General features: G+C 75.7%; 51 protein-coding genes. 14 read left to right on the top strand and 37 right to left on the bottom strand.

What is annotated here, in order from left to right; translation table 11 throughout:
* Positions 1-123: 123 nt before the first annotated feature.
* The 4 genes from K1J50_RS09595 to K1J50_RS09585 form a co-directional block, all read right to left on the bottom strand.
* Entirely contained in the window at positions 124-1,092 is a 969-nt protein-coding gene (locus K1J50_RS09595) for an SMP-30/gluconolactonase/LRE family protein (RefSeq protein ID WP_220117493.1), read from the bottom strand.
* 101 nt (positions 1,093-1,193) lie between these two features.
* Positions 1,194-1,307 carry a DUF2474 family protein gene (locus K1J50_RS19580; protein WP_369413565.1) on the bottom strand — a complete coding sequence of 38 codons (114 nt, stop codon included), beginning with the start codon at positions 1,305-1,307 and terminating at the stop codon, positions 1,194-1,196.
* Positions 1,307-2,374: a cytochrome d ubiquinol oxidase subunit II gene (cydB, locus tag K1J50_RS09590; RefSeq protein ID WP_220117492.1), complete on the bottom strand. Its 1,068-nt coding sequence runs from the start codon at positions 2,372-2,374 to the stop codon at positions 1,307-1,309. Before cydB ends, K1J50_RS19580 begins: the two co-directional genes overlap by 1 nt.
* A gap of 26 nt (positions 2,375-2,400) precedes the next feature.
* Complete coding sequence (locus K1J50_RS09585; protein WP_220117491.1) at positions 2,401-3,843, bottom strand: cytochrome ubiquinol oxidase subunit I; 1,443 nt, start codon at positions 3,841-3,843, stop codon at positions 2,401-2,403.
* Between the two features lie 242 nt (positions 3,844-4,085).
* Here K1J50_RS09585 and K1J50_RS09580 point away from each other — a divergent pair, with 242 nt between their 5' ends.
* The gene (locus K1J50_RS09580) at positions 4,086-4,691 is read left to right on the top strand and encodes a hypothetical protein (protein WP_220117490.1); all 606 of its coding nucleotides are present in this window, start codon (positions 4,086-4,088) and stop codon (positions 4,689-4,691) included.
* A gap of 25 nt (positions 4,692-4,716) precedes the next feature.
* Here K1J50_RS09580 and K1J50_RS09575 read toward each other — a convergent pair whose 3' ends face one another.
* A complete protein-coding gene (locus K1J50_RS09575; RefSeq protein WP_220117489.1) occupies positions 4,717-5,007 on the bottom strand; it encodes a hypothetical protein in 291 nt (96 codons plus the stop codon).
* A gap of 179 nt (positions 5,008-5,186) precedes the next feature.
* The gene (locus K1J50_RS09570; protein WP_220117488.1) at positions 5,187-6,521 is read right to left on the bottom strand and encodes an NAD(P)/FAD-dependent oxidoreductase; all 1,335 of its coding nucleotides are present in this window, start codon (positions 6,519-6,521) and stop codon (positions 5,187-5,189) included.
* A 107-nt stretch (positions 6,522-6,628) separates the two neighbouring features.
* Between K1J50_RS09570 and K1J50_RS09565 the strand changes: the two genes are divergently transcribed.
* Both K1J50_RS09565 and K1J50_RS09560 read left to right on the top strand, forming a co-directional pair.
* Positions 6,629-7,495 carry a glycosyltransferase family 2 protein gene (locus tag K1J50_RS09565; RefSeq protein ID WP_220117496.1) on the top strand — a complete coding sequence of 289 codons (867 nt, stop codon included), beginning with the start codon at positions 6,629-6,631 and terminating at the stop codon, positions 7,493-7,495.
* Positions 7,492-7,893 carry a hypothetical protein gene (locus tag K1J50_RS09560; protein ID WP_220117487.1) on the top strand — a complete coding sequence of 134 codons (402 nt, stop codon included), beginning with the start codon at positions 7,492-7,494 and terminating at the stop codon, positions 7,891-7,893. Before K1J50_RS09565 ends, K1J50_RS09560 begins: the two co-directional genes overlap by 4 nt.
* 67 nt (positions 7,894-7,960) lie before the next feature.
* Here K1J50_RS09560 and K1J50_RS09555 read toward each other — a convergent pair whose 3' ends face one another.
* The 5 genes from K1J50_RS09555 to K1J50_RS09535 form a co-directional block, all read right to left on the bottom strand.
* Positions 7,961-8,734: an SDR family NAD(P)-dependent oxidoreductase gene (locus tag K1J50_RS09555; RefSeq protein ID WP_220117486.1), complete on the bottom strand. Its 774-nt coding sequence runs from the start codon at positions 8,732-8,734 to the stop codon at positions 7,961-7,963.
* A gap of 7 nt (positions 8,735-8,741) precedes the next feature.
* Positions 8,742-10,013, bottom strand: a complete 1,272-nt coding sequence (locus K1J50_RS09550) for an alpha-hydroxy acid oxidase (RefSeq protein WP_220117485.1) — start codon at positions 10,011-10,013, stop codon at positions 8,742-8,744.
* A gap of 170 nt (positions 10,014-10,183) precedes the next feature.
* Positions 10,184-10,972: a sulfite exporter TauE/SafE family protein gene (locus K1J50_RS09545; RefSeq protein ID WP_220117484.1), complete on the bottom strand. Its 789-nt coding sequence runs from the start codon at positions 10,970-10,972 to the stop codon at positions 10,184-10,186.
* Positions 10,973-11,110: 138 nt separating this feature from the next.
* Complete coding sequence (locus K1J50_RS09540; protein WP_220117483.1) at positions 11,111-11,644, bottom strand: rhodanese family protein; 534 nt, start codon at positions 11,642-11,644, stop codon at positions 11,111-11,113.
* Between the two features lie 36 nt (positions 11,645-11,680).
* The gene (locus K1J50_RS09535; protein ID WP_220117482.1) at positions 11,681-12,016 is read right to left on the bottom strand and encodes an ArsR/SmtB family transcription factor; all 336 of its coding nucleotides are present in this window, start codon (positions 12,014-12,016) and stop codon (positions 11,681-11,683) included.
* A gap of 83 nt (positions 12,017-12,099) precedes the next feature.
* Here K1J50_RS09535 and K1J50_RS09530 point away from each other — a divergent pair, with 83 nt between their 5' ends.
* Together K1J50_RS09530 and trxC are read left to right on the top strand one after the other, a co-directional pair.
* Positions 12,100-12,987 (top strand): MBL fold metallo-hydrolase, encoded by an 888-nt coding sequence (locus tag K1J50_RS09530; RefSeq protein WP_220117481.1) that lies wholly within the window; start codon positions 12,100-12,102, stop codon positions 12,985-12,987.
* Positions 12,988-12,998: 11 nt separating this feature from the next.
* Positions 12,999-13,478: a thioredoxin TrxC gene (trxC, locus tag K1J50_RS09525; RefSeq protein ID WP_220117480.1), complete on the top strand. Its 480-nt coding sequence runs from the start codon at positions 12,999-13,001 to the stop codon at positions 13,476-13,478.
* Between the two features lie 43 nt (positions 13,479-13,521).
* Here trxC and K1J50_RS09520 read toward each other — a convergent pair whose 3' ends face one another.
* The 6 genes from K1J50_RS09520 to K1J50_RS09495 form a co-directional block, all read right to left on the bottom strand.
* Positions 13,522-14,595: an LLM class flavin-dependent oxidoreductase gene (locus K1J50_RS09520; RefSeq protein ID WP_220117479.1), complete on the bottom strand. Its 1,074-nt coding sequence runs from the start codon at positions 14,593-14,595 to the stop codon at positions 13,522-13,524.
* Positions 14,596-14,841: 246 nt separating this feature from the next.
* Entirely contained in the window at positions 14,842-15,858 is a 1,017-nt protein-coding gene (locus K1J50_RS09515; RefSeq protein WP_220117478.1) for a hemolysin family protein, read from the bottom strand.
* Complete coding sequence (gene ybeY, locus K1J50_RS09510) at positions 15,858-16,304, bottom strand: rRNA maturation RNase YbeY (protein WP_369413564.1); 447 nt, start codon at positions 16,302-16,304, stop codon at positions 15,858-15,860. Before ybeY ends, K1J50_RS09515 begins: the two co-directional genes overlap by 1 nt.
* 70 nt (positions 16,305-16,374) lie before the next feature.
* Entirely contained in the window at positions 16,375-17,499 is a 1,125-nt protein-coding gene (locus K1J50_RS09505) for a PhoH family protein (protein ID WP_408869367.1), read from the bottom strand.
* Entirely contained in the window at positions 17,496-18,938 is a 1,443-nt protein-coding gene (miaB, locus tag K1J50_RS09500) for a tRNA (N6-isopentenyl adenosine(37)-C2)-methylthiotransferase MiaB (protein ID WP_220117476.1), read from the bottom strand. Before miaB ends, K1J50_RS09505 begins: the two co-directional genes overlap by 4 nt.
* Positions 18,939-19,102: 164 nt before the next feature.
* On the bottom strand, positions 19,103-20,092 hold the full coding sequence (locus tag K1J50_RS09495; RefSeq protein ID WP_220117475.1) for a lysophospholipid acyltransferase family protein: 990 nt from the start codon (positions 20,090-20,092) through the stop codon (positions 19,103-19,105).
* Between the two features lie 747 nt (positions 20,093-20,839).
* On the opposite strand from K1J50_RS09495, the gene dapB reads away from it, so the two are divergent.
* Positions 20,840-21,619 (top strand): 4-hydroxy-tetrahydrodipicolinate reductase, encoded by a 780-nt coding sequence (gene dapB / locus K1J50_RS09490; protein WP_220117474.1) that lies wholly within the window; start codon positions 20,840-20,842, stop codon positions 21,617-21,619.
* 36 nt (positions 21,620-21,655) lie between these two features.
* Here dapB and K1J50_RS09485 read toward each other — a convergent pair whose 3' ends face one another.
* Positions 21,656-23,239 (bottom strand): 2-isopropylmalate synthase, encoded by a 1,584-nt coding sequence (locus K1J50_RS09485; RefSeq protein ID WP_220117473.1) that lies wholly within the window; start codon positions 23,237-23,239, stop codon positions 21,656-21,658.
* 349 nt (positions 23,240-23,588) lie between these two features.
* On the opposite strand from K1J50_RS09485, the gene K1J50_RS09480 reads away from it, so the two are divergent.
* Positions 23,589-24,563, top strand: coding sequence for a hydroxyacid dehydrogenase (locus K1J50_RS09480; protein ID WP_220117472.1), 975 nt, complete (start codon positions 23,589-23,591; stop codon positions 24,561-24,563).
* 31 nt (positions 24,564-24,594) lie between these two features.
* Here K1J50_RS09480 and ilvC read toward each other — a convergent pair whose 3' ends face one another.
* From ilvC to miaA, 4 genes are all read right to left on the bottom strand, one after another.
* Entirely contained in the window at positions 24,595-25,611 is a 1,017-nt protein-coding gene (gene ilvC, locus K1J50_RS09475; RefSeq protein WP_220117471.1) for a ketol-acid reductoisomerase, read from the bottom strand.
* Between the two features lie 32 nt (positions 25,612-25,643).
* Positions 25,644-26,168, bottom strand: a complete 525-nt coding sequence (gene ilvN / locus K1J50_RS09470; RefSeq protein WP_220117470.1) for an acetolactate synthase small subunit — start codon at positions 26,166-26,168, stop codon at positions 25,644-25,646.
* A gap of 83 nt (positions 26,169-26,251) precedes the next feature.
* Complete coding sequence (locus tag K1J50_RS09465; RefSeq protein WP_220117469.1) at positions 26,252-28,048, bottom strand: acetolactate synthase 3 large subunit; 1,797 nt, start codon at positions 28,046-28,048, stop codon at positions 26,252-26,254.
* Positions 28,049-28,135: 87 nt separating this feature from the next.
* Positions 28,136-29,116, bottom strand: a complete 981-nt coding sequence (gene miaA / locus K1J50_RS09460; protein WP_220117468.1) for a tRNA (adenosine(37)-N6)-dimethylallyltransferase MiaA — start codon at positions 29,114-29,116, stop codon at positions 28,136-28,138.
* Between the two features lie 26 nt (positions 29,117-29,142).
* On the opposite strand from miaA, the gene serB reads away from it, so the two are divergent.
* Positions 29,143-30,039: a phosphoserine phosphatase SerB gene (gene serB / locus K1J50_RS09455; protein WP_220117467.1), complete on the top strand. Its 897-nt coding sequence runs from the start codon at positions 29,143-29,145 to the stop codon at positions 30,037-30,039.
* A gap of 217 nt (positions 30,040-30,256) precedes the next feature.
* On the opposite strand, the gene K1J50_RS09450 is transcribed toward serB, so the two are convergent.
* A complete protein-coding gene (locus K1J50_RS09450) occupies positions 30,257-31,321 on the bottom strand; it encodes a ketopantoate reductase family protein (RefSeq protein WP_220117466.1) in 1,065 nt (354 codons plus the stop codon).
* A gap of 455 nt (positions 31,322-31,776) precedes the next feature.
* Between K1J50_RS09450 and K1J50_RS09445 the strand changes: the two genes are divergently transcribed.
* Positions 31,777-32,415 (top strand): DUF1326 domain-containing protein, encoded by a 639-nt coding sequence (locus K1J50_RS09445; RefSeq protein WP_220117465.1) that lies wholly within the window; start codon positions 31,777-31,779, stop codon positions 32,413-32,415.
* Between the two features lie 62 nt (positions 32,416-32,477).
* On the top strand, positions 32,478-33,266 hold the full coding sequence (locus K1J50_RS09440) for a DUF2182 domain-containing protein (protein ID WP_220117464.1): 789 nt from the start codon (positions 32,478-32,480) through the stop codon (positions 33,264-33,266).
* Between the two features lie 42 nt (positions 33,267-33,308).
* On the opposite strand, the gene K1J50_RS09435 is transcribed toward K1J50_RS09440, so the two are convergent.
* From K1J50_RS09435 to aroB, 3 genes are read right to left on the bottom strand one after another with little or no spacing between them, the layout of a single operon-like run.
* Positions 33,309-34,304 (bottom strand): class I SAM-dependent methyltransferase, encoded by a 996-nt coding sequence (locus K1J50_RS09435; protein WP_220117463.1) that lies wholly within the window; start codon positions 34,302-34,304, stop codon positions 33,309-33,311.
* Positions 34,291-35,478, bottom strand: coding sequence for a glycosyltransferase (locus K1J50_RS09430; protein WP_220117462.1), 1,188 nt, complete (start codon positions 35,476-35,478; stop codon positions 34,291-34,293). Before K1J50_RS09430 ends, K1J50_RS09435 begins: the two co-directional genes overlap by 14 nt.
* A 40-nt stretch (positions 35,479-35,518) precedes the next feature.
* Entirely contained in the window at positions 35,519-37,216 is a 1,698-nt protein-coding gene (aroB, locus tag K1J50_RS09425; RefSeq protein ID WP_220117461.1) for a 3-dehydroquinate synthase, read from the bottom strand.
* A gap of 94 nt (positions 37,217-37,310) precedes the next feature.
* Between aroB and K1J50_RS09420 the strand changes: the two genes are divergently transcribed.
* The 4 genes from K1J50_RS09420 to K1J50_RS09405 all read left to right on the top strand — a co-directional run bounded on the left by K1J50_RS09420 (position 37,311) and on the right by K1J50_RS09405 (position 40,975).
* Positions 37,311-37,457 (top strand): hypothetical protein, encoded by a 147-nt coding sequence (locus tag K1J50_RS09420; RefSeq protein ID WP_220117460.1) that lies wholly within the window; start codon positions 37,311-37,313, stop codon positions 37,455-37,457.
* Between the two features lie 13 nt (positions 37,458-37,470).
* A complete protein-coding gene (locus K1J50_RS09415) occupies positions 37,471-38,412 on the top strand; it encodes a tyrosine recombinase (protein ID WP_220117459.1) in 942 nt (313 codons plus the stop codon).
* Between the two features lie 72 nt (positions 38,413-38,484).
* Complete coding sequence (locus tag K1J50_RS09410) at positions 38,485-39,441, top strand: acetyl-CoA carboxylase carboxyltransferase subunit alpha (protein ID WP_220117458.1); 957 nt, start codon at positions 38,485-38,487, stop codon at positions 39,439-39,441.
* A 16-nt stretch (positions 39,442-39,457) separates the two neighbouring features.
* Entirely contained in the window at positions 39,458-40,975 is a 1,518-nt protein-coding gene (locus K1J50_RS09405; protein ID WP_220117457.1) for an MFS transporter, read from the top strand.
* Between the two features lie 21 nt (positions 40,976-40,996).
* Here K1J50_RS09405 and K1J50_RS09400 read toward each other — a convergent pair whose 3' ends face one another.
* The 11 genes from K1J50_RS09400 to K1J50_RS09350 all read right to left on the bottom strand — a co-directional run.
* Positions 40,997-41,872, bottom strand: coding sequence for a polyphosphate kinase 2 family protein (locus K1J50_RS09400; protein WP_220117456.1), 876 nt, complete (start codon positions 41,870-41,872; stop codon positions 40,997-40,999).
* Positions 41,869-43,161 (bottom strand): MFS transporter, encoded by a 1,293-nt coding sequence (locus tag K1J50_RS09395; RefSeq protein ID WP_220117455.1) that lies wholly within the window; start codon positions 43,159-43,161, stop codon positions 41,869-41,871. The genes K1J50_RS09400 and K1J50_RS09395 overlap by 4 nt, the downstream gene beginning before the upstream one ends.
* Positions 43,158-44,030, bottom strand: coding sequence for an endonuclease/exonuclease/phosphatase family protein (locus tag K1J50_RS09390; RefSeq protein WP_220117454.1), 873 nt, complete (start codon positions 44,028-44,030; stop codon positions 43,158-43,160). Before K1J50_RS09390 ends, K1J50_RS09395 begins: the two co-directional genes overlap by 4 nt.
* Before the next feature lie 14 nt (positions 44,031-44,044).
* Entirely contained in the window at positions 44,045-46,060 is a 2,016-nt protein-coding gene (locus tag K1J50_RS09385) for a DNA/RNA helicase domain-containing protein (protein ID WP_220117453.1), read from the bottom strand.
* Positions 46,057-46,950 (bottom strand): DMT family transporter, encoded by an 894-nt coding sequence (locus K1J50_RS19575; protein ID WP_369413563.1) that lies wholly within the window; start codon positions 46,948-46,950, stop codon positions 46,057-46,059. Before K1J50_RS19575 ends, K1J50_RS09385 begins: the two co-directional genes overlap by 4 nt.
* Positions 46,951-46,954: 4 nt before the next feature.
* Positions 46,955-47,422: a plasmid pRiA4b ORF-3 family protein gene (locus tag K1J50_RS09375; RefSeq protein ID WP_220117452.1), complete on the bottom strand. Its 468-nt coding sequence runs from the start codon at positions 47,420-47,422 to the stop codon at positions 46,955-46,957.
* A gap of 66 nt (positions 47,423-47,488) precedes the next feature.
* The gene (locus K1J50_RS09370; protein WP_220117451.1) at positions 47,489-48,658 is read right to left on the bottom strand and encodes a GNAT family N-acetyltransferase; all 1,170 of its coding nucleotides are present in this window, start codon (positions 48,656-48,658) and stop codon (positions 47,489-47,491) included.
* 66 nt (positions 48,659-48,724) lie between these two features.
* Entirely contained in the window at positions 48,725-49,474 is a 750-nt protein-coding gene (locus tag K1J50_RS09365) for a hypothetical protein (RefSeq protein WP_220117450.1), read from the bottom strand.
* The gene (locus K1J50_RS09360) at positions 49,471-50,193 is read right to left on the bottom strand and encodes a MarR family winged helix-turn-helix transcriptional regulator (protein WP_220117449.1); all 723 of its coding nucleotides are present in this window, start codon (positions 50,191-50,193) and stop codon (positions 49,471-49,473) included. Before K1J50_RS09360 ends, K1J50_RS09365 begins: the two co-directional genes overlap by 4 nt.
* A gap of 79 nt (positions 50,194-50,272) precedes the next feature.
* On the bottom strand, positions 50,273-50,743 hold the full coding sequence (locus tag K1J50_RS09355) for a RidA family protein (protein ID WP_220117448.1): 471 nt from the start codon (positions 50,741-50,743) through the stop codon (positions 50,273-50,275).
* Positions 50,744-50,787: 44 nt separating this feature from the next.
* Positions 50,788-51,429, bottom strand: a 642-nt coding sequence (locus K1J50_RS09350) for a TSCPD domain-containing protein (RefSeq protein ID WP_456304556.1), incomplete at its 5' end; no start/stop codon positions are given.

Here is a 51,429-nt window from a genome sequence, read left to right as displayed (position 1 = left end):
CGGCCGTGTCGCCTCGATCAGCGGCTCCCATTCCGCCCAGGCCGCATCCGTGAACACCTGAACGCCGCCGCTCTTCTCCGCCATCCCCACAACATGGGCATAGCATTCAAGCTCTAACAGACCCTAGCCGCCCCGCACCCCCTGCGTGTTCACGTAGAGCGCGTAGAGCGACTGCGCCGCCGCCATGAACAGCCGGTTGCGGTGGCGCCCGCCGAAGCAGACGTTGGCGCAGCGCTCCGGCAGGTGGATGTGCCCGATCGCCACCCCGGCCGGGCTGATCACCCGCACCCCGTCGTCTTCCGGCGTCATCCCCCAGCCGCACCAGAGGTTGCCGTCCACGTCCACCCGCAGGCCGTCCGGCGTCTCGCCCGGCCTGCAGGCGTAGAACACCCGGCGGTTGCGCAGGGTCCGCCCGTCCGGCCCGACGTCGTAGGCGAGGATGTTGCGCGGCTCGCTCCGGCTCTCGACGATGTAGAGGATCCTCTCGTCCGGCGAGAAGGCGAGCCCGTTCGGGTGGTTGATGTCGTCGGCGACCAGCGCGATCTCGCCCGTCCGGCCGTCGATGCGATAGACGTTGGTGTGCGGCAGCTCGGGCTCGGCCTTCTCGCCCTCGTAGAAGCCGAGCAGGCCGAAGGGCGGGTCGGTGAACCAGACCGAGCCGTCGGACTTCACCACGACGTCGTTCGGGCTGTTCAGCCGCCGGCCCTGGTAGCGGTCGGCGAGCACGGTGATCGCCCCGTCGTGCTCGAAGCGCACGACGCGGCGGCCGAGGTGCTCGCAGGCGACGATCCGCCCCTCGCGGTCGCGGGTGTGGCCGTTGGCGTTGTTGGAGGGGCGGCGCCAGACGCTGACCGCGCCGGTCTCCTCCTCCCACTTCAGCACGCGGTTGTTGGGGATGTCGGACCACAGCAGGCAGCGCAGGTCGCCGATCCAGACCGGCCCCTCGCCCCAGCGCGTGCCGTGGAAGAGCCGCTCCACCGCGCTGAGCGGCAGGTGGTACTTCCGGAAGGACGGATCGAGCGCGACGATGGCAGGGTCCGGGTAGCGCTCGCTCGGCTGCCAGCGCGGCGCGGCGGAAGCGGTGTCGGGCATCGGCGTCTCCCCCGAAGGCGTGCGGTGCGGGCCGCGATCCTGCCGGTCCCGCGCCCGCAGCGCCAGCCCTTCCCCTCCGGTCCGGCGCCGCGCGCCGCGACTCAGCGGCCCCCGCCCAGCGCCGCGCGCAGCAGCAGCGCGACCAGGCCCGCCGCCGCCACCCCCGCGGCCCAGAGCAGCACGAACCAGAAGAGCCGCCGCGCCGCGCCGCGCATCAGTGATAGCCCGCCCCCTCCTGCACCTTGCCGCGGAACAGCCAGTAGGCGTAGGCGTTGTAGGCGAGGACGATCGGGATCAGCACCGCCGCCCCGACCAGCAGGAAGACCTGGGTCGAGCGCGGCGCCGCCGCCTCCCAGATCGTGATCTCCGGCGGCACGATCAGCGGCCAGAGCGAGATGCCGAGCCCGATGTAGCTCAGCAGGAACAGGCCGAGCGCGGCGAGGAACGGCACGCCGTCGCTCCAGATCACCTGGCGCGGCGCCGCCGGCGGGCGCTCGGCCGCGGCGCGCGCCACGGCGGCGAGGCTGCGGAGCAGCACCCAGGCGAGGGCAGCGACCAGCAGCGGCACCGGCGCCGCCAGCAGGATCGCCGGGAAGTCGAACCAGCGCGCGCGGAAGGCGGGCTGCAGGAACGGCATGACGAGGCTGACCAGCGCGATGAACCCGACCGTCGCCACCGCCAGCGGCCAGGCGAGGCGCAGCGCGTGCGCCTGCGTCGCGCCCTCGGTCTTGAGCACCAGCCAGCACGCCCCGAGCAGCCCGTAGCCCGCCACCAGCGCCACGCCGACCAGCACGGAGAAGGGCGTCAGCCAGTCCCACCAGCCGCCCGCATAGGCCCCCTCCTCCACCGCGATCCCCTGCACGTAGGCGCCGAGCGCGACGCCCTGGCAGAAGGCCGCGACCGTGCTGCCCCACCAGAAGCCGCGGTCCCACCACCGCCGCGCCTCCTCGCTCTCCGCCTTGAAGCGCATCTCGAACGCCACGCCGCGGAAGACGAGCGCGAGCAGCATCACGATCAGCGGCATGTAGAGCGCCGGCAGGATCGTCGCGTAGGCGGCGGGGAAGACCGGCATCAGCCCGACGCCGCCCAGGATCAGCCAGGTCTCGTTGCCGTCCCACACCGGCGCCACCGAGTTGACCGCGACGTCGCGCTCGGCCCGGCCGCGTATGCCGGCGAACAGGATGCCGACCCCGAGGTCGAAGCCGTCCAGCACGACGTAGAGGAACACCGCCGTGGCGAGCAGCAGCGCCCAGACCACCGTCAGGTCGAGCCAGGCGGGCATGGCCCCTCTCCCCCCTCCGCGGCGCCCTACGGCCCGGCGGGCCGCAGCGCGGCGCGGCCCGCCTCCACCGCCGGCGCCGGCGTGATGCCGGCGGTGCGGATCGGCTCGCCGACCGGCACCGCGGGCTCATGCGGCAGCGGCGGCCGCGACATCAGCCGCAGGATCACCCAGATCCCGGCGCCGAAGACCAGCAGATAGACCGCCACGAACAGCGCGAGCGAGGCCGCGACCGCCGGCGCCGCGACCGGCGAGACGCTGTCGGCGGTGCGCAGCAGGCCATAGACCGTGTAGGGCTGGCGCCCGGCCTCGGTGACGATCCAGCCGGCGGTCACGGCGATCAGCCCCGACGCCCCCATCGCCACCGCCCAGCGCAGGAACCAGGGCGTGGTGTAGAGCCGCCCGCGCCAGCGCAGCCAGGCCGAGGCGAGGCCGAGCGCGATCATCAGCAGCCCGAGCCCGACCATCACGCGGAAGGACCAGAAGACGAGCGGCACGTTGGTCGGCCGCTCCTCGCGCGGGAAGGCCTTCAGGCCGCGGATCTCGGCCTCGACGCTGTGGCCGAGGATCAGGCTGCCGAGGCCGGGGATGCCGAGCTCGAGCCGGTTCGTCTCGCGCTCCTGGTCGGGCAGGGCGAACAGGACCAGCGGCGCCCGCCGCCGCGTCTCCCAGTGCCCCTCCATGGCCGCGACCTTCTGCGGCTGGTGCGCGAGCGTGTTGAGCCCGTGCAGGTCGCCGATCACGAGCTGCGCCGGGGCGACGAACAGCGCCATCCACATCGCCATCGAGAACATCACCCGGGCGCGGACGTTGGCGGCGTCCTTCAGCAGGTGGAAGGCGCCGGCGGCGCCGACGATCAGCGCCGTCGTCAGGTAGGCGGCGGTGACGGTGTGCAGGAAGCGGTAGGGGAACGAGGGGTTGAAGATCACCGCCCACCAGTCCTCCGGCACGAACCGTCCGTCCGGCCCCAGCGCATGGCCGGCCGGGGTCTGCATCCAGGAATTGGCGGAGAGGATCCAGAAGGCGGAGATCAGCGTCCCGACCGCGACCAGGCAGGTGGCGAGGAAGTGGAGCCCCCGCCCCACCCGGTTCAGCCCGAACAGCATCACGCCGAGGAACCCGGCCTCGAGGAAGAAGGCGGTCAGCACCTCGTAGCCGAGCAGCGGCCCGAGCAGAGGCCCGGTGCGGTCGGCGAACACCGACCAGTTGGTGCCGAACTGGTAGGACAGGACGATGCCCGAGACCACGCCCATCGCGAAGGCGACGGCGAACACCTTCACCCAGTAGCGCCAGAGGTCGAGATACAGCTCGCGCCCGGTCCACAGCCACAAGCCCTCGAGCACGGCGAGATAGCTCGCGAGGCCGATGGTGAAGGCGGGGAACAGGAAGTGCCAGACGACGGTGAAGGCGAACTGGAAGCGCGCCAGGTCGAGCGCGCTCGGCAGGGCCTCGAGGAGCGTGTCCGGTGGCATGGGGCATCCCGCGGGCGGTCGGCGTGCCCTCCCGATCTGGGGCGGCAGGCGGGGAATCGGAAGGGCGGCGCCCCCACCGCGCGTGCTGCATCGCACAAAAACGCGGGAGGAGGCGGGCGCACTCCCGCCCGTGCCCGGCCGGCACGGCCGCGCGCGCTCGTGCCTGGCGGCGCCGGGGGCGGGGCCGCTACCCTCTCCGCCGCGCGGCCGCGTCGCCGGCGCGGCGCGCAGGAGGCCCGGCCATGGCGCTCCCCTGGGTTTGCATCTCCCCCAACGTGCCGCGCATGATCCTGCGCTGGCGCATCATGCAGACGCTGGACCCGGAGGAGGCGTATCCGCGGCGCCGCATCGCGGCCATCGACTTCTCGCTCGAAGGCTTCGCCGTCACCGCCGAGCGGCTGCGCGGCGTCGCCAGCGCGGTCGGCGAGGGGCGGATCGGCGTCGAGGTCGCCGGCACCGGCCCGAATTTCGCCGCCGCCTACACGCTCGGCGCCAACCGGCGCTTCACCCTCGCCTCCTCCGAGTTCGAGCCGGACGACAACTGGCGCTCGCAGAGCGTGCACGAAGCCGTGCACGCCGCCTTCGACCTCGCCGGCGAGCGGCCGCCCAGCGAACTCGACGAGGCGGCGGCCTATCTCGGCGAGACGGTGTGGTTCCGCGCCGGCGGCCTCGCCCGCACGGTGCGGGCGCCGGCGGCAGCGGCGATCCACGGCGCCGCCAACGCCGTCGTCGCGCGCCTCGCCCTGCACACGACCCTGCGCCAGCGCGTGCGGCGCGACCAGGTGCGCGAGCTGATCGCCGCCATCAACGGCCACCCCGGCTACGCCCCCTCGGCCGCCGGGCGGTGAGGCACGGCGGGGCGGACGGCGCGGCTCAGGCCGCCAGGCGGTCCTCCTCCGCCTCGGAGAGCAGCGTCTGCACCCCGCGCACCCCGACCACCTGGCCGAGATTGCCCGCGATCAGGGGCACGTAGCCCGCCGCGACCGCGTGCAGCGCGATCTCGGCGCGCATCACCTCCCCCTGCCGCGCCGCGCGCATCGCATCGGGCGTGAGGTCGCGCTTCGCGAAGGGCTGCAGCAGCCGGGAGAGCAGGCCCGGCGAGGCGTCGGCGAGGACCAGGAAACGGGCCGCGACCGGCGCGGCGGGATCGGACGGGACCGACATCGGGAAGCTCCGGACTTTCGGAAGGGACGAACCGGCGGGGCAGCGACCCGGCCGCCGCGCGGCGCCCCGCGCCGGGCGCCTAGGCGGCCGGGCTGGTAATTCGCGTGCCGACGAATGTCCGAAGCGGAGCCATGGCCTTCTTATAAGTCGCCCGCGACGGCGAATCCAGCCCGGCGCCGTCAGCCCGCCTCGCGCACCAGGCCGCCGCTCCGGTAGCGGTATCCCAGGCGGTAGAGCAGGCTCAGGGCATAGTAGCTGGCCTTGAAGGCGAGCACCGGGAGCTGCCGGTTGGCGTTGGCGTGCACGTTGCCGGCGAGCAGGCCGATCAGCCCCTCGCGCATGCGGAAGCGGTTGCGCGGCTCCATGAACATGTCGCGCATCACCGGCGTGTGGAAGCGGAAGATCAGCCAGGCGAAGGTGCGGATCGCCCGGTCCACCTTGCGCTCGAAGGCGCGCAGCAGCGGCGCCGCCCGCGCCGGGTCGTCGAGCCAGGCGTCCGCCGCCTCCGCCCCCATCTCCGCGCTCGCCATCGCCAGCAGCACGCCGGAGGAGAAGACCGGATCGATGAAGGCGTAGGCGTCGCCCACCATCAGCCAGCCCTCGCCGCGCATCACCCGCGAGCGGTAGGAGTAGTTCCCCGTCGCGGTGACGGGCGAGATCAGCTCCGCCCGCGCCATGCGCCGCGCGACCGAGGGGATGCCGGCGAGCGTCGCCCGCAGGTGGTCCTCGAAGCTCCCCCTGCGGCGCTTGAAGAACTCCGGCGTGCTGACGACGCCGACGCTCATCACCCCCTCGGGCAGCGGGATCATCCAGATCCAGCCCTCGTCGAAGAGGTGGATGGTGATGTTGCCGTCCTCCTCCGGCGCGTCGCCGTAGGGCGCGACGCCGCGGAAATGGCCGTAGAGCGCGGCGGAGTGGTGGTGCGGGTAGCGCCGCTTGCTCTGCAGCCGCGTGGCGAGGAAGGTGTCGCGGCCGGAGGCGTCCACCAGGAAGCGCGCCCGCCAGCGCCGCTCGCGCCCCGCGGCGTCGCGCGCCACCACCAGGTGGCCGGCGCGCGCGTCGAGGGCCACGTCCAGCACCCGCACCCCCTCCTCGGCCAGCGCGCCGGCCTCGCGCGCGCGCCGGAACAGCAGCGCGTCGAACTCGCTGCGGCGGACCTGGTAGGCGTAGGTGTAGTCCGGATTGGGCCCGTTGGCGAAGGCGAACTCCACATGCTTGCCGCCGTGCCGGTCGGAGACGAAGCGCGCCCCGGGCTTGTGGACGCCGATCGCCGCCACCCGCTCGCGCACGCCGAGGCGGTCGAACAGGCGGAGGTTGAGCGGCAGCAGCGACTCGCCGATGTGGAAGCGGGGATGGCGGTCCTTCTCGAGCAGCACCACCTTGCGCCCGCGCTCGGCGAGGATCGTCGCCGCGGTCGAGCCCGCGGGCCCGCCGCCGATCACCAGCACGTCGCAGGTTTCCTCCGCCGCCGGGCCGGCGTCGGGACGGGAGCGGTCGTCGGGCGAAAGCGCCATCGCGGGCCTGTTCTGCGGGCGAGGATCCGGGCTAGCCTCGGGGCGCCAGCGCGCGCGACGCGCCGGGCGGGCCCCCGGCCCCCGAATCCGATGCCCGAGGCAATACCATAGACGCCCCCCCTGCCCATACGCCGCACGCGGCGCCCCTCGCCGCGACGGCGGCGCGCGTCGCGGTCGTCATCCCCGCCTACCAGGAGGCGGCGACGATCGGCGACATCGTGCGCCGCGCCCGCGCCGCCCTGCCCGGGGTGCCGGTCATCGTCGTGGACGACGGCTCGTGCGACGGCACCGCGGCGCTGGCGGAGGCGGCGGGCGCGAGCGAGGTGCTGCGCCTCGCGCCCAACCAGGGCAAGGGCGCGGCGCTGCGCCTCGGCATGGCGCGCGCGCTGGCGCTCGGCGCCGGACTGGTCGCCACCCTCGATGCCGACGGCCAGCACCGGCCGGAGGACCTGCCCCGCCTGGTCGCCGTGGCGCAGGCCCGGCCGGGCTGCCTGGTGATCGGCTCGCGCCGGGCGGCGGCGCGCGCGGGCGGGCAGCCGCCGGCGCGCCGCCGCGCCAACCGGGTGGCGGATTTCTGGATCTCCTGGGCGGCAGGGCAGGCGATCGCCGACAGCCAGTGCGGCTTTCGGGTCTATCCGGCTGCGGCGCTCGCCGGCCTCGACCGCTACGCCCGGCGGGCCGGGCGGCGCTTCGCCTTCGAGAGCGCGATCCTGATCGACGCGGCACGCGCCGGCTGCCGGGTCGTGGCGGTGGACGTGCCCGCCCTCTACGACCCGGCGCTGCTGCGGCGGCGAAGCCATTTCCGACCCGTTGCGGACATCGCGCGGATCGTGATGATGGTGGCGGGCAAGTTGCTGGCCCGCGGGTTGTACCCGGCCGGCCTCTTGCGCAGCCTCGCCGAGGCGCGGCGGGAACGGCTCCGGCGCTGCCGCGGCCCCGGCCAGGAAGGGGAAGGAGACCCAGGAACGCGATGACGAGACGCCGCCAGCTGCTCCGGACCATGACCGCCCTCGCCGGCCTCGGCGGAGGTGCCGCGGGGCTCGCCGCCTGCACCCGCACCCAGCCGCTCGAGAACGTTGAGAACCGCGAGTTCATCGGCCCCGGCACCCTGGCCCAGCGGGCCAACCAGATCCGCCGCGCCGGCGCGGGCCGCGGCTGGCAGGTGGAGGAGATCCGGCCGGGCCTGATCCGCGCCAGGCTCTACCTGCGCGACCACGTCGCGGTGGTGGACATCCCCTACGACACGCAGCGCTTCTCGATCCGCTACGCGGACAGCCGCAACCTGCTCTACGACGGCACCAGCATCCACCGGAACTACAACAGCTGGGTGCGCCTGCTCGCCAACGACATCGTGGCGCAGCCGCCGGTCTGAGCGCGCCGGGCGGGGGCGGGGACCGGGCGAGGCCGGAGGGCCGGCCGCGCGGCCGCCGCCCCCTTCCTCAGAACAGCGAATAGCCGCCGTCGATGACGAAGCTGTCGCCGGTGTGGTAAGCGGAGGCGTCGCTCGCGAGATAGACGGCGATGCCGCCGAAATCGGCGCCCGTGCCCCAGCGCCGCATCGGGATGCGCGGCAGCACGGCGGCGGCGAACCTGGGGTCGGCGATGGCGCCCGCGGTCATCTCCGTCTCGATCCAGCCCGGCAGGAGGGCGTTGGCGCGGATGCCGTGCCGCGCGAGCTCCACCGCGAGGCCGCGGATCATCGCGATCACCCCGCCCTTGGTGGCGGCGTAGTGCTCGTTGCGCGGCGCGCCCTCGATGGCGGCGAGCGAGGCGGTGGCGACCAGCGATCCGCCGCCGCCGCGCGCCACCATGTGCCGCGCCGCGGCGCGCAGGGTGAAGAAGGCGCCGTCGAGATTGACCCGCATCACCCGCCGCCACTCCGCGGCCGGCATCTCGGCGAAGGAGGTGCGGCGGCCGCCATAGGTGCCGGCGTTGGCGAAGCAGGCATCCACCCGGCCGAGCGCGCGCAGCGTCTCGGCGAAGGCGGCCTCCACCGCCGCCTCCTCGCCCACGTCGCACTCGAGCGCGACCACGCGCCGCCCCGTGCGGGCGAGGTCGGCGCGCGCCGCCGCGTTCTTCGCCGCGTTCGTACCCCAGATCGCGACGTCGGCGCCCGCTTCCGCCAGCGCCCGCGCCATGCCGAGGCCGATGCCGCCGTTGCCGCCGGTGACGAGCGCCACCTTGCCGGAGAGGTCGAAGGGCGAGCCGCCCATGACGCGCTCAGCCCCCGCCCGCGCCGCGCACGCGGCGCAGCAGCCCCGGCCCCAGCTGGTCCAGCCGGGTGATGCCGAGCAGCGCCATGTCGCGGTTCACCTCCTCGGCGAGCAGGCGGATCGCATGCGCCACCCCCGCCTCGCCGGCGAGCGCCGCGGCGCAGAGGAAGGGCCGGCCGACGAAGACGAACCGCGCCCCGAGCGCCAGCGCCTTCAGCACGTCGGTGCCGCGGCGGACGCCGCTGTCGAGCATCACCGTCATCCCGCCCGCCGCGGCCGCCACCTCCGGCAGCACGCGCAGGGGCGCGATGGCGCCGTCGAGCTGCCGCCCGCCGTGGTTGGAGACGATCACGCCGTCGCAGCCGCTCTCGCGCGCGATCTTCGCATCCTCCGCGGCGAGCACGCCCTTGACCACGAGCCGGCCCGGCCAGCGCCGGCGGATCAGCTCGAGGTGCTTCCAGCTCAGCCGGTCGCGCTCGCCGAAGGCGCGCATCAGCGTGCGCGAGACGATCGGCGGGCCGCGGCCGGCGTCCATGTTCTCGAAATGCGGCATGCCGTGCCGGACGATGGTGCGCAGCAGGGTGCCGAGCAGCCAGCGGGGATGCGTGATCCCTTCCCAGGCGAGCCGGAGGCTGGGCTGGAGCGGGATGGAGTAGCCGTTGCGGATGTTGTTCTCGCGGTTGGCGGAGACCGGCACGTCCGCGGTGAGGACGAAGGTGTCGAAGCCGGCCGCCGCGACGCGGTCCACCAGCGGCTCGATGCGCGCGTTCTCGCCGGGCAGGTAGGCCTGGTACCAGGCGTTGGCGGCCGCGCGCCTCACCTCCTCGAGCGGGATCAGCGAGGAGGCGCTCATGATCATCGGGATGTTGGCCGCGGTCGCGGCGCGCGCCAGCACCAGGTCGCCGCGATAGGCGATCAGGGCGGAGGCGCCCATCGGCGCGATGCCGAAGGGAGCGGCGTAGTCGCGCCCGAACAGCGTCGCGGCGGTCGTGCGGCCGGAGGTGTCCACCAGCACGCGGGGTAGGAAGGCCCATTCGCCGAAGACGGCGCGGTTGTCGCGCAGCGACCAGTCGGTCTCCACGCCGCCGGCGACGAAGCCGTGCAGCATGCGCGGCAGGTGCCGCCGCGCCGCCGCCTCGAAGTCCTGCAGCGCCAGGTAGCGGCGCAGCGGGCGCGGGACGGCCGGTTTCGGCCGGGCGGCGGCCAGGGCCGGGCGCGGCGGGGTGGCCGCGCCGGCCTCGCCGCTGCGGGCGGGGATGGTTCCGCTGCTCGCGCTCATCGGGCGTCGTTCCCCCTCCGTGTCGCGCCGGGCCGCCGCGGGGCGGCAGCGGGCGCGGCGCCACCCTGCCCGCGCCGGCGCCCCTCGCCAAGGGGCGCCGGCGCAGGTCCGGGCTGCGCGGAGGAGATCGCGGCCCGCGCGCCGGCGGCCCCGCTTTCCGCGCCCCGGGCTCAGCCGCCCAGGCCGAGGCTGCGCGCCAGCATGTAGGCCGCGACCAGGACGATCAGCCCGGCGAACAGCCGGGTCAGCGCGCCGCGCCGCTGCGCGAGGCCGCACGCCGCGCGCGCCCCGAGCTGGCTGCCGAGGAGGCCCCCGGCGACGAACACCGCCGCCAGGGTCCAGTCCACGAGACCCGCCGCGGCGTAGGTGGCGGCGGTGGTAGCGCCGAAGGCGGCGACCGCGACCAGCGAGGTGCCGATCGCCTGCAGCATCGGCATCCCGGTGGCGAGGACGAGGCCGGGGACGATGAGGAACCCGCCGCCGATGCCGAAGAAGCCGGAGAGCGCGCCGACCGCGAGGCCGGTGCCGAGCAGCGCCGGGGCGTTGGCGCGGCTCAGGCGCACCTGGCGCTCCGCGCCCGCCTCGCGCCGGCGCAGCATCAGGAACGCGACCACGAGCATCAGCACGGCGAAGGCGGCGAGCAGCGCCTGCCCGTCCACCCGCCGCCCGAGCGCCGAGCCGAGGAAGGCGCCGACCACGCCGGCCGCGGCGAAGACCGAGGCGCACGGCCAGCGCACGGTGCCGGCGCGCGCGTGCCCGGCGAGGCCGAGCGCGGCATTGGCGGCGACCGCGACGGCCGAGGTGCCGATGGCGAGATGCGGCGCCGGCACGCCGACCAGATAGACCAGCAGCGGCACGGCGAGGATCGAGCCGCCGCCGCCGACGAGGCCGAGCGAGAACCCGACCAGCGAGCCCGAGGCGCCGCCGAGCAGGGTCTGCAGGAAGGTGAGGGTGGGCATGGAATGGCGTGCCCTCGGCCGCCGCCGCGCGGCCGGCGCGGCGGCGGATGGAGGAGGGAGGGGAAGGCCCGCGGCGGGCGCTACGGGCGCGGCTCCGCGCGCGGCGGGGGGCGGCGGCCGCGGCCGCCGCGCTCAGGCTCAGGCCGCCGCGAAGCGCCGGTTCCACGGCATCCGCCGCAGCAGTGCCGCCATCGGGCAGGCGCCGGTCACGCCGGCCTGCACCAGCCCGGCGCCGACGAAGGCGGAGAGGGCGTAGAACCAGGGCGAGACCAGCGCCCCGAGCACGACGCCGAGCAGCACCAGCGTGCCCGCCACGATCTGCACCTGGCGCATCACCTCGAGCGGCTGGCGGCGATCCTCGGCCACCGGCAGCCCGGCCTTCTTCCAGGCCTCGAGCCCGCCCTCGACGATGTAGGCCTCGCACTCCGGCCCGGCCTTCGCGGCGAGGCGCTCGGCATGGCCCTCGGTGCGGGCGCCGGAGCGGCAGTGGAACAGCACCGGCTTGCCCTGGTGCACGGCGAGCTCCGCCTCCTCGAGCTTGGAGAGCGGCAGGTTGCGCGCGCCCGGGATGCGCTGGCGCGCGTGCTCGTCGGGCTCGCGCACGTCCACCAGGGTGGCGCCCTCCTCGCGCAGCAGGCGGGCGGCCTCGGCGGGGGAGATGGTCTTCAGCATCGCTCGGATCCTCGTTCGGTTCGCGGTCGGGGTCGGTCAGCAGGCGGCGTCGGGCGGGCAGAACAGCTCGCGCAGCAGGGCGAGCAGGCGCGCCACGCGCGGATCGGCCAGGCGGTAGAACACCGCCTGCGCCTCCTTGCGGGTCGCGACCAGCCCGTCCTCGCGCAGCCGGGCGAGATGCTGCGACAGCGCCGGCTGGGAGAGGTGCAGCGTCTCCGCCAGGGCGCCGACGCTCATCTCGCCCTCGGCGGCGAGGTGGCAGAGCACCAGCAGGCGGTTCTCGTTGCCGAGCAGGCGGAGCAACCGCGCCGCTTCCGCCGCCTTCTCCTCCAGCCCCGCGAGGTCGCGCGGGGCTGCCGTTGCCGTCGCCATGCCCGTCCTATCCATAACCTTGCGCTAAATAAGATGTCTCTTATATTGCCGTCAAGCCCCCGCCCGGGGCAACGGAGGACACCATGCCACAGCCCGTCATCCGCGCCTTCTTCGACGAGCCGACCAACACGGTGAGCTACCTGGTCTGGGACCCCGCCACGAAGGAGGGCGCGGTGGTCGATCCGGTGCTCGACTACGACCACCGCTCCGGCGAGGCCGACACCGCCTTCGCCGACCGCATCCTCGCCACCGCGCGCGAGGAGGGGGTGGCGGTGCGCTGGGTGCTCGAGACCCACGCCCATGCCGATCACCTGACCGCCGCGCCCTACATCAAGGCGAGGACCGGCGCCCCGATCGGCATCGGCGAGCACATCAAGGAGGTGCAGCGCATCTTCCGCCCGGTCTTCGACGCCCGCGACCTCAAGCCCGAGGGCGGCGACTTCGACCGCCTGTTCCGCGACGGCGAGCGCTTCCCGCTCGGTGCGCTCGAGGTCGAGGTGCTGCACGTGCCCGGCCACACCCCGGCCGACGTCGCCTACCGGATCGGCGGCGACGTGTTCGTCGGCGACACGCTGTTCATGCACGACTACGGCACCGCGCGCGCCGACTTCCCGGGCGGCGACGCGCGCGCGCTTTACCGCTCGATCCGCCGCCTGCTCTCGCTGCCGCCCGAGACCAGGCTCTGGATGTGCCACGACTACAAGGCGCCGGGGCGCGACCATTACGCCTGGCAGAGCACGGTCGCCGAGCAGCGCGCCCACAACCCGCACGTCCGGGACGGCATCAGCGAGGAGGAGTTCGTGCGCTTCCGCACCGAGCGCGACCGCACCCTCGCCGCGCCGCTGCTGCTCCTGCCCTCGATCCAGGTCAATATCCGCGCCGGGCGCTTCCCGGAGGCGGAGGAGAACGGCGTGCGCTACCTGAGGATCCCGGTGAAGGCCAAGGGCGGCGCGGCCGCCGCGCTGCGCTGAGGGGACGCGTCATGACGAACGGAACCCTGCAGGTGGTCTGCCCCCGCTGCGACGGCCTGAACCGCGTGCCCGAGGCGCGGCTCGGCGAGGGGCCGCGCTGCGGCCACTGCCGCGCGCCGCTGTTCGAGGGCCGGCCGCTGGCGCTCGACGACGAGGCGCGCTTCCGCCGCCACCTGCGCCACAGCGGCCTCCCCCTGCTGGTGGACTTCTGGGCCCCCTGGTGCGGCCCCTGCCGCGCCATGGCGCCGGAGTTCGAGGCGGCGGCGCGGGCGCTCGAGCCGCGCCTGCGCCTCGTCAAGGTCAACACCGAGGAGGCGCCGCGCCTCGCCGCCGAATTCGGCATCGGCAGCATTCCGACCCTCGTCCTCTTCGCCGGCGGGCAGGAGGTGGCGCGCCAGGCCGGGGCGATGCCGGCCAGTCGCATCATCGCCTGGGCCCGCAGCGCCGCCGCCAGGGCGGGAGTCGCCGCGGGCGAGCGCCCCGCGGGCTGAGGCGGACGCGGCAGGGCGCGCCGGCGCGGCGCGCCCGCCCTCCTCACTGCGCGGCCGCGGCCGCGCCGCGCGGCGGCCGGAACGCCGGCATCACCCGCTCGGCGAAGAGCTGCAGGCTGCGGCGGATCTTCGCCGCGCCGTAGTAGGGCGGATAGTGCAGCAGCAGGCTGGTCAGGCCGGTCTTCGCCTCCAGCGCGCGCAGCTTGGCGATCACCGTCTCCGCCGAGCCGTGCAGCAGCGTGGTGGCGAGCAGGTCGTCGTAGTTCAGCGACTGGCCCTTCTCCGACACCGTGCCGAGATAGCCCGCCGTGCCGCTGCCGCCGAAATGCGCGATGTGGCGGATGATCGCCTCCTCCGTGTCCGCGCGCGCCTGGGCGTCCGTCTCGGCGACATAGACGTAGCGGGCGATGTCCACCTGCCCGGCGGCCGGGTTGCGGCGCAGGTCCTCCGGCGCCTCCGCCAGCGCCTGGCGGTAGATCGCGATCTGGCGCGCGAGCGTCTCGGCGCCGGGCAGGGTGGAGAGCATCAGCCCGAAGCCGTGCCGGCCGGCATAGGCGATCGAGCGCTCCGTGCCGCCGGCCATGTAGAGCGGCGGGTGCGGCTCCTGCACCGGCACCGGCAGCATCTCGTAGGGCGCCTCCACCCGGCCGCGGTAGAAGCGGCCCTGATGGCTCCAGCGCCGGCGCAGGAAGGCCTCGCGCAGCAGCGGCACGGCTTCGGCCACCATCTCGCGCCGCGCCTCGAAGTCCTTGCCCAGCCCCTCGAACTCGTAGGGCCGGTAGCCGGAGCCGATGCCGAGCCGCATCCGCCCGTTCGAGAGGATGTCCACGAAGGCGGCGTTCTCCGCGGTGCGGATCGGGTCGTTGAGCGGCAGCGTGATCACCGCCGCGCCGAGCCCGATGCGACTGGTGCGCGCGGCGAGATAGGCGAGGTAGGCGAAGCAGTCGGGCAGGATGCCGTAGCGGGTGGAGAAGTGGTGCTCGGCGACCCAGGCGGTGTCGTAGCCGAACCGCTCCGCCTCCTCGATCTCGGCGGTGGTGCGGGCGTGGACCGCGCGGTGCGGGTAGGGTTCCTCGGCCGGGTTGGGGTGCGAGGTGAACAGCACGCCGAATTCCATGGACCGTTTCCTCCGCGAGGCTGCGCCGCCGCCAGCCTAGAGCGGATCGCGGGAGGGCGGGAACCGCCCGCGAACGGGGAACCGCGCGCCAGCCGGCGCGCCGGAGCCGTCGCCGCCCGCACAGCCGGGCGGAGAGCGCCCCGGAGCGGGTCGCGGACGGCCGACACGGCCGGGAGCGGGGCTCGCCTCCCCGAAGGGCACCGGGCGCGCTTCCTGCCCCGGTCCGCCGGCGGTCGCGGCGCCCCCCTACTCGGCCGCGCGGGGCATCGGCTCGGCGGGCGGCGACGTCGCCGGGGGAGGAGCGCCGGCGGGCGGCCCCATCCCCGGCCGGCGCACCCGCAGCCGGCGGATGCGCCGCGGATCGGCCTCCAGCACCTGGAACTCCAGCCCGGAGGGGTGCGAGATCAGCTCGCCCCGCGCCGGCACGCGCCCGGCGAGGGTGAAGACCAGGCCGCCCACGGTGTCGATGTCGGCGGCGCGCTCCTCGGCGGTCAGCACCGCGCCGAGCCGGCTCTCGAACAGCTCGACCGGGGTGCGCGCGTCGAGCTCCAGCGTGCCGTCCGGCCGCTCGACGATCTGCGGCGGCGCCGGCTCGTCGTGCTCGTCGCTGATGTCGCCGACGATGGTCTCGACCAGGTCCTCGATGGTGATCAGGCCGTCGATGCCGCCGTACTCGTCCACCACCAGGGCCATGTGGATGCGCGCCTGGCGCATCTGCAGCAGCAGGTCGAGCACCGGCACCGAGGGCACGACGAAGAGCGGCTTGCGCAGGATCGCCCTGAGGCTGAAGGGCTGCCCCTGCCGCTCGGGACCCAGCGCCGCGAAGACGTCCTTGATGTGGACCATGCCGACGATGTCGTCGAGGTTCTCGCGGAACACCGGGTAGCGGCTGTGGCCCTCGCGCTGGATCAGGCGGATCGCCTGGTCGAGGGTCAGGTTCTCCGGCATCGCCGTGATGTCGGCGCGCGGCACCATGATGTCGTAAGCGGTCTTGCCGCGCAGGCGGAGCACGTTGCGCAGCAGCGCCCGCTCGTGGGGGTCGAGCTCCTCGGCGCCGCGGCCGCGGCCGTCGCCCTCCTCGGGGTGCCCCTCGATCAGCTCCTCGACCCGGTCGCGGACGCTCTCCGCCTCGCGCCGGCGCAGGAGGCCCTGGAGGCGCCAGAACAGGCCGCGCTGCAGGCCGGTGGGACTGGCGCCGGCGCCGTTGCGGCCATTCCCGCCGACGGCCTCCGCGGGCGACGCCGGTGATCGGCCCTCGCCCATCAGGTCGCCCCCCGCCAGGGGTTCGGCAGGCCGAGGCGGCGCATCACGCGCGCCTCCGCCCGCTCCATCCGGCGCGCCTCGCCGGCGTGCAGATGGTCGTGGCCGGCGAGATGCAGCGCCCCGTGGGCGACGAGGTGGGCGAGATGGGCGCGGGCCGGCCGCCGGTTCGCCTGCGCCTCGCGCCGCACCACGCCGAGCGCGAGCGCGAGGTCGCCGAGATGCGCGCCGCCCGCGCCCGGAAAGCTGAGCACGTTGGTGGGCTTCACCTTGCCGCGATGGCGTCCGTTCAGGCGGCGCAGCTCGCGGTCGCCGGCGAGGAGCACGGTGATCGTCCCGCCCCGGCCGGCCTCGCGGAGCGCCGCCTCGGCGGCGCGCCGGGCCAGGCGCTCGACGCCCGGCACCGCGGCGCGCCAGCCCGGCGCCGCGAGGATCACGGAGACGTCCACCTCCGGCGGCATCCCGGTCCGAAGCCCGGCCGTCCCCGCCCGGATTTCCGCGGGTTTCCGGCCGGGATGGCTACTTCGCGGTTCCATCCCTCTCCTTCTTCGCGCCCCCGCCTCCCGGGCGCCAGTCGCACCCCGGCGGCCCCCGGCGCGCCTCCGCGCGGTCATAGGCCGCGACGATCCGCGCCACCAGGGGGTGCCGGACCACATCGCGGTCGCCGAAGCGCGCGACCGCGATGCCCTCCACCCCCTCCAGCGTCCGCAGCGCCTCGGCGAGCCCGCTCGGCTGGCCGGGCGGCAGGTCCACCTGGCTCGGATCGCCGGTGATCACCATGCGCGAGCCCTCGCCCATCCGGGTGAGGAACATCTTGATCTGCGCCGGGGTGGTGTTCTGCGCCTCGTCGAGGATCGCGTAGCAGTGCGCGAGGGTGCGCCCGCGCATGAAGGCGAGCGGGGCGATCTCGATCTCGCCCGAGGCGATCCGGCGCGCCACCTGCTCGGCGGGCAGCATGTCGTGCAGGGCGTCGTAGAGCGGGCGGAGGTAGGGGTCCACCTTCTCCTTCATGTCGCCCGGCAGGAAGCCGAGCCGCTCGCCCGCCTCGACCGCCGGCCGGCTCAGCACGATGCGGTCCACCCGGCCCGACTGCAGCAGCGCCACGCCCTGCGCGACGGCGAGGTAGGTCTTGCCGGTGCCGGCGGGGCCGATGCCGAACACCAGCTCGTGGCGCGCCAGCATCTCGATGTAGGCGGCCTGCCCCGCGCTGCGCGGCGCGATCGCGCCGCGGCGGGTGCGGATCGCCGGCAGGTCGGCGAGCGGCAGCCGCGGCTCGCCCTGCTCGGCCCCGCCCTCGGCGAGGCGCAGCGCCGCCTCCACCTCGGCCGCGCCGACCGGCTGGCCGCGCTCGAGCCGCTTCCACAGCGCGAGCAGCGCCGCCTCCGCAAGCTCGGTCCGCTCCGGGCTGCCGGCGATGGACAGCCGGTTGCCGCGCGAGGCGAGACGGACGCCGAGCGCCTGCTCGATGCGGGCGAGGTGGCGGTCGTGCTCGCCGTAGAGCAGCGGCAGCAGCGCGTTGTCGTCGAATTGCAGGGTGACGGAGCGTTGCTGGGGTTCGGCGAGGGGGCCGGCGGGGGCGGCGCGCGGCGAGAGCCGGGCCTCCGCGGGGTTGCGCAGCGGGACGGCGGCGGGAATGGTGGTCAAGCGCGGATGCGCTCCTCTTCCTCCGGGTTGGGGTGATGGTGGGGGTCGGCCTCCGCGGCCGTCTCGTGCTGGTCCCGCAGCGCGGCCGAGAGGGAATTGGGATGGGCGGCGAGCACCGTGACGGGCGCGAGCCGGCCGATCAGGGACGCCGGCCCGCGGACATGCACGGGCTGCAGCCAGGGCGAGCGCCCGACGATCTGGCCCGGATGGCGGCCGGGACCCGTGAACAGCACCTCGATGCCCATGCCGACGCGGGAACGGTTGAAGGCGGCCTGCTGTTCCCTGAGCAGCGCCTGGAGTTCGGCCAGCCGCGCCTCCTTGACCGGCTCCGGCACCTGATGTGGCGCCGCGGCGGCCGGAGTTCCAGGCCGGGGCGAGTACTTGAAGGAGAAGGCCTGGGCGAAGCCGACCGCGCGCACGAGATCGAGCGTGGCGCGGAAATCCGCCTCCCCCTCGCCCGGGTGGCCGACGATGAAGTCGGAGGAGAGCGCGAGGTCGGGCCGCGCCGCGCGCAGCCGCTCGACCAGGCGGAGGTAGTCCGCCGCCGTGTGGCCGCGGTTCATCGCCCGCAGGATGCGGTCCGAGCCCGACTGCACCGGCAGGTGCAGGAAGGGCATGAGCTGGGGGAGGTCGCGATGCGCCGCGATCAGCTCCTCGTCCACGTCGCGCGGGTGCGAGGTGGTGTAGCGCAGCCGCGCGAGGCCCGGCACCTGCTCGGCCAGCGCCCGCAGCAGCCGCCCGAGCCGCCATTCGCCGGCGCCGTCCGGCGCCGCGCCGTGATACGCGTTCACGTTCTGCCCGAGCAGCGTGATCTCGCGCGCGCCCTGCGCGACGAGCCGCCGCGCCTCGGCGATCACCGCGGCGGCGGGGCGCGAGAATTCGGCGCCGCGCGTGTAGGGCACGACGCAGAAGGAGCAGAACTTGTCGCAGCCCTCCTGCACGGTGAGGAAGGCGGTCACCCCCTGCGGCGCGGCCTGTTCCGGCAGGTGGTCGAACTTGTCCTCGACCGGGAACTCGGTCTCGATCACGGCGCCCGCGGCGCGCGCCGCGCGCGCCACCATCTCCGGCAGGCGGTGGTAGGTCTGGGGGCCGAGCACGATGTCCACCCAGGGCGCGCGGGCGACGATCTCCGCCCCCTCGGCCTGGGCGACGCAGCCGGCGACGGCGATCACCATGCGCCCGCCCTCGGCGGCGCGCCGCTCCTTGAGCGCGCGCAGCCGGCCGAGCTCGGAGAACACCTTCTCGGCCGCCTTCTCGCGGATGTGGCAGGTGTTGAGGATCACCATGTCGGCGCCCTCGGGCGTCTCCGCCGGCGCGTAGCCGAGGGGGGCCAGCACGTCCGCCATGCGGGCGCTGTCGTAGACGTTCATCTGGCAGCCCCAGGTGCGGACGAACAGGCGCCGCATCCGCGCGGGGGCGCCGCCGAGAGGTTCGGTCATGCCGGGAAAGGCTCCGCCCGCCCGCCTCCGGGAGGGGCGGGTCATCGCCGGGGAGATGCGTTCCGCAGGGGCCCGGGTCAAGCGATCCGGTGCGGGGCGAAGCGTCCCATGCGAGGAATTTCCTGGATTCGAACGGCCCGGGTCAAGGGCGGAATGCCGCCGCCTCACCGCGCGGCGGCGGCCGGTCCGTTCCCGGCGACCGGCCCGGCCGCGGCCGGCCGGCCGGAAAGCGGCGGGGCCGGCCGCAGCGGGGCCACCGGACGGTTCTGCCGCAGCGCCGCGGCGCCCTCCGCCACCACTTCCGCCACCGCAGCGGTCAGCGCCTTGCGGTCGGGAAAGGCGCGCGGGTCCACCGGCTCGTGCAGCAGCACCGTCGCCCGCGCGCCGCTGCGCCGCGCGAGCCGCCACAGGTGCGTCGCGATGTCCATGTCCCCGTACCAGGCGAAGAACGGCCGGTCGCGCCGGCAGGCCGGCAGCCCGCCGAGCCGGTCATAGACCACCGAGACCGGCTGCACCTGCCGCGCCGCATCGGCGACGGCGAGGAAGGAGGAGCGGAAGGGAAGCACCCGCGTGCCGTCGCTGCTGGTGCCTTCGGGGAACAGGATCAGGCTGTCGCCGGCGGCGAGGCGGGCGCGCATCTGCTCCGCCTCCGTGCCGGTCCGGCCGCGGCTGCGGCTGACGAAGACGGTGCGGCCGAGCCTCGCGACGGTGCTGACCAGCGGCCAGGTCCCGACCTCGCTCTTGGCCACGAAGCAGGCCTCCAGCACGCCGCCGAGCACGAGGATGTCGAGCCAGGAGCAGTGGTTGGAGAGGAACAGCACCGGCCGCTCCGCCGCCGGCCGGCCGACGACCCGCACCTTGAGGCCGATCGCGCGGCACATTCCCGCCCAGTAGAGCCGCGGGAAGACGATCCGCCCCCGTCCCGGCAGCAGCAGCAGGAGCGCCTGGACGGGCATGGCGAGGAGGGTCAGCGCGAGCGCGAGCGCGATGCGCCGCACCGCGCGCAGCCGCCCGCCGTGCGGCCGGACGTCGAGCACGTCGGACCACGCGGCGCCGGGCAGCCAGGGCCGGAAGCGCAGCGGCTTGCGCCGGCGCAGCCGCCGGGGCCGGAGGGCCTCCTCGGGCGGGACGCGGGCGGTGGCGGCGGCATCCATGGGACGGTACGGTCTCGGCGTGGCGCGCAACAGCGGCGAACGGCGGGGACGGCGGGGGAAGGAGCCACCCGCGCCGGCCGGCCGCCGCTCTACCGCGCCGCCGGTGACGCGGCAATGACGGGAGCGGGACGGAACGATGAAACCCCGGCATCCGAGCGCGACCCGCGGCGGCGCGACGCGGCAGCCCCCGCGCGCCACGCAACCCGCGGCGGGATCGGGCGTTGACGCGGCATCCGCCGCCCCCCAGCGGCGGTCCCGGCAGGCGGCGGCGCGGAATTCGGTCCCATCCGCGCCGCCGCCCGCCCCTGCGGCCCAGCCTCCCTTTCCCGGAGACGAACCGCAAGCGCCGCCGGCCGCGGGTACTCGCCCGCCGAGCCTGCCGGCGCGCCGGGCACGCGCCCGGCGCCGCGAAGGCCCGGCCGGCCGCCAGCCGGCGAGGACCGCCCCAGTAGGCCACGCGCCCGCGACCGGCGGCGCGCGAGGCATGGTCCCCGGCACGGTCGGCAGCGCCGCGGCGCGCCTCGCCGGCGTCCGCGGCACGCACGCGCGGCCCGCCGCAGTCGGCGCCGGCTCCGCCGCCATCCCCAGGCGCCATGGCCGGCACCCAGCCCACACCGCGACGGTGCGCCGCGCGCCGGAGCGGTCACGGCGGCCGGCCCGCCAGGACGCGGCTTGACCGGCAAGGGACGGGCGCGGAGTGTCGCGCCGCGACCACCGACCAGCACCAGCGCGGAGGCCCGTCCCGCCATGTCCGTCCGCATCGGCATCGCCGGCATCGCCGGCCGCATGGGAAGGCTGCTCGCCGAGGAGGCGGTGGCCGCCGGCGCCACGCTCGCCGGCGGCACGCTGCGCCCGGGCTCCGCCGCGGCGCCGCCGCCCGGGGTGCCGGTGCTGCCCGACGCCGCGGCGCTGTTCGCGGCGAGCGAGGTGGTGATCGACTTCACCCACGCCTCGGCCGCCGCCGCCCACGCCGCGCTCGCCGCGCGCACCGGCCGGCCGCTGGTGCTCGGCACCTCCGGCCTCTCGCCGGTGGACGAGGCGGCGGTGGCCGAGGCGGCGCGGCGCGCGCCGATCTGCTACGCGGCGAATTTCGCGCCCGGCGTCAACCTGGTGCTGGCCATCGCCGAGCGCATGGCAGCGGCGCTGCCGGCCGAGCAGTACGACGCCGAGATCGTCGAGATGCACCACCGCCAGAAGGTGGACGCGCCCTCGGGGACCGCGATCGCGCTCGGCCGCGCGGTGGCGCGCGGGCGGGGCACGACGCTCGAGGCGGCGGGCCGCGAGAGCGGCCGCGACGGCCACACGGGCGCACGGAAGACCGGCGCGATCGGCTTCGCCGCGCTGCGCGGCGGCCAGGTGGTGGGGGAGCACACGCTGCTCTTCGCCGGGGCGAGCGAGCACATCGCCCTCACCCACCGCAGCTTCGACCGCCGCGTCTATGCGACCGGCGCGGTGCGGGCGGCGCTGTGGCTGGTCGGCAGGCCGCCCGGCCTCTACGGCATGAAGGACGTGCTCGGGATGGGATGAGGCCCGGCGGCGGCCGGGCCCCGCCCCCGGTCGAGGCTACGCCCGCAGCGCGGTCGGCGGTTCCGTCCGCAGCCGCTTGACCAGCAGCTTGTTCAGCGCGTGGATGTAGGCGCGGGCGGAGGCGACGATGGTGTCGCTGTCCGCACCCTGGCCGTCCACCATCTTGCCGTTCTCCTCGAGCCGCACGGTCACGCGCGCCTGGGCGTCGGTGCCCTCCGTCACGCTCTGCACGGAGAAGAGCTTGAGCGTCGCCTCGTGCGGGAAGGCCTGGCGGATGGCGTTGAAGGTGGCGTCCACCGCGCCGTCGCCGGTGGCGACGCCCTCGGCGCGCCGCCCGTCCACCTCGAGCGCCAGCGTCGCGGTCGGGCGGGTGCCGAGGCCGGTCGCGACCGTCAGCGCGGCGAGCTTCACCCGGTCATGCTGGCGGATCACCTCGTCGTCCACCAGGGCGACGATGTCCTCGTCGTAGACGATCTTCTTGCGGTCGGCGAGCTCCTTGAAGCGGCGGAAGGCGTCGTTGAGCTGGTTGTCGCCGATCCCCTCGTAGCCGAGCGCCTTCAGCTTGTCGCGGAACGCGGCGCGGCCGGAGTGCTTGCCCATCACCAGCGAGGAGGTGGACCAGCCGACGCTCTCCGGCGTCATGATCTCGTAGGTGGACTTGTCCTTGAGCACGCCGTCCTGGTGGATGCCGCTCTCGTGCGCGAAGGCGTTGCGGCCGACGATCGCCTTGTTGGGCTGCACGTCGAAGCCGGTGATGGTGGCGAGCAGCTTCGAGGTCCGGAGGATGTTGGGCGTGTGGATGTTGGTGCGGTAGGGCAGGGCGTCGCGCCGCGTGCGCAGCGCCATCACCACCTCCTCGAGCGAGGCGTTGCCGGCGCGCTCGCCGATGCCGTTGATGGTCGCCTCCACCTGGCGCACCCCGGCGCGGATCGCGGCCAGCGTGTTGGCGACGGCGAGGCCGAGGTCGTTGTGGTTGTGCGCGGAGAGCACCACCTGGTCGGCGCCGGGCACGCGCTCGCGGATCATGGCGAAGATGCGGGCCATGTCCTCGGGCAGCGCGTAGCCGACCGTGTCGGGGATGTTGATGGTGGTGGCGCCGGCCTTGATCGCCGCCTCGACGCAGCGGCAGAGGAAGTCGGGCTCGGTGCGGCTGCCGTCCTCGGCCGACCACTCGACGTCGTCGGTGTGCTGGCGCGCCAGCGTGACGCTGCTGGTGACCAGCTCCAGCACCTCCTCGGGCTCCATGCGCAGCTTGACGCGCATGTGCAGCGGCGAGGTCGAGACGAAGGTGTGGATGCGCCTGCGCGCGGCGGGCCGCACCGCCTCGGCGGCGCGCAGGATGTCGGCCGGCGCGGTGCGGGCGAGGCCGCAGATCACCGGGCCGTCCTTGGCGAAGCGCTCGGCGATGGCGCGCACGCTCTCGAAGTCGCCGGGGGAGGCGATGGGGAAGCCGGCCTCCATCACGTCCACGCCGAGCTCGGCCAGCGCCTCCGCCATACGCAGCTTCTCCTCGAGGTTCATGGAGAAGCCGGGCGACTGCTCGCCGTCGCGCAGCGTGGTGTCGAAGATGATGATGCGGTCGTCGGCGAGCGTGCCGAAGCTCGGGTGCTGGATGGCCATGGGTGCGGTCCTTCGAGGCTTGCCGTGCGGGTGAACGCGGGGGTTCCCAGGATCCCCTGAGCGGTGCCGGCGCGCGGCCGGTCGTCACGCCCAGGGGCGGCTAAGTCGAAGGAGGAGGCCAGGAAGGGGGACGCGCGCGGCCGGCGGGGCGGAGCGCCCGGGGATCAGGCCGGCAAGGGAGACGCGCGGAGACATGACGGCGGCACGGTAACGCGGGGCGGCGCCGGGGGCAAGCGCGGAAGACGCGCCCGCGGCCGCCGCGCCCGGCGGGCAGCGGGCGCCCCGCCCCTGGCGCGGCGGCGCCGGAGGCGACACGATCGGCCCCGCCACCGCGACCGGGATCCCTGCCATGCCCCACCGCATCCTCCTCTGCCGCTGCCTGCACGAGGCGGGGGCCGCGCTGCTGCGCGCCCGCCCGGACGTGGAGCTGGTGACGCTGGACGGCCCCGACCGCCCGCAATTCCTCCAGGCGCTGTCGGGGGCGGACGCGGTGCTGCTGTGGCTGGAGCGGCTCGACGCGGAGGCGCTCGCGGCGGCGCCGCGGCTGCGCTGCGCCGCGCGCCTCGGCGTCGGCTACGACACGGTGGACGTCGCCGCCTGCTCGGCGCGCGGCATCCCGGTGATGGTGGCGAACGGCACCAACGACCTCGCCGTGGCCGAGCACGCGATGATGCTGATGCTCGCCGTCGCGCACCGCGGCCCGCAGGGCGACCGCGCGGTGCGCGCGGGCGCGTGGTGGGGCACCGAGGGCCCGGGGATCTGCGAGCTCGCCGGCCGCACGGTCCTGGTCGTGGGCTACGGCCGCATCGGCGCGCGCGTCGCGCGCTACTGCCAGGCCTTCCACATGCGCGTCCTGGTGATGGACCCGGCCTTCCACCCCGCGCGCATCGCCGCCGACGGCTTCGTGCCGGTGCGCGACCTGCACGCCGCGCTCGGCGAGGCGGACGTGGTGACGCTGCACTGCCCGCTCACGCCGGCGACGCGCCACCTGATGGACGCCGCCGCCTTCGCCGCGCTGAAGCCCGGCGCGATCCTGGTCAACACCGCGCGCGGGCCGGTGGTGGACGAGGCGGCGCTGCTCGCCGCGCTGCGCAGCGGGAGGCTGCGCGGCGCCGGCCTCGACGTGCTGGAGGCGGAGCCGCCGCCGCGCGACAGCCTCCTCCTCGCCGAGCCGAACGTGGTGCTGAGCCCGCACAACGCCGGCAGCACCGAGGAGAGCCTCGCCCGCATGGCCCGCCAGGCGGCGCGCAACCTGCTCGACGCGCTGGACGGGACCCCGGACCCCGCGATGATGGTGAACCCGGAGATCCTGCGCCGCGGGTGAGGGCATCGCGTCCCCCGCCCGCGCCGCCGCCTCAGTTCCTGCTCTTGTCCACCAGCGCGTTCTGCTTGATCCAGGGCATCATCGCGCGGAGCTTCTCGCCGACCTGCTCGATCGGGTGCTCGGCGAGGCGACGGCGCATGGCCTTGAAGTTCGCCTGGTTGACCTTGTTCTCCAGCATCCAGTCGCGGGCGAAGCGGCCGGACTGGATGTTCTCCAGCGCCTCCTTCATCGCCTTGCGGGTCTCGGCGGTGATGATCTTCGGCCCCGTGACGTACTCGCCGTACTCGGCGGTGTTGCTGATCGAGTAGTTCATGTTGGCGATGCCGCCCTCGTAGATCAGGTCCACGATCAGCTTCACCTCGTGCAGGCACTCGAAGTAGGCCATCTCGGGGGCGTAGCCGGCCTCGACCAGCGTCTCGTAGCCGGCCTTGATCAGCTCGACGAGGCCGCCGCAGAGCACGGTCTGCTCGCCGAACAGGTCGGTCTCGCACTCCTCCTTGAAGGTGGTCTCGATGATGCCGGCGCGCCCGCCGCCGATCGCCGAGGCGTAGGAGAGCGCGATCTCGAGCGCGTTGCCGGAGGGGTTCTGCGCCACCGCGACCAGGCAGGGCACGCCGCCGCCGCGCTGGTACTCGGAGCGCACGGTGTGGCCCGGGCCCTTCGGCGCGATCATAAACACGTCGAGGTCGGGGCGCGGCTCGATCAGGTTGAAGTGGACGTTGAAGCCGTGCGCGAAGGCCAGCGCCGCGCCCTGCTTCATGTTCGGGCCGAGGTGGTCGCGGTAGAGGTCGCCCTGTCCCTCGTCCGGCGTCAGCACCATCACCACGTCGGCCCACTTCGCCGCCTCGGCCGGGCTCAGCACCCTGAAGCCCGCGGCCTCCGCCTTCCGCGCCGAGGCGCCGGGGCGCAGGCCGACGGCGACCTCGGCCACCCCGGAATCGCGCAGGTTCATCGCGTGCGCGTGCCCCTGGCTGCCGAAGCCGATCACGGCGACCTTCTTCGCCTTGATCAGGTTCACGTCCGCGTCGCGGTCGTAGTAGACGCGCATGGCTGGCCCTTCCCCTCTGTGCCGTGGTTCCGTCAGGAATGGATGCTGCGGGGGCCGCGCGCGATCGCGACCACCCCGGTGCGCGAGACCTCCGCGAGCCCGAGCGGACGCATCAGCGCGATGAAGGCGTCGAGCTTGTCGCCCGAACCGGTCATCTCGAAGACGAAGCTCTCGGTGGTGGCGTCCACCACGCGGGCGCGGAAGGCGTCGGCGAGGCGCAGCGCCTCCAGCCGGTTCTCGCCCCGCCCCACCACCTTGATCAGCGCCATCTCGCGCGCGACGTGCGGCCCCTCGAGCGTCAGGTCCGCGACCTTGTGCACCGGCACCAGGCGGTCGAGCTGCGCCTTGATCTGCTCGATCACCATCTCGGTCCCCGAGGTGACGATGGTGATGCGCGAGATCCGCTTCGCCTCGTCCACCGGGGCGACGGTCAGGCTCTCGATGTTGTAGCCGCGGCCGGAGAACAGGCCGACGACGCGGGCGAGGATGCCGGCCTCGTTCTCGACGAGGACGGCGATGGTGGCGGCGCGCTGGGCGGTCTCGGCGGGATCGGGCATGGGACGGGTCGCGAGCGTGTAGGGAAAAGGCGCGGGGCGGGCAAGCCGCCCGCGGCGGGCCGGGCGGCGCCGGGCGGCGCCGCTCAGACCAGGACCTTGCCCTCGTCGGTCACGCCGGCGGCGCCGCCCTCCTCGTCGCGGCCGAGGATCATCTGGTTGTGCGGCGCGCCGGAGGGGATCATCGGGAAGCAGTTCTCCTCCTTGTCCACGTGGATGTCGGCGATCACCGCCCGGTCCGCCGCCAGCATCTCGCGGATCACGCGGTCGAGGTCGTCCGCCGTCTCGGCGCGCAGCCCGACCGCGCCGAAGCTCTCGGCGAGCTTGACGAAGTCGGGCAGCGCGGCGGAGTAGCTCTCGCTGTAGCGGCCGCCGTGCAGCAGCTCCTGCCACTGCCGCACCATGCCCATGTATTCGTTGTTGAGGACGAACACCTTTACCGGCAGCCGGTACTGCGCCAGCGTCCCCATCTCCTGGATGTTCATCAGGATCGAGGCCTCGCCGGCGATGTCGATCACCAGCGCGTCCGGATGGGCGATCTGCGCCCCGACCGCGGCCGGCAGGCCGTAGCCCATGGTGCCGAGGCCGCCCGAGGTCAGCCAGCGGTTCGGCCTCTCGAAGCCGAAGAACTGCGCGGCCCACATCTGGTGCTGGCCGACCTCGGTGGTGATGATGGTGTCGCGCCCCAGCTCCTTCGTGATCTCGTAGAGCCGCTTGACCGCGTGCTGCGGCTTGATGATCCGCCCCTCCTGGCGGTAGCGCAGGCAGTCGCGCGCGCGCCACTCGTCGATCTGGCGCCACCAGCGGGTCAGCGCCGCCTTGTCCTGCGGCGTCGGATCCGCCTTCCACGCCTCGATCAGCGCCGCGAGCACGCGCTTGGCGTCGCCCACGATCGCCACGTCCACCTTGACGTTCTTGTTGATCGAGGAGGGGTCGATGTCGGCGTGGATCTTGCGCGACCCCGGCGAGAAGTGCGCGAGGCTGCCCGTCACCCGGTCGTCGAAGCGCGCGCCGACGTTCAGCATCACGTCGCAGCCGTGCATCGCGAGATTGGCCTCGTAGAGCCCGTGCATGCCGAGCATGCCGAGGAACTGCGGATCGCTCGCCGGGAAGGCGCCGAGCGCCATCAGCGTCGTCGTGCAGGGCATCCCCGTCATGCGCACGAACTCGGTGAGCAGCCGGCTCGCCTCCGGGCCGGAGTTGATCACCCCGCCGCCGGCGTAGACCACCGGCCGCTCGGCGCGCTTGAGCAGGGCGACGGCGCGGCGGATCGCCTCCGCGTCGGGCTCGGTCTGCGGCCGGTAGCTGCGGTGCGGCTCGGCCGGCGGGTCGGTGTAGGGCCCCTTGCCGATCAGGATGTCCTTCGGCAGGTCGATCACCACCGGCCCCGGCCGCCCGCTCCGCGCGACGTAGAACGCCTCGTGCACCGTCGCGGCCAGCCGGCGGATGTCCTTGACCAGGTAGTTGTGCTTGGTGGCGGGGCGCGTGATGCCGGTGGTGTCGGCCTCCTGGAAGGCGTCGTTGCCGATCAGGTGGGTCGGCACCTGGCCCGTGAGGCAGACCACGGGGACCGAGTCCATCAGCGCGTCCACCAGTCCGGTCACGGCGTTGGTCGCGCCCGGACCGCTGGTGACCAGCACCACCCCCACCTTGCCGGTGGAGCGCGCATAGCCCTCCGCCGCGTGCACCGCGGCCTGCTCGTGCCGCACCAGGACATGGCGGATCGCGTTCTGCTGGAACAGCGCGTCGTAGAGCGGCAGCACCGCGCCGCCGGGATAGCCGAAGATGACCTCTACGCCCTGCTCCTTCAGCGCGCGCAGGACGATCTCGGCACCCGTCATGAGGCGGGCGTCGGCGGCGGCGGGAGCGGGGGTCGCGGACATGGGGGGTTCCGGCTTTCCTCAAAACGGCGTCCGGCCGGGACGGTCCCCGGCCGGGCGGGACAGGCTTACCCCCCGTGCTGCGCCGCGTCAACGGTGCCTGTCAATAAATCGCAAGATTTCCGCCCATTCCCTTTCCGGAAATTGCTCCAGATTGGCGAACCGCGCATGGATCGTATGCGTGGCCGGCGGGGCCGCCAGCGGGTGGTGCCGGAACCAGGTCGCCTGCCGCTTGGTGTACTGCCCGATCGCCAGCACCGCCCGCCGCCCGGCCTCCTCCAGCGTGATCCGCCCGGCGAGATGGGCGGCGAGCTCCGGCACCCCGTGCGCGCGCATCGCCGGCAGCGCGGGATCGAGGCCGAGCGCGAGCAGCGCCCGCACCTCCGCTAGCGCCCCCGCCGCGAGCATCGCCTGCCAGCGCGCGGCGATCGCCGCCCGCAGCGCCGGGCGCGGCGGGTCGAGGAGCAGCGCGGCGAAGCGCCACGGCGCCGGCCCGGTCGTCCGCCCTTCCCGCTGCCAGGCGGCGAGGCCGCGGCCGGTGCCGCGCCAGACCTCCCACGCCCGCGTCAGGCGCTGGCTGTCGCTGGGGCGGAGCCGCGCCGCCGTCTCCGGGTCCGCGGCCACAAGCCGCGCATGCAGCCCGGCCGGGCCGAGCTCGGCGAGCAGGCGGCGCGCCTCCGCCCGCGCCGCGGGGGGGATGGGGGGGATCTCGGCGAGCCCCGCGGCCAGCGCGTGGAAGAACAGTCCGGTGCCGCCGCACAGGATCGGCAGCCGCCCCGCCGCCCGCGCCGCCGCCATCTCGGCGAGCGCCGCGCCGCGCCAGAGGGCCACACTCGCCGGCTCGGCCGCCGGGCGCACGCCGTAGAGGCGGTGCGGCACCCGCGCCTCCTCCTCCGGCGTCGGGCGCGCCGTGAGCACGCGCAGCTCGCGATAGAGCTGCATCGAATCGGCGTTGATCACGACGCCGCGAAGGCGCTCCGCCAGCAGGAGCGCCAGCGCCGACTTGCCGCTCGCGGTCGGCCCGGCGATCAGCAGCGCGAAAGGCGGCGCGAAAGATCCTTGATCGCTCATCCCGGCGCGGGCATACCCCCGGCCGCATGACGCCCCAAGTCCTCACCCTGATCGCGCTGCCCGGCGGCCTCTCCGCCGCGCACGTCGCCCAGGCGCGCGAGGCCCTGCGCGCCCTCGGCGCCGAGGTCGGCCCGACGGACTGGCTCGCGCCCGACGAGGCGGCCGACCTCCCCTTCGGCAACCTCGCCGCCGACCAGGCCACCGCCGCCGCGCGCCGGGCGCTCGGCGAGGGCGCGCGGGTGGACGCCATCGCGCAGGCCGCAGAGGGCCGGCGCAAGCGCCTGCTGCTGGCCGACATGGACAGCACCATCATCACCACCGAGACGCTCGACGAGCTCGCCGCCCACGCGGGCGTCAAGGAGCGCGTCGCGGAGATCACCCGCCGCGCGATGAACGGGGAGATCGACTTCCGCGACGCGCTGGTGGAGCGCGTGGCGATGCTGGAGGGCCTGCCGCTGTCCGCCCTCGAGCGCACCTGGAAGGCGATCCGGTTCACGCCCGGCGCGCGGGAGCTGGTGGCGACGATGCGCGCGCACGGGGCGCACTGCGCGCTGATCTCCGGCGGCTTCACCTACTTCACGAGCCGCGTCGCCCTGACGCTCGGCTTCCACGAGCACGTCGCCAACACCCTGCTCGACGACGGCAGGGCCCTCACCGGCCGCGTCGCCGAGCCGATCCTCGGCCGCGAGGACAAGCTCGCCACGCTCAAGCGCCTCGCCGTCGAGCACGGCCTGCCGCTCAGCGCCACGCTCGCGGTGGGCGACGGCGCGAACGACCTCGACATGCTGGCCGCCGCCGGCCTCGGCGTCGCGTTCCACGCCAAGCCGATCGTCGCCGCCGCCGCGCGGGCGCGGGTGGACCACGCCGACCTGCGCGCGTTGCTGTTCGCGCAGGGCTACCGCGCGCGCGAGATCCGCGCCTAGGGCGGATCGCGGACGGCCGGGAACGGCCGGGAGCGTGGATCCGCTCGACCGACAACAGGCTGGAGCCGCTGCCGCGCCCGCAGCCGCGCGGAAACGGCGCTAGCGCCGGTCGCGGACGGCCGGCGACGGCCGGAAGCGCGGACCGCCCCTGCAGGCGCGCGCCGTCGCGGCGGACGCGGCCGCGAGGCGAACGGCCCCGGTGCCGCAATGCGCGGCCTCAGTTCAGGCGCAGTTCCCGGACGTGGCGCGGGTCGGGGGCAAGCTCGCCCCGTTCCACCCTCTTCACGATCGCGGTCAGCGCCGCGTTGGCCGGCGCCGCGAGGCCGACCTCCCGCGCCTTCTCGACGACGAGGCCGTTGAGGAACTCGATCTCCGTCCGCCGGCCCTTCACCATGTCCTGCCCCATCGAGGGCCGGTGCGCGCCGCCGCCCGGCCCGCGCGCCTCCGCCAGGCGGCGCTCGTCGTAGGCGCGCCTCGCCTCCGGGTCGCCCTCGCCGGCGCGGGCGATGATCTCGGGATCGAGGTGGTGGATCTCCTCCAGCACGTAGCCCAGCGCCTGGCCGGTGCGGATCGCCTCCGCTCCCAGCCGCGCGGTGAAGTGGCGCAGCGTGTCGTCGAGCAGGATGTCGCGGCTGATCAGCCCGGTGCAGGCGGAGAGGCCGTTCGCCATCGCGTTCGCCACCAGCTTCGACCAGCGCTCCCCCCACAGGTTCTCCGTCACCTTCGCCGAGTCGGAGAGGCCGACGAGCCGCGCCACCTCCCGCGCGCGGTCGGTGATCCGCCCGTGCACCTCGCCGACGCGGAACACGGTGTGCGCCGCGCCGCCCTTGCCCGCCGCGCGCCGCACATGGCCGGGCTCCGCCAGCTCGACCGTGATCGAGCTCGCGATCGCGCCCAGCGTCCGGCCCCAGCCGACGATGCCGGCGATGGTCTCCTCGTTGATGCAGTTCTGCAGCGAGACGACGAAGCCGGCCGGAGCGAGGTAGGGCTTCATCATCGTCGTCGCCCAGGCGGTGTCGTAGCTCTTCATGCACAGGAAGAGGATGTCCACCGGCCGCTGCTTCGACAGCGCCTGCACCTCCGTCAGGTGCAGCGCGCGCACCGGCACGGTGAACTCCGGGACGTCGCGCAGGTGCGTGATGCGCAGGCCCCGGGCGCGCATCGCCTCGACGTGCTCGGGCCAGGGGTCGATGAAGGTCACGTCCTCGCCGGCCCGGACCATGTGCGCGCCGACATAGCCGCCGACGGCGCCGGCGCCGAAGATCGCGATGCGGGGCTGCATGGGACCTCTCCTGCACGGCGGGCGGGCCGGCCGACCGCGCCCTCGTGCCGCAGCTTTCCACGCCGCCGCCCGGACGGCAAACCGCCGCACGGGCACGCGCCACCGGTCTCCGGCCCGGCCGGCGCAAGTCGGCGGAGCGGCACGGCGGCCCTGCGGCGCATCCCCGGGATCCGGCGGGGGCGGGCGAGGTGGCCGCCTGCGCCCGGCGGCCGGACGATCCCGCGGCGTGCGGGCTGCTCCTCCCGGCGCGGCGATGTCCGGGGATGCGGCTTCACTTCTCCGCCAACGGCTCCTCATTTGGGATGAGGCGAAGCCGCGTCTTGTCTTTAACTCCGGCCCCTGGCGCGGGCGCCCGCCGGGCTGCCATGCGCCCAAGCCGTCACGCCGGGGCGGCGCCTGTCCGCCCGCCCATGACGGCCGCGCGTCGCCAGGCAATCCGAGGGAGGAGCGCGACCATGCCGCAACAGCGCACCGACTGGCGTCTCCAGGGCGACTGGATCAAGAACTGCAGCTGCGCCTTCGGCTGCCCCTGCGACTTCAACGCCCGCCCGACCCAGGGCTGGTGCAAGGGCCTGCTCGGCATGCGGATCGAGCGGGGCCATTTCGGGCCGACGCGCCTCGACGGCCTGAGCTTCTTCGTCACCGTGCACTTCCCCGGCCCGCTGCACGAGGGCAACGGCACGGCGCAGCCGATCATCGACGAGCGCGCCACGCCCGAGCAGCGCGACGCGCTGTTCCAGATCCTGTCGGGCAAGCACTCGGACGAAGGCACGCTGTTCCACATCTTCGGCCTGATCTGCTCGCAGCTGCTCGACCCGATCTTCGCGCCGATCGCGGTGGGGTTCGACCTGGACGGGCGCACCGCGCGCGTCTCGATACCGGGCGTGCTGGAGACCGAGACGCGGCCGATCCGCAACCCGGTGACCGGCGCCCCGCACCGCGTCCAGCTGGTGATCCCGGATGGCTTCGAGCACATCGAGGCCGAGATCGCGAGCTCGCGCATCGAGAGCACCGGCGGCATCCGGTTCTCCGTGCCCGAGGGACACAGCTCGCTCGCCCGCGTGGTGCAGACGCCGACGGGCCTCGCCGCCTGACGTCGGGGCGGGGTCGGGGACCGGAGCGGTCCGGCCCCGCGCTGCCTGCCCGGGGGATTCCCATGAGCGAGGCCGGAGTGCTCGACCGGGTGCTGCGCCGCGACCGCCGCGTGGCCGCCGCCGCGCTCGCGGCCGTGGTGGTCCTGGCCTGGGGCTACCTGCTGGCCGGCGCGGGCATGGACGTGCGGGCGGCGATGACCGACGCGGCCATGCCGATGGCCATGCCCTGGTCGCCCGGGCATGCCGCCCTCGTGGCGCTGATGTGGGCGCTGATGATGCTGGCGATGATGCTGCCGAGCGCGGCGCCCATGATCCTGCTCCACGCCACGGTGTCGCGCCGCAGGGATCCCGCGCGCGGCGGGCGGCGCGCCTTCCTGTTCGCGCTCGGCTATGTCGCGGTCTGGGGCGGGTTCGCGCTGGCCGCGACGGCGGCGCAGTGGGGGCTGGAGCGCGTCGCCCTGCTCACGCCCGGCACGGCCCTCGGCAGCGCCGCCGTGGCGAGCCTTGTCTTCCTCGGCGCCGGGATCTACCAGTTCACGCCGCTCAAGCGCGCCTGCCTGCGGCACTGCCGCTCGCCGGTGGAGTTCCTCGCCGCGCACTGGCGCGGCGGGGGTGCAGGCGGCGCCTTCGCGATGGGCGCGCGGCACGGCGCCTACTGCCTGGGCTGCTGCTGGGCGATGATGGCGCTGCTGTTCGCGGGCGGGGTGATGAACCTCGCCTGGATCGCCGGGCTGGCGTTGCTCGTGCTGGCCGAGAAGCTGCTGCCGGGCGGGCCGCTTGTGGGCCGGGTGCTCGGCGCCGGGCTCGTCGCCTGGGGGGCGGCGGGGCTCGCGGCGGCGTTCGCCGGCTGAGCGCCGTGGCCGCCGGAGGCGTGGAGCGGCCGGCCGGGCCGCTCACCCCCGCACCGGCTTGCGCGCCACCAGCATCACGTCCATCGGCGTCGCACCGCGCGGCAGCGGGCGCACCGCATAAGCGAGCCGCGCCATCAGGTAGGCGCCGGCAAGGCCCAGGTGCCAGCGCCAGCGCGGCCGGAAATACGGCCCCTCGTCGCGCGCCAGCACCGGGGAGAGCCGCTCCATCCAGTGGATCAGCCCCTGGTGCGGGGTCGGCGGCAGGCGCTCGATCGCCACCGGCTCGAGGCCGAGCACGCGCGCGAGCGCGGCGAAGGCGCGCTCGCTCCACCAGGTCAGGTGGTGCGGCGGCGCGTTGAGCGCGAAGTTCGGCACCCGCGTGATCGCCGAGGGCCAGAGCGGCGCGACCAGGATCAGCAGTCCGCCGGGCCGCAGGCAGCGCAGCATCCCCGCCGCCAGGGCGCGCGGCTCGGCGACGTGCTCGATCACCTGGAAGGCGCAGGCGACGTCGTAGGCCTCCGGCCGGCGGGCGGCGTGCTCCTCCACCGTCTCGGCGAGGATGCCCTCGGCGCCGGCATACTCCCCGGCGTGCGGGTCGAGGCCGACGTGGCGCGCCCCCGGCGGCAGGTGCGGGGCGAAGTGGGCGCTGCCCGCGCCCACCTCCAGCACCCGGTCGCCGGGCCGCACATGCGCCGCGGCGGCAAGGTATTCCACCCGCTCTGCGGCGAAGCGGCCGATCCGCGCATGCACGCGCCAGCGGCGGTAGAAGCGCCCGTAGAATTCCGCATCGCCTTCGAGGCGCGGATGGAAGAACATCAGGCCGCAGGGCGAGCGGTAGAGGCCGATCCGCGCCCCGTCGCGCCGCAGCGGCGTCGGCGCGACGCCGTGCGAATACCGCCACAGGTCGTGGAGCAGCCGCGCCGAGACGGTCTGCACCCGCGCCACGGCCGGCTCGCCGGTGATCGGGCAGGCGGGCAGCGGCGCGCCCGCGTCCGGCGCCGCGCCGCCCGCGTCGCGGCGCGCCTCAGGCGCGCGCATGGGCGAAGCGCCGCGCGACGCGCACGTCGTCCGGCCCCCTCACCTCGTACTCGACATGCCGCCAGCGGATGCGCCGGGTGCGCGCGCTCGCCCAGAGCAGGGCGCAGAGGAACCCCTCGGGGAGCGGCGGCAGCAGCGCGAGCGCGAGCAGCGCCGCGCGCCCCCCCGGCGGGTCGGCGACGCCGATCCGGCACCCGACCGCCGCCATCGCCCGCCAGCGCACCGCGCCGCAGGCCGAGACCGCCGCGAGCAGCGCCAGGGCCGGCGCCGACCCGGCGATCGCCAGGGCCGCGAGCCACGCCCAGGACGCCAGCGCCGCATGCACGGCGACCGCCGCCCCCCACCACCAGCCGGGGCGGTAGAGACGGATCAGCTGCAGCTGCCGCCGCATGAAGGCGAACACGGCGCGCGCCGAGCCCTCGGTCGGGGTCGGCAGCAGCAGGGCGCGCCGCGTCAGCACGCGCAAGCCCGCCTCCGCCGCGCGGGCGCCGATCGAGAGGTCGTCCGACAGCGTGCGGTCGAGCAGCCGCGGCAGGTCGAGCGCCGGCAGCGCGCGGGGCGCGATCGCCAGCGACCCGCCCCAGACCACGCGCAGCCGCCGGAGCTTCGGCAGCAGCGCGATGGTGCGGTCGAGCCAGGCGACCAGCAGCGGCACCGGCCCGGCGCGGTCGAGCAGCGGCCAGCGGTAGCCGGTCACCAGCGCCGCCTCCCCGTCGAGCACCGGCGTGGCCAGCGCCGAGAGCCACCAGGGTTGCGGCCGGATGTCGGCGTCGAGCAGCACCACGCAGCCCTCCCGCCCGTCGAGCCGCGCCAGCGCCGCGAGCAGGTTGGTGTTCTTCTGCGCCCGCCGGTCGGAGCGGCCGGCGAGCACGACCTCGAGCGGGCAGGGCAGCAGCGGCGCGAGGGCGCGGGCCCGGGCGGCGGCCGGGTCCTCCTCCGACTCGACGGCCACCAGCAGCCGCCGCGGCGCGAGCGTCTGCGCCGCCAGCGCCGCGAACAGCGCCTCCAGCCCCGGCGCGGCGCCGGTCAGCGGCAGGATCAGCGTCACCGGCCCCGTCCGGTGCCGCCGCGGCAGGCGCAGCCGGCGCAGGTGCAGGAGCGCCGCCGCCGCCCAGAGGAGCGCGCAGGCCAGCGCCCCCGCGCCGGCGATCAGGACCTCGGCCCAGGGAGGCATCCGGCCCCCTCGCGCGCGCCGGGCGCGACGCGGCGTCGCGTCACGCCGCGCATCCCTCCTCGCGCAGCAGCGCCTCGACCGCCTCGCGCGGCACGTCGGCGGCGGTGAAGGCGTCGCCGGGCCGGCGCAGCAGCACGAAGCGCAGCCTGCCGTCGCGCACCTTCTTGTCCTTCGCCATGCGCGCGAGCAGCGCCGCGGCGGAGAAGCGCCGCGGCAGGTCGGCGAGCCGCGCCGGCAGGCCGCAGGCCCGCAGGTGCTCGATCACCCGCCCCGGCCGCCCCCGCGCGCTGGGCCGGCGCCGCCCCCCCCGCGGCGGGGCGCGCCCGAGCCCGACCGCCACGGCCTCGCCGTGCAGCAGCGTGCCGTCGTAGCCGCACTCCGCCTCCAGCGCGTGGCCGAAGGTGTGGCCGAGGTTGAGCAGCGCGCGGCCGCCCTCGGCGCTCTCCTCGCGCTCGTCGGCGGCGACCACCGCCGCCTTCAGCCGGCAGGACTCGAGCACCGCATGGGCCTGCGCGGCGCGGTCGCCCGCGATCACCGCCGCGCCATGCGCCTCGCACCACTCCCAGAGCGGCCCCTGCAGCAGCCCGTGCTTCGCCACCTCGGCATAGCCCGCGCGCAGCTCGCGCGGCGGCAGGGTGGCGAGGGTGCCGATGTCGGCCAGCACGATGCGCGGCTGGTGGAAGGCGCCGACCAGGTTCTTGCCCGCGGCGAGGTTCACCCCGGTCTTGCCGCCGACGCTCGAATCCACCTGGGCGAGCAGCGTCGTCGGCACCTGCACGAAGGGCAGGCCGCGCAGCGCCACCGCCGCGGCGAAGCCCGCGAGGTCGCCCACCACCCCGCCGCCGAGCGCGACCACCGCCGTGCGCCGGTCCACCCCGGCGGCGAGCAGCCGTTCCAGCACGGATTGCAGCCGCGCGAAGTCCTTGCTCGCCTCGCCCGGCGGCACCGCGATCTCCGCGGCGACGGCGATGCCCGCCTCGGCGAGCCCCTCGCGCAGCGCCGGCAGGTGCAGCGCCGCCACCGCCGTGTCGGTGACGACCGCGACCCGGCGCGCGGGCAGCACGGGCGCGATACGCCCCCCGGCGCGGGCGAGCAGCCCCTCGCCCACCAGGATGTCGTAGCCGCGCCCGTCGAGGCAGACGCGCAGGCGCGCAGGCGGGCGGTGCGCCGCGATCGCCTCGGCGACGCGGCGCGTCGTGGCGTCGGGGCTCTCGTCGGTGCAGTTCACCACGATGTCGGCCTCGGCATAGAAGGGGTGACGGCGCTCCATCAGCGCGGCGAGCACCTCGGCGGGGTCGCGGCCGACGAACATGGGGCGGTGCTCGCGGCCCGCGACGCGCCGGACCAGGGTGGGCAGGCGGCACTTCAGCCAGACCGAGACGGCGCCGGAGGCGCGCACCGCCTCGCGGGTGCGCGGGTCGTCGAAGGCGCCGCCGCCGGTGGCGAGCACGAGCGGCGGGCCGGCGAGCAGCCGGGCGATCACCCGCCGCTCGCCGTCGCGGAAATGCGGCTCGCCGTAGCGGGCGAAGATCTCGGCGATGCTCTGGCCGGCGGCGGCCTCGATCTCCGCGTCGGCGTCCACGAAGGGCAGGCCGAGCCGGACCGCGAGCCGGCGCCCGATCGCCGACTTGCCGGCGCCCGGCAGGCCGACGAGCACGATGCTCCGCGCCTCCCGCCCCGGCCCGGGGCCGGCCCGGGCGGGCAGGGGAGATGGTAGGATCGCCGGCGACTCGGTCATGTCCGGGTCGGCAACGGACTCCGGGGCGGTGTTGCGCTGCACGATGGCCAAAGCTAGCACACCCCCCGCCGCGCGCGAGGAGGCCTGCCGTCCGATGTTCCGCCGCCCCATCCTGCTGCTCGCCGCCATCGTCGGAGGGGTGCTGGCGATCGGGCTGCTGGCGATCGGGGCCTTCCCGCCCTCGGTGACGCCGCAGCCGGTCGAGCGGACCCTGCCGAACGAGCGGTTCCAGACCCGCTAGGCGCCCGGGCGCGATGGCGGAAGCCCCGCTGCCGCACGGACTGCCGCCCGGCCGGCACGTCGAGGCCTTCCTCGAGATGCTCGCCGCCGAGCGCGCCGCGGCGCGCAACACCCTCGCCGCCTACCGCGCCGACCTCTCCGACTTCGCCGGCTTCGCCGCCGCGCGCGGAAGCGCGGTGCACCAGGCGGATGCCGCGACCCTGCGCGCCTACCTCGCCCACCTCGCCGATGCCGGCCTCGCGGCGCGCACAGCGGCGCGACGGCTCTCCGCCCTGCGCCAGTTCCACCGCTTCCTGGTGCGCGAGGGGGTGCGCGCCGACGACCCGACCGAGCTGCTGGAAGGCCCCAGGGCCCCGCGCAGCCTGCCCAAGGCGCTGACCGAGGCCGAGGTCGAGGCGCTGATCGCGGGCGCCGCCCGGCTGCCGGGCGCCCGCGGCCCGCTCGCCGTCGCCGTGGTCGAGCTGCTCTACTGCTCCGGCCTGCGCGCCAGCGAGCTGATCGCCCTGCCGGCCGGGGCGCTGCGCCCCGATGCCGACCTGATCGCGGTGCGCGGCAAGGGCGGCCGGGAACGGCTGGTCCCGATCTCCCGCCGCGCACGGGAGGCGGCGCTGGCCGCCCTCGCGGCCCGGCGCAAGCCGGGGGCGAAGCCGGCGCGCTGGCTGTTCCCCTCCCGCGCCGCGAACGGGCACCTGACGCGCCAGGGCCTCGCGCTGCTGCTCAAGGACGCGGCGCTCGCCGCCGGGCTCGATCCCGCGCGCGTCAGCCCGCACGTGCTGCGCCACTCCTTCGCCAGCCATCTGCTCGGCCGCGGCGCAGACCTGCGCAGCCTGCAGGTGCTGCTCGGCCATGCCGACATCGCGACGACGCAGATCTACACCAAGGTGCTGGAGGAGCGCCTGCGCAAGGTGGTCGCCGAGCACCACCCGCTCGGCCGGGACGGCGCGGGGGCGGGCTGAGCGCCGGGCACGGCCGCCCGGCTTCCCCCGTTCCCCGCTTTCCGCTAGGTCCGCCCCGCCGAGGGGACCCGGATGCGCCACTTCCTGGACTTCGAGAAGCCGATCGCCGAGCTCGAGGGCAAGATCGAGGAGCTGCGGCGCACCACCGACGCCGGCGGCATCGACGTCGCCGAGGAGATCGGCCGCCTGCGCGACAAGGCGCAGGCGCTGCTCCGGTCCACCTACGCGAAGCTCACGCCGTGGCAGAAGACCCTGGTCGCGCGCCATCCGGACCGGCCCCACGCCTCCGCCTACATCGCCGCGCTGATCGAGGAGTTCACGCCGCTCGCCGGCGACCGCGCCTTCGCCGACGACGCCGCGGTGATCGGCGGCCTCGGCCGCTTCCGCGGCCGCGCCGTGCTGGTGCTCGGCACCGAGAAGGGCCACGACACCGAAAGCCGCGTGCGCCACAACTTCGGCATGGCCCGCCCGGAGGGCTACCGCAAGGCGCGCCGCCTGATCGAGCTCGCCGGCCGCTTCGGCCTGCCGATCCTCTCCTTCGTGGACACCGCCGGCGCCTTCCCCGGCATCGAGGCCGAGGCGCGCGGCCAGGCCGAGGCCATCGCCCGCTCCATCGAGGCCTGCCTCGAGGCCCCGGTCCCCTTCGTCGCCACCATCATCGGCGAGGGCGGCTCGGGCGGCGCCATCGCGCTCGCCGCCGCCGACCGCATCCTGATGCTCGAGCACGCGGTCTATTCGGTGATCTCGCCGGAGGGCTGCGCCTCGATCCTCTGGCGCGACGCGGCGCACGCGGCGCAGGCGGCGGAGGCGCTCAAGCTCACCGCCGAGGACCTGCGCCGGCTGAACCTGGTGGACGCGGTGGTGCCGGAGCCGCTCGGCGGCGCCCACCGCGACCCCGCCGCTGCCATCGCCGCCGTCGGGCGCCAGATCGCCGAGCTGCTCGAGCCGCTGCTCGCGCTCGACGGCGCCACGCTGCGCGCGCGCCGGCGCGAGAAGTTCCTGGAGATGGGCCGCAGCGGGGTGGTCTGAAGGCGCCCCGCCCGCCGTGTCCGGCGCCGCCCCCCTCAGCCCGGCCGAGCTGCGCCGGCGCTTCCTCCGCCACTTCCCCGCCGCCGGCACGGCGATCTTCCTCGCCGCGCTCGACCAGACCATCGTCGCCACCGCGCTGCCCGCCATCGCCGCCGCGCTCGGCGAGGTGGAGCGGCTGTCCTGGGTGATGGTCGGCTACCTGCTCGCCACCACCCTCGCCGCGCCGGTCTACGGCAAGCTCGGCGACGCCTTCGGGCGGCGGCGGATGATGCTGGTGGCGCTCGGCGTCACCGCGGCGGGCTCGGTGGCCTGCGCCCTCGCGCCGAGCCTGACGCTGCTCGCCGCGGCGCGGCTGGTGCAGGGGTTCGGCGGCGGCGGGCTGATCGCGCTTGCCCAGGCGCTGATCGGCGAGGCGATCCCGCCGCGCGAGCGCATCCGCTTCCAGGCCTGGTTCGGCGGCACCTACGTGCTCGCCAACGCGCTCGGGCCGCTGGTCGGCGGCGTGCTGACCCAGCAGTTCGGCTGGCGCGCCGTGTTCCTGGTGAACCTGCCGGTCGCCGCCGCGGCGGCGGTCCTGACGCTGCGCCTGCGGCCGCCGCCGGAGACGGCCGCCGCCGACGCGGCGCGGGAGGCGGCGGCGCGCCGGGCCTTCCGCGCCGACTGGGCGGGGCTCGCGCTGTTCGTCGCCTGCGTGGTGCCGACCATGCTGGCGCTCGAGCGGGCGCAGAAGCTCTCGGCGGAGGCGCTGCCCTTCGGCCTCGCCTGCGCGGCGGTGGCGGCGGCGGCGGGGGTGCTGCTGATCCGCCAGGAGCGGCGCGCGGCCGATCCGCTGCTGCCGCTCGGCCTGCTCGCCATTCCCGCGATCTGGCGCGGCGACGCGATCGCCGCCTGCGTCGGCGCCGCGCTGGTCGGGCTGATCACCTTCGTGCCGGTCTATCTCGAGGTGGCGCGCGGCATCGGCCCGGCGCAGATCGGGCTCGCCATGCTGCCGCTCGCCGCGGGCGGCAGCGTCGGGGCGCTGGCGATCGGGCGCCTGGTCGCCTGGAGCGGGCGGACGATGGTGTTCCCGGCGATAGGCATGGGGGTGGCGGCGGCGCTGCTCGCGGCGGTGGCGTTCGCGGTCGGGTCCATCCCGACGGGCGCGCTGCCCTGGGTGCTGGGCGCGGTGGCCTTCGGCCTCGGCACCTCCTTTCCGGTGGTGCAGACGACGGTGCAGGTGGCGGCGGGGCGGGAGCGTCTCGGCCAGGCGGCGGCCTCGCTGCAATTCGCGCGCGCGCTGGGGGCGGCCGCGGGCACGGCGTTGATGGGGGTGGTGCTGTTCGCGACACTCGCGGCGGCCGATCCGGCAGCGGCGGCGCTGTTCGCGCGCCGCGTCGGCGGCGGCGCGGCGGCGCTGGCGGCGATGACGGAGGCCGAGCGCGCGGCGCTCGGCGAGGCGCTGGCGGGCGGCTTCCGCGCGGCCTTCCTGGCGGCGGCGCTGATGGCGGCGGCGGGGGCGTGGCTCGCGGCGCGGGCGCCGGACCGGCGGCTGTGAACGGGGCGGGTCCGTCCCGCCCTACTCCAGCTCCTCCCGCGCCCGCCGCAGCGCCGCCCGCTCCTCCGCGCTCGGCGTCGGATAGCGCAGGTCCAGCCCCTCCAGCGCCTCCGCCAGCGCGCCCGCCACCACCAGCCGCGTGAACCACTTGTGGTCGGCCGGCACCACGAACCACGGCGCGTGCGGCGCGGCGGTGGCGCGGATCGCCGCCTCGTAGGCCGCCTGGTAGGCGTCCCAGTGGCGCCGTTCCGCCACGTCGCGCGCCTCGAACTTCCAGTTCTTCTCCGGCTTCTCGATGCGCCGGAGGAAGCGCCGGCGCTGCTCCTCCTTCGAGAGGTGGAGGAAGAACTTCAGCACCACCACGCCCTGGCGGGCGAGATACCGCTCGAAGGCGGCGATGTCCGCGAGCCGCTCCTCCCAGATCCGCTCCGTGACCAGCCGCGGCGGCAGCCTCTGGCGCTCCAGCAGCTCCGGGTGCACGCGCACCACCAGCACCTCCTCGTACCAGGAGCGGTTGTGGATGCCGATCTGCCCGCGCGCCGGCAGCGCGGCGGCGTGGCGCCACAGGAAGTCGTGGTCGAGCTCGACCGGCCCCGGGGCCTTGAAGCTCGTCACGTGGCAGCCCTGCGGATTGACCCCCGTGAAGACGTGCTTGATGGCGCTGTCCTTGCCCGCCGCGTCCATCCCCTGGAACAGGCAGAGCACCGCCCAGCGGTCCTGCGCCCAGAGCATGTCCTGGCCGCGCGCGAGGCGCTCGATCCCCTTGCGCAGCAGCGCCTCCGCCTCGGACTTCCCGAGCCCGCCGGTGTCGGCGGGGGCGTGGCCGGCGAGGGAGAAGCCCGCGCCGCCCTCGATCCGGTAGCGCGCCAGCAGGCGCCGCATGTCCCCGATGCTCATCCCGTCCCGCTCCCGGTTTCCTCCGCTGCCCCGGGGCGCGGCCCGAGCGCGAGCCACAGGGCGGAGGCGGCCTGCAGGCCCGCCGTCAGCAGCAGCGCCCAGGCGTAGCCCGCGGGGGCCCAGCCGCCCGCGGCGGTGCGCGGCCACAGGTCGAGGATCGCCCCGATCGCCCCCTGCAGCACGAAGACCAGCACCAGCATGGTGGCGTTGATCGCCGTCGCCACCCGGCCCGCCAGGTCGGAGGGGAAGTGGTGGCCGACCGCGGCGTAGGAGGCGGGGCCGGTGGCGCTGACATAGGCGAAGGCGGTCCAGAGCAGCGTCACCAGCAGCGGGTCGCGCGGCGCGGCGAGCGCGAGGGCGAGCTGCAGCGCCACCATCGCCGCCATGCCGCACCAGGGCACCAGCATCGGGTCCGCCCCGCGCCGCTGCAGCGCCGAGGCGAGGCGGCTGTTCAGCAGGCTGCCCGCCATCAGCCCGAGCGCGAAGCAGAACAGCACGCCGGCGCGCGCCTCCTCGCCGAGCCCGCCGACGTCGCGCAGCCAGGGCCCGGCCCACAGGCCCTGATAGGTGAAGGTGAGGCCGGTCATCAGCGCCACCGCCGGCACCAGCCGCAGGAAGGCGGGATGGGCGAAGATGCGGCCGAACTCCGCCACCTCGGCGCCGAGCGGGCGGCGCCTCCGGCGCGGCGGCGCGCCGGGCGGCGCCTCCGGCACCACGAGCCGGATCCACAGCGCGACCGCGAGCGCCGCGGCGGCCAGCAGCCCGAACAGCCCGCGCCAGCCGAGCAGCGGCACCAGCCACTGCGCCGGCAGGGTGGCGAGCAACCCGCCGGCGGCGCCGAGGAACACGCCGGTGCCGGTCACGGCGGCGACGCGGTGGCGCGGATACCACTCGGTCGCGGTCTTGATCATCGCCATGAAGCCGGCGGCGACGCCGATGCCGGTGACGAACCGCCCCGCCGCCAGCAGCCACGCCGCCTCCGCCGCCGCGGAGAGCGCGAACCCCGCCCCCGCCACCAGCGCGAGGACGGCCTGCACCCGGCGCGAGCCGAACAGGTCGAGCGCGAGGCCCACGGGAAGCTGCGTCAGCGCGTAGGAGGCGAAGAAGGCCGCCGCCAGCATGCCGAGCTCGCTCGCCGAGAGGCCGAACTCCAGGGCGAGCAGCGGCCCGATCACCGCCACCAGCGCCCGGCTCGCCTGGTTGAGCATGTTGAGCGCGGCCAGCGGCAGGATGACGCTGGCGAAGGAGGGCGCCGCCGCGGCGCCGGGATCGCGGGACGCGGCGCTCACGGGAGGCGCAGCCGCACGCTGATCGGGCAGTGGTCGGAGAGGCGCTCGCGGAAGCTGCGGTCGCGCTCCTCGTAGACCAGCACGCGCAGGCTGCCCGGCACCACCCAGCCGCGCGCCGCGCCGCCGGCGAGGATGTGGCTGATGAAATGCTCCCCGCCCCAGCACGGGTTGGACAGGCCCCGGGTCGCGCGCAGCAGCGGCGCCGCCCGCTCCAGCGTCTGCATCAGCTCGTCGCGGTCATCGGCCGGGATGCGGCGGTTGAAGTCGCCGAGGATCAGGAACGGCGCGCCCTCGCGCCGGCGCTCCGCGATCCAGCCGGCGAGCACGGCCGCCTGCTGACCGAGCGTGCCGCAGGCCGGGCGGCCCGGCGCGCCGAGGGGGTCGAAGTGGCACCCCGCGGCGAGATGCACCGAGAGCAGCCGCAGCCGCGAGCCGCCCGGCGTCTGCACGGTGATGTCCGCGCCGCGCCGCAGCGAGAGCCGCGCCGCCGGCCGCAGGTCGAGCCCGACCAGGTCGGGGTTGCGCGTCACGGCGAGGCCGCGGCGCCAGGCGAAGCCGGGGCGCTGGAGGTCGGTCTCGTCGGTGAGGTGGATCTCGTAGCGGCGGGGGTCGAACACCCGCGCCGCGGCCTCCGGCCCGTCCACCTCCTGCAGCGCGACGATGTCGGCGGCGAGGCGTTCCGCGTAGCGGCGCAGGCGGGCGAAGTCGTCCTCGGTGCGGCCGCGGAAGCCGGGCGGCAGGTCGGGATGCCCCGCCGGCCTGGTGCTGAGCCAGGCGATGTTCCAGGTGGCGATCTTGAGCTCGGTCTCGGCGCGCGACGCGGCCGGCGCGACGAGGAGGAGGACGAGGACGAGGAGGAGAAGGTGCATCGGCGGGCGGCGACTCACAGCAGGGACCGGACCGGCTCGCCCGCTTGGTGCCCCGGGGCGAGGGCCGCGTCCAGCGGGCGCGCGCCGCAGGCGAGGAGGAACGCGGCGACGGCGTCCATCTCCGCCGCCGGGCGGGTGCGGTCGTGCCAGGGATCCTCCGCGGGCGAGCCGCGCGGCACCCAGATCACCGTCTCGTAGCGCGCGCGGGTCAGCAGCACGCGGTAGGTGTTGCGGATGAAGCGCCGCTCCTCCTCGCCCCGCACCACCTGCCAGCGGTCGCCGGCGAAGCGGCGCGCCTGCCAGCCCGCTTCCGTGCGCAGGAAGTCGCCGCCCCAGGCGAGGCCGACCAGGTCCAGCTCCAGCCCCTGGCAGTCGTACTCGGTGGCGTAGGTCTCCAGCGCCTCCGAACTGCGCACGTCCGGCCAGCGGTTGAGGAACCAGTCCGCCACCTCCGGCACCTGCACGCCGAGCCCCTCGGCGCGCAGCCGCTTCGCCCCGGCCGAGGCGACCAGCCCGGCGCGCCGCAGCCCGCGGGCGAGGGCGCGCAGCCCCGCCCGCATCCCGGCGAGGTCGCGGGTGAGGAGGAAGGGCACGCCGCCCGCCTCCCGCGCGATGGCGCGCGCCGCCGCCGCGTCGCCCCGCAGCACCGCGTCCACCCAGGGGGCGCTCGCGGCGTCGCGGATGCTGCGCACCGGCACGGCGAGGTCGAGGTCGTCGTCGAAGGTCAGCCACGGCGTCGGCCCATCCGCCAGACGCTGCGTCGGCTCCGTCGCTTCCACCACGCGCCGGGCCGCCACGGCCCGCCAGCGCGGGTCGGCGGCGATGACGCGGCCCCATTCGGCGAGGCCGGCCTCGCCGGTGTTGATCTCCTGCCCGTTGCCGATCAGCGCCACGATCACCGCCCAGCCCCGGTGGCGGCCCATGATCTCCAGCGTGTGCGCCGGCTCGCTCATGGTCAGGCGGCTCACGCGGCGCTGCGTGTCGCGCGTCGCCTGGCGCGCGTCCCAGGCCCGCTGCGCCTCGTCGAAGACGATGACGCGCTCCTCGGGGACATGGTCCGGGTGGACGACGTAATGCTCCAGGAAGCGGTGCACGTTCTGCAGCGCCGTGCGCGTCCGGCTGCGCGCGGCGGAGAGCGCCCTGCCGCCCTCGGGCGCCGCGTCGCGCGCCAGCGCCTCGCGCAGCACCGCCACCAGGGGCACGTTGCCGGTGAGGAAGGCGGCGCCGTGCTCGCGCAGCGCGCCGAACACGACGTTCAGCCCGCAGAGCGTCTTGCCCGCGCCGGGGATGCCGGTGACGAAGACGACGCTCCGCGCCCCCTCCGCCCGCGCGGCGCCGATGGCGCGGGCGATGGCGGCGGCGGTGCGGGTCAGGTTCGGTGCGTCGGCGCGGGCGGCGGCGATCTCCGCCACCGAGTTGCGGCGCCAGAGCAGCGTCGCCGCCTCCAGCACCGTCGGCACGGGGCGGTAGGGCGCGGCCTCCCAGGCGAGGGGATCGAGCGGGCGCGGGGGCGGGCCGATCGCCGCCTGCACCGCCGCGATCAGCGCGCCGAGCCCGGCGCCGTTCGCGCGCAGCACCGGCGCGACGCCGTGCCAGAGCAGCGGCGGATCGAAGCGCGGCGGGGCCGGCGCCTCGGTCGCCACCAGCACCGGCACCACGGGATGGGCGCGGCTGCCGGCGTGGAAGTCGTGCAGGTCGAGCGCGTAGTCCTCCGCCTGGCGCAGGTCGGCGGCGGCGAAGCCGCGGGCGCCGTGCTTGAACTCCAGCACGAGGATGGCGCGGTCGGTCAGCAGCACCGCGTCCACGCGCTTCTCCAGGCGCAGCAGGTCGTATTCCAGCAGCACGCGCCAGCCTCCGGGCGCCCCGGCCAGGGCGGCCTGCAGCAGCCGCGCCTCGGCCTCCCAGGCGTTGCGCTGCGCCAGCTCCAGCGTGGCGTGGCGCGCGGCCTGCGCGAAGGCGAGCCGAGCCGCCACGTCCCGCGGCGCCAGGGCCAGCAGCTCCGGCACGGACAGCGAGAGCCACGCCCTCATCCCCGCCGCGTCTCCCCCCTCCGCGGCCAGGTCGCCAGCAGCACGCTCCCCAGCATCAGCGCGAACCCCGCCGCGTGCACGCCCGTGAACGCCTCCCCGAGCAGCGTCACCGCCACCGCCGCCGCCGTCGCCGGCAGGAAGGCGGTGAACACCCCCGCGACGCTCGCCGGCGCGCGCCGCAGCCCCGCATACCACAGCAGCAGGCAGAGCACGCTCGCGGTCAGCGAATGGAACGCCAGCAGGCCGGCGAGGCGCGGCTCCGCCAGCGCCGCCGCGGCGCCGATGCCGGGCAGGGCCAGCGGCAGCAGCATCGCCGCGCTCAGCATTTGCATCCAGAGCGAGGCGGTCACCACCGGCACGCGGCCGGCGAGGCGCTTGGCGAGCAGCACGTACATCGCCTCGCCGCAGACGCCCGCGAAGACCAGCGCGTTGCCGAGCGCCGAGCCGCCCGCTCCCCCGCCGCCCAGCCGGGCCAGGGTGAGCGCCGCCATGCCGCCCGCGGCGAGCGCCACCGCCGCCGCGCGCCGCGGCGACAGCCGCTCGCGCAGCCAGAGCGCCGAGCCGATGCCGACCACCGCCGGCAGCGTCGCCAGCACCAGGCCGCCCTCGAGCGCCGTCGTCAGCCGCAGGCCGGCGAGCAGCCCGATGTTGTAGAGCACCGTGCCGAAGGCCGCCTGCAGCGCGAGGTTGCCGAGCGCCGCGCGCTCCGGCCGCACGCGCCCCTCCATCGCCCGCGCCAGCGGCCACAGCACGAGGCAGGCGAGCGCGCAGCGCAGGCAGGCGACCAGCGGGATCGGCAGCGCCTCGGCGAGCAGCTTGGCCACCCCGACATTGGCGCCGACCAGCGCCATCGCCGCGGCGAGCTGGAGGTAGGCGGGAAGGAGCGCCACAACCTCAGGCGTCGCCGCGCCCGCTCTCCTCCTCGTCCCACGCGGGATACTGCGGCGGCGCCTCGCCCGCGCGGGCGACGATCCTCGGACACCGGGTCCGGGGCGCCCTGCGGCCGCTCCCCGTCATCTCGACGCGGAACAGCCACGCGTCGCCGCAGTCGAAGAGGAAGGTCATGCGGTGGCCGATCCTCGGGAACGCCTCGGCGACCGTGGTCTTCTTCACGCTTCCCGCGTCGCTGTCGTCCCCCTCCCTCTCGGCGCACAGCGCGAAGACCGGCCGCCCCGCCCTCTGCGTGCGCTGCGTCCGCCCGCTGGAGAAGCCGAAGGCGCGGTCGCAATCGCGGCCGAAGGCGCGGGTGACGGCCTCGGCCAGGCGATGGAGCGAGCGGCCGCCGGGAAGCTCGATCTCCCGGAAGACCCCCGGATCGTCGGCGAGCGCCACACGAAGGATGTGCGTGCCGGACCCCGCCATCCCGCTGTCCTCCCCTTTCCCGCGCCCATCACAGCAGGCGGCGGCGATCCGGGCCAGCCGGTTCCGCTACGCCGCCTCCTCGCCCTCCCTGCGGAAGGGCGAGAGCGCCGCGAGCGCCGCGATCTCCTCCTCCATCGCCCGCCGCTCGCGGGCGAGGAATTCCGCCACCCCGCGCCGCAGCCCCGGATGCGCGATCCAGTGCGCGGAGTGGGTCGGCACCGGCAGGTAGCCGCGCTGGAGCTTGTGCTCGCCCTGCGCCCCGGCCTCGACGCGGGAGATGCGGTGCGCGATCGCGAACTCGATGGCGCGGTAGTAGCAGAGCTCGAAGTGCAGGAACGGCACGTCCACCACCGCGCCCCAGTTGCGCCCGTAGAGCGCCCCGCGCCCGAGCAGGTTCAGCGCCCCGGCCACCGGCTCGCCGTCGCGCTCGGCCAGCATCAGCACCACGGCGTCGCCGAGGCGCTCGCCGAGCAGGGGCCAGAACTGCGGCGTCAGGTAGGCGCTGCGGCCCCACTTGCGGTCGGTGGTGCTGCGATAGAAGCGGTGGAACGCCGCCCAGTGCCGCGGCGTGATCTCGGCCCCGCGCAGCGTGCGCAGGACGAGGCCGGAGGCCTGGGCGTCGCGCCGCTCGCGCCGGATCTGCTTGCGCTTGCGGCTGGAGAGGGCGCCGAGGAAGTCGTCGAAGCTGGCATAGCCGGCGTTGTGCCAGTGGAACTGCACGCCGGTCCGCCGCAGCCACCCGGCCGCGCCGAGGGCGGCCCCCTCCGCCTCGGTGCAGAAGGTGACGTGCACCGAGGAGGCGCCGAGCGCGCCGCAGGCCTCGACCAGCCCCCGCGCCAGGGCGGCGGCCGGGACCCCGGCGCCCGGCCGCACCAGCAGCCGCGGCCCGGGCACCGGGCTGAACGGGACGCAGACCTGGAGCTTCGGATAGTAGCGCCCGCCCGCGCGCTCCAGCGCCTCGGCCCAGGCGTAGTCGAAGACGTACTCGCCGCGCGAGTGGCTCTTCACGTAGCACGGCGCGCAGGCGACGAGCCGGCCGGCCGCGTCGCGCAGCGCCGCGTGCTGCGGCAGCCAGCCGGCGCGCGCCGTGGCCGAGCCGGATTCCTCGAGCGCGGCGAGGAAGGCGTGCGAGACGAACGGGTTGTCCCCGCCCGCGCAGGCGTCCCACTCCGCCGCCGGGATCTCGGCGATGCGGGCGTGGAGCGAGAGCGAGAGGGCGGCGGCGCCGTCGGGCATCGCCCCAGCATGTCGGCCCGGCCGGGCGGCGCGCAAGCCGCCCGCGCCGGCCGCCGCGCGCCCCGCCTACTCGATCCGCCCCGGCAGCGTCAGCCCGCCCGAGGCGACGTCGAACACCCGCGCCACGCAGAGCAGCGGCGCGTGCAGGCTGGCGTTCACCCGGAGCCCGGCGGTCACGCCGTCGAAGGCGACGCCCGCGGTCTCGGCGGCGATGCGCGCGCGCGGGATGCGGATCTCCGCCACAGGCCCGGCGATCGCCGGCCGGTGGCCCGGGCTGTCGAGCAGGATCGGCAGGCCGGGCCAGGTCGGCGGCAGGCGCGGCCGCGCGCCCGGCGGGATGTCGCGCACCTTGAGCGCCCCGGGGCCGCAGGCCTCGTCCGGCACCAGCACCACCCAGTGGCTGTGCCAGACGCCGCCGTCGTTGTTCGGGTTGCCGTCGCCGTTCTCGTCCTCGAGCGGCGTGTCGTCGAAATCGGGATGCGCGGTGGCGGCGAGCGCGAGGATGCCCTGGCCCGGCTCGAACCCGACCGCCGCGCTGTCGAGACGCGTCGGCCAGACATAGGCGAAGGCCTCGGCCCCTTCCTGGCGCCCGGTCGGGGTCGGCACCACGGCGCCGGCGCGGCCGGCGACCTGCATGCGGAAGACGAGGTACTCGCCCGCGAGGCGGATCTCGGTGCGGACGATGTCGAAGGCGGGCTCGGCCGGGGCGCCGTTCGGCCCGCCGGGCGGGCTCTCGATCGCGGCGGGCGCCGCCGCGGCGCCGGCGGGGCCGAGGCAGGCGGCGGCAAGCAGCAGGGCACGCAGACGCTCGCTCATGGCTGGTCGCTCCGTGCAGAGGGAAAGGCGTCGGGCGGGGACGGCGCCGGCGCCGGCGCCGCGGGCGCCGCCGGGCCGGCGTCGAAGCGCCGCCAGGCCGCCGCGGCCGCCGCCGGCGCGGCCGGCGCGTGCTCGGCGCAGTCCACGCGCAGCGCCGCGTCGCCGAAGGGGGCGCCGACGAAGTCGCAGCGGTGCGGCGCCGCGGGGTCGTCGTAGAGGTGGGGGCGGAAGTAGCGGCAGGTGACGCAGATCCGCGCCGGCGCGATGGCGCCGCGTTCCTGCAGGCCGCGGATCATCTTCACCACCAGGCGCAGCAGCGCCGCCTGGTCGGCGGGCGAGAGCACCGCCGCCGCCTCGGCGAGCAGCGCCGGCGCGTCGCCGGCGGCGCGCGCCATCGCCGCGCCCGTCGCCGTCAGCGCCAGGGCGACGGCACGGCCGTCGCGCGGATCGGGCCGCTTCGCCACCAGCCCCTTGCGCACCAGCGCGGCCAGCGCGTCCGAGGCGGTGGCGCGGGTGATGCCGAGCTGCTCCGCCACCGCCGCCGGCCGCAGCGGCGCCGCCTCGGCGGCGCGGGCGGCGAGCAGGCCGAGGATCTGCGCCTGGGTGGCGGAGAGGCCGTGCGCCTCGGCGAGCCGCCACTGCCCGGCGCGGAGCGCGATCGAGAGCCGGGCGAGGCCGGCGGCGATGCGGGTCGGCAGCGGCTCGGGCGCGGCGGACATGCGCCCAGTATAGTTAGGATTCCTAATCATGCAAGCGGAAACCCGACACGGCGCGGGCCGCGCCGCCGCGACCCCGGGCTCAGGCGATCTCGAACAGTCCCTCGACCTCGACCGGCGCGTCGAGCGGCAGGGAGGGCACCCCGACCGTGGTGCGGGCATGGCGCCCGGCCTCGCCGAAGATCTCCACCGCCGCGTCCGAGGCGCCGTTCATCACCTGCGCGTGCTGCGTGAACTCCGCCGTGCAGGCGATGAAGCCGCCGAGCCGCACCACCCGTCGCACCCGGTCGAGATCGCCGCCGCAGGCCGCGCGGAGCTGCACCACGAGGTTGAGGAAGCAGGCCCGCGCCGCCGCGCGCCCCTGCTCCAGCGACACGCCGGCGCCGAGCTTGCCGGTCGCCGTCAGCGCGCCGTCCTGGAGCGGGAGCTGGCCCGAGACCGCCACCAGGTTCCCGGTCACGCAGAAGGGGACGTAGTTGGCGATCGGCGCCGCCGCTTCGGGCAGGCGGATGCCCAGCGCGCGCAGGCGGTCCTCGATGCGTCCGGCGGCCATGTCGTCCTCCTTCTTCTTCCGCAGCGGCGGGGCGGAGGAGTGGATCAGCCCCCGGCGGCGCGCAACCCCCGCGCCGGCCGCCGCCGCGCGACGCGGCGCGGCGCCGGCCGCCCCGGCGGCAGCTCCAGCGGCAGCAGCGGCAGGACCTGCCGCGCGGCGCTGCCCAGCGCGTCGGGCGCGCAATCCTCCTCGCTCGGCTGCGGCAGGTCGCGCCGGCCGAGATAGTCGAGCGCCAGGCGCCGGAAGATCCAGTCGAGGAAGGAGGTGGCGCGCGGGATGTCGGGATCGCCCTCGACCGTCCCGGCGGGCCCGAAGCGGGTGTAGGCGTAGGCCTCGACGTAGTCGGCGAGCGGCACGCCGCGGGCGAGGCCGAGGCTGACCGCCTGCGCCAGCGCGTCCATCAGGCTGCGGAAGGCAGCGCCTTCCTTGGAAAGGGTGACGGCGATCTCGACCAGGCCGCCCGCGGCGTCCTCGGTGGTGCGCAGCGCGATGCGGTGGCCGCCGACGCTGACCCGCCAGGTGATCCCGTTGCGCCGGGCGGCGGAGGCCGCGGCCGGCGGGCGGCGCGGCCCCGCCGCGGGCACCGGCACCGCCGGGAGCGCCGCCGGCACCGCCACCGGGACCGGCGGATCGGCCTGCAGGAAGGGGCCGACCGCCGCCTCCATCGCCCGCCGCGCCGCCGGCCC

The sequence above is a fragment of the Caldovatus aquaticus genome (assembly GCF_019458025.1).
Taxonomy (GTDB): domain Bacteria; phylum Pseudomonadota; class Alphaproteobacteria; order Acetobacterales; family Acetobacteraceae; genus Caldovatus; species Caldovatus aquaticus.
The sequence above is the reverse complement of the archived record's forward strand: the minus strand, read 5'-3'. Positions and strand labels throughout refer to the sequence as shown.

Coding starts and splice junctions, on each gene's coding strand:
- K1J50_RS09595 (WP_220117493.1), bottom strand. CDS start 1,092: ATGCCCGACACCGCTTCCGCCGCGCCGCGCTGGCAGCCGAGCGAGCGC.
- K1J50_RS19580 (WP_369413565.1), bottom strand. CDS start 1,307: ATGCGCGGCGCGGCGCGGCGGCTCTTCTGGTTCGTGCTGCTCTGGGCC.
- cydB (WP_220117492.1), bottom strand. CDS start 2,374: ATGCCCGCCTGGCTCGACCTGACGGTGGTCTGGGCGCTGCTGCTCGCC.
- K1J50_RS09585 (WP_220117491.1), bottom strand. CDS start 3,843: ATGCCACCGGACACGCTCCTCGAGGCCCTGCCGAGCGCGCTCGACCTG.
- K1J50_RS09580 (WP_220117490.1), top strand. CDS start 4,086: ATGGCGCTCCCCTGGGTTTGCATCTCCCCCAACGTGCCGCGCATGATC.
- K1J50_RS09575 (WP_220117489.1), bottom strand. CDS start 5,007: ATGTCGGTCCCGTCCGATCCCGCCGCGCCGGTCGCGGCCCGTTTCCTG.
- K1J50_RS09570 (WP_220117488.1), bottom strand. CDS start 6,521: ATGGCGCTTTCGCCCGACGACCGCTCCCGTCCCGACGCCGGCCCGGCG.
- K1J50_RS09560 (WP_220117487.1), top strand. CDS start 7,492: ATGACGAGACGCCGCCAGCTGCTCCGGACCATGACCGCCCTCGCCGGC.
- K1J50_RS09555 (WP_220117486.1), bottom strand. CDS start 8,734: ATGGGCGGCTCGCCCTTCGACCTCTCCGGCAAGGTGGCGCTCGTCACC.
- K1J50_RS09550 (WP_220117485.1), bottom strand. CDS start 10,013: ATGAGCGCGAGCAGCGGAACCATCCCCGCCCGCAGCGGCGAGGCCGGC.
- K1J50_RS09545 (WP_220117484.1), bottom strand. CDS start 10,972: ATGCCCACCCTCACCTTCCTGCAGACCCTGCTCGGCGGCGCCTCGGGC.
- K1J50_RS09540 (WP_220117483.1), bottom strand. CDS start 11,644: ATGCTGAAGACCATCTCCCCCGCCGAGGCCGCCCGCCTGCTGCGCGAG.
- K1J50_RS09535 (WP_220117482.1), bottom strand. CDS start 12,016: ATGGCGACGGCAACGGCAGCCCCGCGCGACCTCGCGGGGCTGGAGGAG.
- K1J50_RS09530 (WP_220117481.1), top strand. CDS start 12,100: ATGCCACAGCCCGTCATCCGCGCCTTCTTCGACGAGCCGACCAACACG.
- trxC (WP_220117480.1), top strand. CDS start 12,999: ATGACGAACGGAACCCTGCAGGTGGTCTGCCCCCGCTGCGACGGCCTG.
- K1J50_RS09520 (WP_220117479.1), bottom strand. CDS start 14,595: ATGGAATTCGGCGTGCTGTTCACCTCGCACCCCAACCCGGCCGAGGAA.
- K1J50_RS09515 (WP_220117478.1), bottom strand. CDS start 15,858: ATGGGCGAGGGCCGATCACCGGCGTCGCCCGCGGAGGCCGTCGGCGGG.
- miaB (WP_220117476.1), bottom strand. CDS start 18,938: ATGACCGAACCTCTCGGCGGCGCCCCCGCGCGGATGCGGCGCCTGTTC.
- K1J50_RS09495 (WP_220117475.1), bottom strand. CDS start 20,092: ATGGATGCCGCCGCCACCGCCCGCGTCCCGCCCGAGGAGGCCCTCCGG.
- dapB (WP_220117474.1), top strand. CDS start 20,840: ATGTCCGTCCGCATCGGCATCGCCGGCATCGCCGGCCGCATGGGAAGG.
- K1J50_RS09485 (WP_220117473.1), bottom strand. CDS start 23,239: ATGGCCATCCAGCACCCGAGCTTCGGCACGCTCGCCGACGACCGCATC.
- K1J50_RS09480 (WP_220117472.1), top strand. CDS start 23,589: ATGCCCCACCGCATCCTCCTCTGCCGCTGCCTGCACGAGGCGGGGGCC.
- ilvC (WP_220117471.1), bottom strand. CDS start 25,611: ATGCGCGTCTACTACGACCGCGACGCGGACGTGAACCTGATCAAGGCG.
- ilvN (WP_220117470.1), bottom strand. CDS start 26,168: ATGCCCGATCCCGCCGAGACCGCCCAGCGCGCCGCCACCATCGCCGTC.
- K1J50_RS09465 (WP_220117469.1), bottom strand. CDS start 28,048: ATGTCCGCGACCCCCGCTCCCGCCGCCGCCGACGCCCGCCTCATGACG.
- miaA (WP_220117468.1), bottom strand. CDS start 29,116: ATGAGCGATCAAGGATCTTTCGCGCCGCCTTTCGCGCTGCTGATCGCC.
- serB (WP_220117467.1), top strand. CDS start 29,143: ATGACGCCCCAAGTCCTCACCCTGATCGCGCTGCCCGGCGGCCTCTCC.
- K1J50_RS09450 (WP_220117466.1), bottom strand. CDS start 31,321: ATGCAGCCCCGCATCGCGATCTTCGGCGCCGGCGCCGTCGGCGGCTAT.
- K1J50_RS09445 (WP_220117465.1), top strand. CDS start 31,777: ATGCCGCAACAGCGCACCGACTGGCGTCTCCAGGGCGACTGGATCAAG.
- K1J50_RS09440 (WP_220117464.1), top strand. CDS start 32,478: ATGAGCGAGGCCGGAGTGCTCGACCGGGTGCTGCGCCGCGACCGCCGC.
- K1J50_RS09435 (WP_220117463.1), bottom strand. CDS start 34,304: ATGCGCGCGCCTGAGGCGCGCCGCGACGCGGGCGGCGCGGCGCCGGAC.
- K1J50_RS09430 (WP_220117462.1), bottom strand. CDS start 35,478: ATGCCTCCCTGGGCCGAGGTCCTGATCGCCGGCGCGGGGGCGCTGGCC.
- aroB (WP_220117461.1), bottom strand. CDS start 37,216: ATGACCGAGTCGCCGGCGATCCTACCATCTCCCCTGCCCGCCCGGGCC.
- K1J50_RS09420 (WP_220117460.1), top strand. CDS start 37,311: ATGTTCCGCCGCCCCATCCTGCTGCTCGCCGCCATCGTCGGAGGGGTG.
- K1J50_RS09415 (WP_220117459.1), top strand. CDS start 37,471: ATGGCGGAAGCCCCGCTGCCGCACGGACTGCCGCCCGGCCGGCACGTC.
- K1J50_RS09410 (WP_220117458.1), top strand. CDS start 38,485: ATGCGCCACTTCCTGGACTTCGAGAAGCCGATCGCCGAGCTCGAGGGC.
- K1J50_RS09400 (WP_220117456.1), bottom strand. CDS start 41,872: ATGAGCATCGGGGACATGCGGCGCCTGCTGGCGCGCTACCGGATCGAG.
- K1J50_RS09390 (WP_220117454.1), bottom strand. CDS start 44,030: ATGCACCTTCTCCTCCTCGTCCTCGTCCTCCTCCTCGTCGCGCCGGCC.
- K1J50_RS09385 (WP_220117453.1), bottom strand. CDS start 46,060: ATGAGGGCGTGGCTCTCGCTGTCCGTGCCGGAGCTGCTGGCCCTGGCG.
- K1J50_RS09375 (WP_220117452.1), bottom strand. CDS start 47,422: ATGGCGGGGTCCGGCACGCACATCCTTCGTGTGGCGCTCGCCGACGAT.
- K1J50_RS09370 (WP_220117451.1), bottom strand. CDS start 48,658: ATGCCCGACGGCGCCGCCGCCCTCTCGCTCTCGCTCCACGCCCGCATC.
- K1J50_RS09365 (WP_220117450.1), bottom strand. CDS start 49,474: ATGAGCGAGCGTCTGCGTGCCCTGCTGCTTGCCGCCGCCTGCCTCGGC.
- K1J50_RS09360 (WP_220117449.1), bottom strand. CDS start 50,193: ATGTCCGCCGCGCCCGAGCCGCTGCCGACCCGCATCGCCGCCGGCCTC.
- K1J50_RS09355 (WP_220117448.1), bottom strand. CDS start 50,743: ATGGCCGCCGGACGCATCGAGGACCGCCTGCGCGCGCTGGGCATCCGC.